We start from the raw sequence: 57,282 nt of genomic DNA on the forward strand, positions 1-57,282 counted from the left end.
CTGGTGACCCCGGACCGGGGCCGGGTCGTCGTCGCCGGTACGGAGACGGGGCCGCTCACCCCGGCCGCCCGCGCCGAGCTGCGGCGCCGGCACATCGGGGTCGTCTTCCAGCAGCCCAACCTGCTGCCCTCGCTGAGCGCGGTGGAACAGCTCCAGGTGATGGCGCACCTCTCGGGGCGCGCGCCGAAGGAGGTGCGGGGCCGGGCGATGGACCTGCTCGACGCGGTGGGCCTCGCGGACCAGGCGCACCGCCGCCCGCACCAGCTGTCGGGCGGCCAGCGGCAGCGCGTGAACATCGCGCGGGCCCTGATGAACGAGCCGTCCGTGCTCCTGGTCGACGAGCCGACGAGCGCCCTGGACCACGAGCGGGGCGCGGCGGTGATGGACCTGCTCGCGGGCCTGACGGTCGAGCGGGGCACGGCGACGGTGCTCGTGACCCACGACCGCACCCACCTGGCACGCACGGACCGCACGGCGACGGTCCAGGACGGACGGCTGACGGAGGCGGTGCGGGCCTGAGGGCAGGCGGTCGGGGGCGCCGGTGCGGGCCTGCGTTCCGGCCCGATGCCGCGCACGCGCGAAGGCGCCCGGAACCCTCAGGGTTCCGGGCGCCTTCGCGCGTGCGCGGTACGGCTCCGGGGTCAGGCGCCGCCGTTGCCCGTCGTGTTGGCGAGCGCCGCCGACAGTTCGCGGGCGACCTGCTGGAGGATCGGGACGATCTTCTCCGTGGCCGCCTCGGTGACCCGGCCCGCCGGGCCCGAGATCGAGATCGCCGCGGCGGTGGGGGAGTCGGGGACCGGCACCGCGAGGCAGCGGACTCCTATCTCCTGCTCGTTGTCGTCGACGGCGTAACCGGTCGCGCGGACCGCTTCGAGGGCGTCGAGGAAGCCGTCGGGCGTGGTGATGGTCTTCTCGGTCGCGGCCGGCATGCCCGTACGGGCGAGCAGCGCGCGGACCTCCTCCGCCGGGGTGTGCGCGAGGAGCGCCTTGCCGACACCGGTCGAGTGCGGCAGGACGCGCCGGCCGACCTCGGTGAACATGCGCATCGAGTGCTTCGACGGCACCTGGGCGACGTACACGATCTCGTCGCCGTCGAGCAGCGCCATGTTGGCGGTCTCGCCGGTCTCCTCGACGAGCCGCGCCAGGTAGGGGCGGGCCCAGGTGCCGAGGAGGCGGGCGGAGGACTCGCCGAGCCGGATGAGGCGGGGGCCGAGGGCGTACCGCCGGTTGGGCTGCTGGCGCACGTAGCCGCAGGCGACGAGGGTGCGCATCAGCCGGTGGATGGTGGGAAGCGGCAGTCCGCTGCTGGCGGAGAGCTCGCTCAGCCCGACCTCGCCCCCGGCGTCGGCCATCCGCTCCAGGAGGTCGAAGGCACGCTCAAGGGACTGGACGCCGCCGCTCGCGGCGGCGGGCTTGGCGGCGTCGGTGGTGCTGGCGCTGGACGTCGGCACGTCAACGGTCCTTTCGGGGCAGGCGGGCAAGTCAGCAGCCTACCGGGCCACCGGCCGGGGCACCTGGTCCCGGTATCGGCGTACGGGCCGGTCAGGGGGTGTTTGTCCGGTGTCGGGGAGGGCTCGGAGGGGTCCTGGTCTGCCCCACATGTGCGGAGCTACGTTCTACTGTACGGAATTTCCATTCCACTTTGTGGAAACCTCTAAGTCGGGTTCGTTGAAGGCCGATGCTGGAAGTGTGCCCTTGACGACATGTCGCCAGGAAGTGAAGACTCCTTTTCAACAGTTCGTTGAATTTCTCGCCGAGGTGCTCGAAGCCGGAGCACGTGAAGAAGGGGTACGGGTGGACGTCAACCTGGTCCTGCGCTCGACTCGCGTCATCACCCCCGAGGGGACGCGCCCGGCGTCGATCGCCGTCTCCGGAGGGACGATCGCGGCCGTGCTGCCGTACGACGCCGAGGTACCGGCCGGAGCCCGGCTGGAGGACGTCGGCGACGACGTCGTCCTGCCCGGCCTCGTCGACACCCACGTGCACGTGAACGATCCGGGCCGGACCGAGTGGGAGGGCTTCTGGACCGCCACCCGCGCGGCCGCGGCCGGCGGCATCACCACGCTGCTCGACATGCCCCTGAACTCCATCCCGCCGACGACCACCGTCGAGAACCTGCGGGTGAAGCAGGAGGTCGCCCGCACGAAGGCGCACATCGACGTCGGCTTCTGGGGCGGCGCCCTGCCCGACAACGTCAAGGACCTGCGGCCCCTGCACGACGCCGGCGTCTACGGCTTCAAGTGCTTCCTCTCGCCCTCCGGTGTGGACGAGTTCCCGTCGCTCGACCAGGAGCAGCTGGCCACCTCGCTCGCCGAGATCGCCGGCTTCGACGGCCTGATGATCGTGCACGCCGAGGACCCGCACCACCTCGCCGCCGCCCCGCAGAAGTCCGGGCTCGCCTACGCCGACTTCCTGGCCTCCCGCCCCCGGGACGCCGAGAACACGGCCATCGAGAACCTGGTCAACCAGGCCCGCCGACTGGGCGCCCGCGTCCACGTCCTGCACCTCTCCTCCTCCGACGCGCTGCCCCTGATCGCCGCCGCGAAGGCCGAGGGGGTCAAGATCACCGTCGAGTCCTGTCCCCACTTCCTCACCCTCACGGCGGAGGAGGTCCCGGACGGCGCGACCGAGTTCAAGTGCTGCCCGCCCATCCGCGAGGCCTCCAACCAGGACGCCCTCTGGCAGGGGCTCGCCGACGGCGTGATCGACTGCATCGTCTCCGACCACTCCCCGTCCACCGCGGACCTCAAGACCCCCGACTTCGCCTCCGCCTGGGGCGGCATCTCCTCCCTCCAGCTCGGCCTCCCCGCGATCTGGACCGAGGCCAAGCGCCGCGGCCACTCCCTGGAGGACGTGGTCCGCTGGATGTCCGAGGCCCCCGCCCGGCTCGCCGGCCTGTCCCGGAAGGGCGCCATCGAGGCCGGCCGTGACGCCGACTTCGCCGTCATCGACCCCGACGCCACCTTCACCGTCGACCCGGACCAGCTCCAGCACCGCAACCGGATCACCGCCTACGCGGGCAAGACCCTCAGCGGTGTCGTCGCCTCCACCTGGCTGCGCGGAGAGCGCATCGTCGACAACGGCACCCTCGCCGAGCCCTCCGGCCGCCTCCTCGAAAGGAACAACTGACCCGTGAGCACCGGCATACCCTCCTTCACCGGCGACGCCAGCCCCTACGGAGGCGGCGACCCGTACGCCGACTACCGCACCGCCGACTTCCCCTTCACCCAGTACGCCGACCTCGCCGACCGGCGGCTCGGCGCCGGTGTGATCGCGGCCAACGACGAGTTCTTCGCCGAGCGCGAGAACCTCCTCAAGCCCGAGCCCGCCGAGTTCGACCCCGAGCACTTCGGCCACAAGGGCAAGATCATGGACGGCTGGGAGACCCGCCGCCGCCGCGGTGTCTCCGCCCAGCAGCCGCACCCCACCCAGGACGACCACGACTGGGCGCTCGTACGCCTCGGCGCCCCCGGCGTCGTCCGCGGCATCGTCCTCGACACCGCCCACTTCCGCGGCAACTACCCGCAGGCCGTCTCCGTCGAGGCCACCTCCGTCGCCGGCTCGCCCTCCCCCGAGGAGCTCCTCGCCGACGACGTGAAGTGGACGACCCTCGTCCCGCGCACCGCCGTCGGCGGCCACGCCGCCAACGGCTTCGCCGTCGACGTCGAGCAGCGCTTCACGCACCTGCGCGTCAACCAGCACCCCGACGGCGGCATCGCCCGCCTCCGCGTCTACGGCGAGGTCGCCCCCGACCCGCGCTGGCTCGCCGTCCTCGGCACCTTCGACCTCGCGGCGCTGGAGAACGGCGGCCAGGTCGAGGACGCCTCCGACCGCTTCTACTCCCCGGCCACCAATACCATCCAGCCGGGCCGCTCCCGCAAGATGGACGACGGCTGGGAGACCCGCCGCCGCCGCGACAAGGGCAACGACTGGATCCGCTACCAGCTCGTCGCCGAGTCCGAGATCCGCGCCGTCGAGATCGACACCGCCTACCTCAAGGGCAACAGCGCCGGCTGGGCCGCCCTCTCGGTCGCCGCCGAGGGCTCCGAGGACTGGACCGAGATCCTGCCCCGGACCCGCCTCCAGCCCGACACCAACCACCGCTTCGTGCTCGACACCCCGGCGGTCGGCTCCCGCATCCGGATCGACATCTACCCCGACGGCGGCATCTCCCGCCTGCGCCTCTTCGGCTCCCTCACCGAGGCCGGCGCGGCCCGCCTGACCGCCCGCCACCAGGAGCTCGGCGGCTGACGCCACCGGCTCCTCCCCTGACTGGGCGGGCACGACACCCCGCCCGGCCCGCGAGGGCGCACCGACCCGACAGCACCGGTGCGCCCTCCGCCTCTTTTTTCGGGGCTCGGATCGCCTCCGGGGCGCTTCGGTCGGGCTCACAGGGCCGACCGTGCTCGCCCCCTCCTCCGTCGGGGGCTCCGCGCGCTCGGCGCTGTTCCCCCGACGCGCCCCTTCGGCTCACTCGCCACCGGCGCGTACGGGTCCTCCATACCTGCAATCCGGACGGCTCGTCCCCTACGCCGCGTGGCCCCCGTCCACCGCGAACTCCGCCCCCGTCACCCACCGGCCCTCCGGGCCCGCCAGGAACGCGACCATCGAGGCCACCTCCTCCGCCGTGCCGAAGCGGCCCAGTGCCGTCAGCGCCGCCTGGCCCTCCGCGTACGGCCCGTCCGCCGGGTTCATGTCGGTGTCGACCGGGCCCGGGTGGACCAGGTTCGCCGTGATGCCGCGGCCTCCCAGCTCCCGGGCGAGCGCCTTCGTCAGGCCGATCAGCGCCGCCTTGCTCGTCGCGTACAGCGTGCCGCCCGGACCCGGCACCCGCTGGGCCATGCAGCTGCCGATCGTGATGATCCGTCCGCCCTCCGGCAGACGCCCGGCCGCCGCCTGCGAGGCGAGGAAGGCCGCCCGGACGTTGACCGCGAGGACCCGGTCCACGTCCGCCAGGGTCAGCGACTCCAGCGGGCCGACGACCCCGACGCCCGCGTTGTTGACCAGGACGTCGAGCCGGCCCAGGGCGTCCGCCGCCCGTTCCACCGCGCCCGCCGCGTCCCCGGCGTCCGCCGCGTCCGCGCGCAGCGGCAGCGCCTTGCCGCCGACCGCCTCGATCCGCGTGGCGACCTGCTCGGCCGCCGCCTCGTCCCGTACGTACGTGAAGGCCACATCGGCGCCCTCCCGGGCCAGCCGGACCGCCGTGGCCGCGCCGATCCCGCGGCTTCCGCCCGTCACCAGTACCGCCGTGCCGTTCATCGTGGACATCCCGAAACCTCCGTCAGAAGCCGTAAGTGGTTGCGGTTTCAAGGAAACTCGGGCGTCCGTCCCGGCGCTGGCGGGAATCGGACGCCGACGCCGACGCCGCCCCGGTCGCCGACGTCCCGTCACCCCGTGGCGCAGCCGTCCGTCGTCGCTCAGGGGCGGCGGGGCGGCGCGTTCCCCGGGGTTCCCCGCCTGCTTGAATGCGAGCGTGATCGAACTAGCGTTTTTCGCCGCGTTCGCCGCTCTCGTCGGGTGGCTGATGAGACGCAAGCAGCGGCAGCGGTCGGCCGCCGTCGCCGCCGGGGAGACGGCCGGGGTCCCCTGCATGCTCAAGTGGTCGGCGCACGGCTCCCGCTGGCGGGCCGGACGGCTGCTGATCGGAGAGGGTCCTCCGGTCTGGAGGGCCTCCTGGGGCTCGCGGGAGCTCGCGCTGCCGACCGACCTGCGCCGGACCGGAACGCGCTCGCCCTCCGCTCGCGAGGGGATGTCCATCAATCCGGGATCCCGGATCCTGGAGTACGCCTCGTCGGGCGGGGTCGTCCTGGTCGCGGTCATGCCCTACGAGCTGGACCTGGTGGCCAAGGCCCTGGAGAGCGCGTGACCGCGCCTCCCCGTCCGACGGGACAGGCCCCCGACCGGCGAGGCCCCGGAAAGGTGTAGCCACCACGGGCCCGTCCCGGTAGCGTGATCGCTCCATGTGCGAGCCGTCGAAGTCTCCACCTCGTCCCGACAGTTGGAGAGACGGCCGTCATGTCCTCCCTCGCCGCCCCCGTGTCCCTCGGCGCCCCCCGCCGCGCCTGGCTCACCGACCTGCCCGTCCTGCTCGTCGCCGTCGTCTGGGGCGCCAGCTACCTCGCCGCCAAGGGCATCACCACCACCCACACCGTCGTCGCGGTCCTCGTCCTGCGCTTCGCGGTGGTGCTGCCCGTCCTCGTCGTCGCCGGGTGGAGCAGGCTGCGCGCGCTCACCGCGGCCCAGTGGCGCGGCGCCGCCACCCTCGGACTGATCCTCAGCGGGATCTTCCTCCTGGAGACCTACGGGGTCGTCCACACCTCCGCCACCAACGCGGGCCTGATCATCAGCCTCACCATGATCTTCACCCCGCTCGCCGAGGCCGCCGTCACCAGGGTCAGGCCGCCCCGCGCCTTCCTCGCCGCCGCCGGGCTGTCCGTAGCCGGCGTCGTCCTGCTCACCCAGGGCGGCGGCTTCACCGCGCCCTCCCTCGGCGACCTCCTCATGCTGCTCGCCGCCCTCGCCCGTACCGTCCACGTCCTGGCCGTGTCCCGGATCAAGGCCGTCCGGTCGGCCGACCCGCTCTCCCTCACCACCGTCCAGCTCGGCTCCGTCTTCGCCGTCTTCGCCGTCATCGCGGCCTTCCCCGGGACAGGCGCCTCGCCCTGGGCCACGGCCCTCGACTTCGGCCCCCGCGAGTGGGCCGGGCTGCTCTTCCTTTCCGTCTTCTGCACGCTCTTCGCCTTCTTCGTGCAGATGTGGGCCGTGCGCCGCAGCTCCCCGTCCCGGGTCAGCCTGCTCCTCGGCACGGAGCCGCTCTGGGCCGCCGCCGCGGGCATCGCCCTCGCCGGCGACCGCCCCGGGCTCCTCGGCCTCGCGGGCGCGGTGCTCGTGCTCGCGGGGACCGGCTGGGGCCGCCGCGCGGCCGACGAGGACGCCCGGTAGGGCGTCCCCGCAGCCGGCGGACCGGTCACGCGGACTTCCGCACCCGGTCCGACACGATCATGAGGACCAGGCCGAGCGCGGCGATCACGATGTTCACGAACACCTCCCGGCCCTCCATGAACCACACGTTCTCGGTCAGGAAGCGCGTCAGCCCCATCAGCTTGAACCAGCCGTCGGTCAGCTCCCGGACCACCCCGCAGACCCCGAACACGACGAGCAGGAACCCGGTCACCTCAAGGAATCTCTTCATGACCCGATCATGGTCGGGTGATCGCTCCGGCCGCGTCCGCCTCCCGTCCACGGCCGCCCCTACCGAAGTATCGACCCGTGCGACTTAAGTAGCGTCCGGCCTCCGCCCTCACCCGCGCGGGGCCCCCGTCTGCGTACATTGCCGATATGACCCGTACGGAACGACAGAGCTGGCTGCTCCCCTCCCACCTGGTCGAACCGGGCGAGAGCGGCGCGGCCAGGCCCCGCCGTACCGTCCGCGACTGGATCGTCGACACCGCGCTCTTCCTCCTCGCGGCCCTCGTCGGACTCATCGCCGCCGACGCCGCCTCCGCGTACACCAGCGAGCCCGTCATCCTCTTCGACCAGCTCGCCGGCGCCGCCGCCTGCTGCGCCCTCTGGCTGCGCCGCCGCTGGCCCGTCGGGCTCGCCGTCGCCCTCTCCCTGGTCAGCGTCGTCGCCCCGGTCGCCGGCGGCGCCGTCCTCGCGAGCCTCTTCAGCGTCGCCGTCCGCCGCCCGTTCCGCGAGGTCGCCTGGATCGGGGCGCTCGCCGTCGCCGCCTCCACCGTCCAGGTCTTCGTCCGCCCCGACCCCACCCTCAACGCCGGCATCGGGATCGTCCTCGGCTTCGTCCTCATCCTCCTCGTGACCGCCTGGGGCATGCTCGTCCGCTCCCGGCGCCAGCTCGTCGAGGCCCTCCGCGAGCGCGCCCGCCGCGCCGAGGCCGAGGCCGAACTGCGCGCCGCCCAGGCCCAGCGGCTCGCCCGCGAGGCCATCGCCCGCGAGATGCACGACGTCCTCGCCCACCGGCTGACCCTGCTCAGCGTGCACGCCGGAGCCCTGGAGTTCCGGCCGGACGCCCCGCCCGAGCAGATCGCCCGCGCCGCCGGTGTCATCCGCGACAGCGCCCACGAGGCGCTCCAGGACCTGCGGGAGATCATCGGGGTCCTGCGGGCGCCCGGCGAGAACGGCGACGGGGACCGGCCCCAGCCGACCCTCGCCACGCTCGACGCGCTCGTCGCCGAGTCCCGCGAGGCCGGCGCGGACGTCGTCCTGGAACTCGACGTCGACACCGCCGAGGGTGCGCCCGCCGTCCCCGCCTCCACCGGCCGCACCGCGTACCGCATCGCCCAGGAGGGCCTGACCAACTGCCGCAAGCACGCCCCCGGCACCAAGGTCACCGTCACCGTCACCGGCCGGCCCGGCGAGGGCCTCGACGTCACCGTCCACAACCCCGCGCCCGCCGGACCCGTCCCGCACGTCCCCGGCTCCGGCCAGGGCCTCATCGGGCTCACCGAGCGCGCCGCCCTCGCCGGCGGCCGACTGGAGCACGGACCCGCCCCCGGCGGCGGATTCGCCCTGCACGCCTGGCTACCGTGGCCCTCATGACCATCCGGCTGCTCATCGTCGACGACGACCCCCTGGTCCGCGCGGGCCTCACCTTCATGCTCGGCGGCTCCGAGGACCTGGAGATCGTCGGCGAGGGCGCCGACGGCCGCGAGGTCCCCGAACTCGTCGACCGGCTCGCCCCGGACGTCGTCCTCATGGACATCCGCATGCCCCACGTCGACGGGCTCACCGCCACCGAACGCCTCCGCGCCCTCCCCGGCGCCCCCGAGGTCGTCGTCCTCACCACCTTCCACGCCGACGAGCAGGTGCTGCGCGCCCTGCGGGCCGGCGCCGCCGGCTTCGTCCTCAAGGACACCCCGCCCGTCGAGATCCTCGCCGCCGTCCGCCGGGTCGCCGCCGGGGACCCGGTGCTCTCGCCGGCCGTCACCCGCCAGCTGATGAACCGTGTCGCGGAGGAACCCGACCGGCCGGACCGGCGCGAGGAGTCCCGGCGCGCCGCGACCGCCGCGCGCCTCGCCGAACTGGCCGTACGGGAGAGGGAGGTGGCCGTCGCCGTCGGCAAGGGCCGCTCCAACGCGGAGATCGCCGCCGAGCTGTACATGAGCGTCCCCACGGTCAAGACCCACGTCTCGCGCGTCCTCGCCAAGCTCGGCCTCAACAACCGTGTCCAGATCGCGCTCCTCGTCCACGACGCGGGTCTCCTGGACGAGGAGGAGTGATCGCCGGTCGGTTAGTCTGCTGAGATGTCCGTCATCGAACTGGGGGAGTACGGCGCGGACTTCACCGCGAACCCGTACCCCTACTACGCCAAGCTCCGCGCCTCCGGCCCCGTCCACGAGGTACGCATGCCCGACGGCTACCAGTTCTGGCTGGTCGTCGGCCACGAGGAGGGGCGCGCCGCGTTCGCCGATCCGAGGCTCGCCAAGTCCCCCTCCGTCGTGGGCGTACGGCCGCCGGAGGAGGACGTCATCGGCGTCCACCTCCTCGCGGCGGACGCCCCCGACCACACCCGCCTCCGCCGGCTGGTCACCGGTGTCTTCACCGGCCGCCGTGTCGAGGCCCTGCGCCCCCGCATCGAGCGGCTCACCGAGGAACTCGCCGACGCCATGGAACCGGCCGGGCGCGCCGACCTCGTCGACGCCTACGCCTTCCCGGTGCCGATCACCGTCATCTGCGAACTCCTCGGGGTCCCCGCCGAGGACCGCGACACCTTCCGCGACTGGTCGAACGAGCTCGTCACCCCCGCGGGCGAGGACGGCTACCTCGGCGCCCTGCAGGGCTTCGCCGGCTACCTCGACGCGCTCATCGAGGACAAGCGCGCCGCGGGCCCCGCCGACGACCTTCTCTCCGGTCTCATCGCCGCCCGCGCGGAGGACGGCGACCGGCTCTCCGGGCCCGAACTCCGTGCCATGGCCTACCTGTTGCTCATCGCGGGCCACGAGACCACGGTCAACCTCATCTCGAACACCGTCCGCAACCTGCTCACTCACCCGGAGCAGCTGGCCGCCCTGCGCGCCGATCCCGGCCTCCTCGACGGGGCGATCGAGGAGTCCCTGCGGTACGACGGGCCGGTGGAGACCAGCACCTTCCGCTTCACCCGCGAGCCCGTCACCATCGGCGGCACCGAGATCCCGGCGGGCGCGAGCGTCCTCGTGGCGATCGGCGCGCTCGACCGCGACCCGGTCCGCTTCCCCGAACCCGACCGCTTCGACATCCGCCGCGACACCCGGGGCCACCTCGCCTTCGGCCACGGCATGCACTACTGCCTGGGCGCCCCGCTCGCCCGCCTGGAGGGCAGGATCGCCCTCCGTACCCTCCTGGACCGCTTCCCCCGGCTCGAACCGGACCCCGAGGCCGACCCCTGGGAGTGGGTGCCCGGCCTCCTCATCCGCGGCGTCCGCCACCTCCCGGTGCGGTGGTGAGCGGGGAGGGCGCGTTACGGCCGGTCCGGCGGATCAGCGCCGGCCCGGTCGCGGGGAGCGGCGGATCAGACCCCGGTCCGGCTGCCGGAAGCGGCGGATCAGACCCCGGTCCGGCTGCCGGAAGCGGAGGATCAGACCCCGGTCCGGCTGCCGGAAGCGGAGGATCAGACCCCGGTCCGGCTGCCGGAAGCGGAGGATCAGACCCCGGTCCGGCCGCCGGAAGCGGAGGATCAGACCCCGGCCCGGCCGGTCACGGCCGGACCGGCCTTCACGGAGCGCCCGCGGCCGGCCGGACCGGGCGCCGCTCCCGGCGGGACAGTTCGCAGGCCTCGGCGATCCGGAGCGCCGCCAGGGCCTCGGGGCCGTCGCACGGGTTGGGCGCCTCGCCGCGCACCAGCCGGACGAAGGCGGCGAGCTCCGCCTCGTACGCGGGGGCGAACCGCTCCAGGAACCCCGGCCAGGGCTTCCCCGGCGCCGGCGGCCCCTGCGGCTCCACCGAGGTCAGCGGGGTCCGGTCGTCGAGGCCCACCGCGATCTGGTCCCGCTCGCCCGCCAGCTCCAGCCGCACGTCGTACCCGGCGCCGTTGCACCGGGTCCCCGTCACCGTCACCAGCGTGCCGTCGTCCAGGGTGAGGAGCGCGGCGGCCGTGTCCACGTCCCCCGCCTCCCGGAACATCGCGGGACCCGCGTCCGAACCGGTCGCGTACACCTCGACGACCTCCCGCCCGGTCACCCACCGCACGATGTCGAAGTCGTGCACGAGACAGTCCCGGAAGAGCCCGCCGGAGAGCGGCAGGTACGCGGCGGGCGGCGGCTCCGGGTCGGACGTCGCCGCCCGTACGGTGTGCAGCCGGCCGAGCCGCCCCGACCGCACCGCCTCCCGCGCCGCCCGGTACCCCGCGTCGAAGCGGCGCATGAACCCGATCTGGAGCTCGGTGCCCGCCTCCGCCACGGCCCGCAGCGCCGTCCGGGTGCCGGGCACGTCCAGGGCGATCGGCTTCTCGCAGAAGACCGGCAGACCCGCACCGGCGGCCCGGGCGATCAGCTCCGCGTGCGCGGCCGTCGCCGAGGCGATCACCACCGCGTCCAGGGCGTGCCCGAGCAGCGCCGTCACATCGGGCGCGGCCTCCGCCCCGAGCGCCCCCGCGACCCCGGCCGCCCGCGTCGCGTCCGCGTCCGCCACGACCAGCGCCCCGACCTCCGGATGCCGGGCCAGCACCCCTGCGTGGAAGCTCCCGATCCGTCCCGTACCGATGAGTCCGATGCGCATGGCCCCACCGTGGAGCCGTACGACCCCGGTGTCAAGGATTGTCCGGACAACCGGACGTCAGGACGTCATGTCACCCCCGCCGCCGTCGGCTTCCGGTCGCCGGTGGGCCCGGTTACGCTCCCCCCGTGGCCAAGCAGTCCGGTTCCCCCCTGCCCCCGCTCTCCGTGGACCGCACCAGTCCGGTCCCGCTCTACTTCCAGCTCGCCCAGCAGCTGGAGGCCGCGGTGGAGGACGGGACGCTGCCCCCGGGGACGCTCCTCGGCAACGAGATCGAGCTCGCCGCCCGCCTCGGCCTCTCCCGCCCCACCGTCCGGCAGGCCATCCAGTCCCTCGTCGACAAGGGCCTCCTCGTCCGCCGCCGGGGCATCGGCACCCAGGTCGTCCACAGCAGGGTCCGGCGCCCGCTGGAGCTCAGCAGCCTCTACGACGACCTGGAGGCGGCGGGCCGCCGTCCCGCCACCCGGGTCCTCGCCAACCGCATCGAACCCGCCACCGCACCGGTCGCGGCCGCCCTCGGCGTACCCGAGGGCAGCGACGTCCACTACCTGGAGCGGCTGCGCACCGCCTACGGCGAGCCCATGGCGTACCTGCGCAACCATCTGCCCGCCGGGCTCCTCGGCCCGGACGAACCGGACACCGGCCGGCTGGAGACCACCGGCCTCTACCGGATGCTCCGGTCCGCCGCGCTCACCCTGCACAGTGCCCGCCAGTCCATCGGCGCCCGCGCCGCGACCCCGGAGGAGGCCGCGCTCCTCGACGAGCCGGAGGGCGCCCCGCTGCTCACGACGGAACGCGTCACGTACGACGACACCGGCCGCGCCGTCGAGTACGGATCCCATCTCTACCGGGCCTCCCGCTACTCCTTCGAGCTCCAGCTGATGGTGCGTCCGTAACCCGGCGCGGCCCCCCTGACCAGTGCCATGACCCGCATGACCGATACTGCAATGCACGCAGAAGGACACAAAGGAGGGCACGGCCTCGTGACCAGGCTTCGGACAGGAGGGGTACGGGCCGCCATCGGCGCCGTGCTCGCGCTCGCGCTCACAGGAGCGCTCGCGGGGTGCAGCAGCACCGGCGGGAAGCGGGCGGAGGACGCCCGCAAGGCCGCGGCGGCACAGGGCAGGGCGGCCGTCGACACCCCCCGCTGGACCTTCGCCATGGTGACCCACTCCGGCGACGGCGACACCTTCTGGGACATCGTCCAGAACGGCGCCAAGCAGGCCGCCGTCAAGGACAACATCAACTTCCTCTACGCGCACAGCGACGAGGCCCAGCAGCAGGCCCAGCTCGTCGACTCGTACGTCGCCAAGGGCGTCGACGGCCTGATCGTCACCCTCGCCAAGCCCGACGCGATGAAGGCCTCCGTCGAGAAGGCCGTCAAGGCCGGCATCCCGGTGATCACCGTGAACTCCGGGGCCGAGCAGTCCAAGGCCTTCGGCGCCCTCACCCACATCGGCCAGGACGAGGCCGTCGCCGGTGAGGCCGTCGGCGACGAGCTGGACGCGCGCGGGAAGAAGAAGGCCCTGTGCGTCCTGCACGAACAGGGCAACATCGGCCACGAGCAGCGCTGCGCCGGAGCGAAGAAGACCTTCGGCGGCGAGCTCGTGAACCTCTACGTCGACGGCACCAACATGCCCGACGTCAAGGCCTCCATCGAGGCCAAGCTCCAGTCCGACAAGGCCGTCGACGCCGTCGTCACCCTCGGCGCCCCCTTCGCCGACGCCGCCGTCCAGGCCGCGAAGAGCGCCGGGAGCACGGCCGAGGTCGACACCTTCGACCTCAACGCCAAGGTCGCCACCGCCCTCCAGGCCGGCACGCTCGGCTTCGCCGTCGACCAGCAGCCCTACCTCCAGGGGTACGAGGCCGTCGACCTGCTCTGGCTGTACCGCTACAACGCCGACGTCCTCGGCGGCGGCAAGCCGGTCCTCACCGGCCCCCAGATCATCACCAAGGACCAGGCGGGCGCGCTCAAGGAGTACGCGGAGCGGGGTACCCGATGAGCTCCACCGCCCCACCGTCCGACGGGATCGACCACGTCGACGAACGGCTTCTGCGCACCACCCCGCTGAAGAAGCTCCTCGCCCGCCCCGAGCTGGGCTCGGTCGTCGGCGCGCTCGCCGTGTTCGTCTTCTTCTCGGTCGCGGCCGACAGCTTCCTGCGCCCCGCGAGCCTCGGCACCGTGCTCTACGCGGCCTCCACCATCGGCATCATGGCCGTCCCGGTCGCCCTGCTGATGATCGGCGGCGAGTTCGACCTCTCCGCCGGTGTCCTCGTCACCAGCTCGGCGCTCGTCTCCTCGATGTTCAGCTACCAGATGACGGCGAACGTCTGGGTCGGCGTCGGCGTCTCGCTGCTCGTCACCCTCGCCATCGGCGTCTTCAACGGCTTCATGCTGACCCGCACCAAGCTGCCCAGCTTCATCATCACGCTCGGCACCTTCCTCATGCTGACCGGCCTGAACCTCGGCCTCACCAAGCTCATCAGCGGCACCGTCTCCACCAAGACCATCGCCGACATGGAGGGCTTCCCGTCCGCCCGCAAGCTCTTCGCCTCCCAGGTCACCGTCGGCGGCGTCGAGCTCAAGGTCACCATCCTGTGGTGGCTCGGCCTCGTCGCCCTCGCCACCTGGATCCTGCTCCGCACCCGCTTCGGCAACTGGATCTTCGCGGTCGGAGGCGGCGCCGACGCGGCCCGAGCGGTCGGCGTCCCGGTCCACCGGACGAAGATCGGCCTCTACATGGGCGTGGCCTTCTGCGCCTGGATCTCCGGCCAGCACCTGCTCTTCTCCTTCGACGTTGTCCAGTCGGGCGAAGGCGTCGGCAACGAGCTGATCTACATCATCGCGGCCGTCATCGGCGGCTGCCTGATCACCGGCGGATACGGCTCCGCCATCGGAGCGGCGGTCGGCGCCCTCATCTTCGGCATGACGAGCAAGGGCATCGTGTACGCCGAATGGAACCCCGACTGGTTCAAGTTCTTCCTGGGAGCGATGCTCCTCCTGGCGACCCTGCTCAACGCCTGGATCCGCAAGCGCGTGGAGGCCACCAAGTGACGACGGCGACGAAGACCGAGTCCGTGCCGCTCGTCGAGCTCGACGACGTCAGCAAGTACTACGGCAACATCCGGGCCCTCGAAGGGGTCTCCCTGGAGGTCCGCTCCGGCGAGATCACCTGCGTCCTCGGCGACAACGGCGCCGGCAAGTCCACCCTCATCAAGATCGTCGCCGGTCTCCACCGGCACGACGCCGGCGGCTTCCGCATCGAGGGCGAGGAGGTCACCCTCGCCAACCCGCGCGAAGCCCTCGACCGGGGCATCGCCACCGTCTACCAGGACCTCGCCGTCGTCCCCCTCATGCCCGTCTGGCGGAACTTCTTCCTCGGCTCCGAGCCCACCAAGGGCTCCGGCCCCTTCAAGCGGCTCGACGTCGACCTCATGCGGACCACCACCCGCGAGGCGCTGCTCCGCATGGGCATCGACCTGCGCGACGTCGACCAGCCCATCGGGACCCTCTCCGGCGGCGAGCGCCAGTGCGTGGCCATCGCCCGCGCCGTCCACTTCGGGGCCAAGGTCCTCGTCCTCGACGAGCCGACCGCCGCCCTCGGCGTCAAGCAGTCCGGGGTCGTCCTGAAGTACGTGGCCGCCGCGCGTGACCAGGGCCTCGGCGTGGTCCTCATCACGCACAACCCCCACCACGCCTACCTGGTCGGCGACCGGTTCGTCCTGCTCAAGCGGGGCGTGATGGCCGGAAGCCACACCAAGAGCTCCGTCACGCTCGACGAGTTGACCCGCCAGATGGCCGGCGGCACCGAGCTGGAGGACCTCCGCCACGAGCTGGAACGGCCGTCCGAGACGTAACGGCCGCCACACACCCCACCTGGCAGAATCGGAACCGATGAGTACCTACCGCGACCGCACCCTCCCCCAAGCTCTCCGAGCAGGGGGGACCCCCAGATCTGCCCGGGGCACGGTGTTGAGGACCGTCGGGACCCGGGAGCGGCGCTCCCACCTGACGGCGCCCCGCGTGCCGACCGTCGGCATCGACATCGGCGGTACGAAGGTCATGGCCGGGGTCGTCGACGCGGACGGCAACATCCTGGAGAAGCTCCGCACCGAGACCCCGGACAAGTCCAAGAGCCCCAAGGTCGTCGAGGACACCATCGTCGAGCTCGTCCTCGACCTCGCCGACCGGCACGACGTGCACGCCGTCGGCATCGGCGCCGCCGGCTGGGTCGACGCCGACCGGGCCAGGGTCCTCTTCGCCCCGCACCTCGCCTGGCGCAACGAGCCCCTCAGGGACTCCCTCCAGGCCCGGCTCGCCGTCCCCGTCATGGTCGACAACGACGCCAACACCGCCGCCTGGGCCGAGTGGCGCTTCGGCGCCGGACGCGGTGAGGACCACCTCGTCATGATCACCCTCGGTACGGGCATCGGCGGCGCTATCCTGGAGGACGGCCAGGTCAAGCGGGGCAAGTACGGCGTCGCCGGCGAGTTCGGGCACATGCAGGTCGTCCCCGGCGGCCACCGCTGCCCCTGCGGGAACCGCGGCTGCTGGGAGCAGTACAGCTCGGGCAACGCCCTCGTGCGCGAGGCCCGCGAGCTCGCCGCCGCCGACTCCCCGGTGGCGTACGAGATCATCGAGCGGGTCAAGGGCAGCATCCCCGACATCACCGGACCGCTCATCACCGAGCTGGCCCGCGAGGGCGACGCCATGAGCATCGAGCTGCTCCAGGACATCGGGCAGTGGCTCGGCGTCGGCATCGCCAACCTCGCCGCCGCCCTCGACCCCTCCTGCTTCGTCATCGGCGGTGGTGTCTCCGCCGCCGACGACCTCCTCATCGGCCCCGCCCGCGACGCCTTCCGCCGCCATCTCACCGGCCGCGGCTACCGCCCCGAGGCCCGTATCACCCGCGCCCAGCTCGGCCCCGAGGCCGGCATGGTCGGCGCCGCCGACCTCGCCCGTCTCGTCGCCCGCCGCTTCCGCCGCGCCAACCGGCGCCGCGTCGAGCGGTACGAACGCTACGAGCGCTACGCCCAGGCCCTGCGCAGCGGGACCTCGGGCCGGACCGCCCGTACTCCCGAGGACCCCTCTTCATGACCCTGCCCCACCAGTCCCAGCAGTCCCACGAGACCCAGCAGTCCCAGCTGCCCCACCGGTCCGACGGGAAGCTCCCGGAGGACCACCGGCACATGATCCGGCGCCGCTGGATCACGGCCGTCATCATCGTGCTGCTCGTCGGCATCCCCGCCGGCTACCTCGTCGTCTCCGCGGGCCAGAGCCGTGCGAGCGGCCGCGACAAGGAGCGCGAGTCCTCGGCGGCCGGCCTCCAGACCAACCCGCCCTCCTGGATGAAGCGCCGGGTCTTCGAGGTCCCCGTTCCCTATGGAGCCTGGGACGTCGCGTACTACGAGACCAGCAACTGGAAGACCAGCCGCCTCTACGTCCAGTTCACGACGGACGCCTACGGCCTCGACTTCTTCCTCTTCAACGCCGGCACCTCCCGCTCCCAGCTCACCCCGGGGCGGATCACCATCGGCGACCGGGACTCCGAGATCGTCGGCTGGACCTTCCACGAGGGCACGACCTGGTCGGGCACGACCGTCAAGCGCGAGGAACCGCGCCCGACCACCGACATCACCGTCGACCTCACCGACCCGGCCTTCCCCCGCGTCTACGCCGTCTCCACCACGACTCCCTAGGGAGTCGTCCCCGACGGCGGAAGGCGGTGCCACGCCGGGGGTACCGGTGTGACACCGCCTCGGTCCGGGACCGTCACGGCGAGTGGAGTGCCCACCTGCTGCCGTCGACCGGCGTCGTGCCCGGCAGGGCGATCAGCTCGGGCTTGAAGAGCGGCGGCGAGTCCATCGCCGGCTCCCAGGTCGCCAGCTTCTCGTCCTGCGGGACCTCGACCCGCCTGCCCTCGGCGAGGTCGGCGACCACCTTCACGAGCAACCGGACCCCGAGCGGGGCCAGGTGCTCGCGCCACAGGCTCCGCGCGGTCGAACCCGGGGGCACGAACACGTGCTGCTGGGCGGCGAGCGGGCCGCCGTCGGTCCGCTCGGTGAGGTGGTAGACGCTCCCGCCCGTCACCTTGTCGCCGTCACGGACCGTCCACCGGATCGCGTCCCGGCCGCGGTGCAGCGGCAGCAGGCTCGGGTGGTAGCCGATGGTGGCGATCGTGGCCCGGGCCCGGGTCCTGCGGCCCAGGAAGGCGTGCGAGTGCGCGGCGACGATCACGTCCACCCCGTCCGGGACGTGCATCGCCCGCAGCTCGGCCGAGTCCGTCCAGGGGATGCCCCGGGGGAACGCCCAGGCCCGCAGACGGTCCCAGCACATCGCGTTGCCCTCGTCGGACTGTCCCTTGCGCAGCCGGGGCGCGGACACACCGGAGATCTTGTGTCCCTCGTCCAGCAGGGCGTCCGCGACCTGGACCGCGAACCCCCCTCGTCCGGAGATGAAGATGTTCACTCGTCCACCGCCGACGCGAACTGCCGCTCGACATGGTCGAGGGCGCCCTCGCGGTCGGGGCCCGAGTGCACGACCCGCCAGCCCTTCGGCACGTCCAGGTGCGGCCGCCACAGCGCGTACTGCCCGGCGGCGTTCACCACGACCTGCCAGTCGCCCTCGCCGGCGTCGAAGGGGCTACCGTTCATCAGTCGACCTCTTTCAGTCCGGAGTGATCGGGCAGGAACCGCACCGGCAGTGTGGAGAACCCGGTCAGGAAGTTGGACCGGATCGGCAGCGACTCCGCCGTCTGCTCGAATCCGGTGGTGAAGTCCCGTAATGCCACGAGGAGTTCGGCGATCTCCACCTTGGCCAGGTACGAGCCGACGCAGAAGTGCGGGCCGTAGCCGAAGGCCAGGTGCTTGTTGGGGGTACGGCCGAGGTCGAACGTGTCCGGCCGGTCGAAGACCCGCTCGTCGCGGTTCCCGGAGGCGTGCCAGAGCGTGAGGATCTCGCCCGGCCGCAGCCGTACGCCGTGCAGTTCGGTCTCGCGGACGACGCTGCGCCCGAAGTGCATCGTGGGCGAGGCCCAGCGCAGCACCTCGTCCACCGCGGTGTCGATCGCGACCTCGCCGTGCTTGAGCCGCCGCCACTCCTCCGGCTGAGCCGCGAGCGTGCGTACGCAGTCGATCATCGTGAGCCGGCTGGTCTCGTCGCCGCCGATGATCAGGCTGTAGCAGTTGAGCACGACGTCCTCGTCGGACAGCGGCACCCCGTCGACGGAACTGCCGACGAGCATGCTGATCACGTCGTCGCCCGGCGACTCGCGCCGCTCCTCGACGATGTCCATGAAGTACATGAGGATCTCGTTGCGGGCCATCTCGGACTCGACCTCGCCGACGCCCTCGTCCTCGGTCGACAGCGCGGCCTTGGTGAGGGAGAGCAGGAACTCCCGGTCCTCCTCGGGCACGCCGAGCAGGCTGGAGATCGTCGTCATCGGGATCCGCCCGGCGATCTCCTCGGCGAACTCGCAGCCGCCGCTCGCGACCGCCTCGCGGATCCAGCGCCGAGTGTTGAGCCGTACCGTACGCGCGACCTCGTCGAGCACCCTCGGCGAGAGCACCCGCTGGAGGATCTTGCGCAGCTCGTGGTGGCGTGGCCCGTCGGTGACGGCCAGCATCCGGCCGGCGCCGGCGTCCCCGCCGCCCAGCAGGGTGACCAGCACGTTCCCGCGCTCGGACGTGAAGTTCACGTCGTCCCGGTAGGCGGCCATGATGTCCTCGTGGCGGGAGAGCACCCAGAAGCCCTTGCGGCCGCCGGCCGGCGGGTTCCAGTGCACCGGCGCGGTGTCCCGCAGGGTGCGCCAGAACGGGCCGAGGTCGCGCTCCGCGAAGGTGGCCGGGTCGCCCAGGTCCACCGTGTCCGTCCCGATGTGCGGTGCCGTCGTCGTCACGGTCACCAGTCCGTACGCCAGAAGCGGCGCGGCCGGAAGGGGTAGGTGGGCAGCGGCACGCGGTGGCTCGCCTCCCCGAGGTGCAGGGAGCCGAAGTCCACCCGCTGTCCCGTCACCCAGGCCCCGGCCAGCGCGGTCAGCTCGGGCACCGCCTCCGCGTCCCGCCCGGACAGCACGATCCCCTCGTCGTTGCGGCGGAAGGAGTCCCCGTCCACGCGCGGCGCCGAGGCGGTCGTGACGGCCGGACCCCCGGCGGGGCCGGCGGCCAGGGCGTCGATCAGCTCCGCGCGGCTGCGGACGACGGCCGCCCACCGGCGCTCCATCACCTTGCGGCCCAGGTTGAGGCTGAAGCAGACGTCGTCGAGACGCAGCTCGGGGCGGGCGATCAGCCACTCCCGCAGCCGTGCCCGCTGCCGGTCCAGCGCCTCGTCGTCCAGCGCGGACAGCGTGGCCAGCCGCGGCCTGCCCTCGGCCTCGGGGGCGCGGTCGGCGACCGTGGGCGGCTCCTCCAGGACGAGGTGGGCGTTGTAGCCGCCGCCGCCGATCGAGGTGATGCCGGCCCGGCGGATGCCGGACTCCGACTCCCAGTCGGCGGTCTCCAGCTGGGGAACGAACGGGGTGCTGGGGAAGTCGAGGTCCTGGTTGACCTCGGTCAGGTTGATCGTCGCCGGCAGCTTCTTGTGGAAGAGGGCGAGTGCGGCCTTCATCGCGCCGAAGCCGCCCGAGACCACACCGCCGTGGCCCACGTTGCCCTTGACCCCGCCGATGGAGGCGGTGCCGGTCTGCTTGCCGAACGCCATGCTCGCCGCGTGCACCTCCAGCTCGTCGGTCATGGGCAGGCCCAGGCCGTTGGCCTCGTACATCGACACGGTGTCCGGGTCGACACCCCCGACCTCCATGGCACTGGCGATGCAGGCGCTCAGCCGCTCGGGCTGGGCCAGGCCGTAGGCCATCGCGCTGACGCCGTTGTTGTTGACGGCCGAGCCCTTGACGACCGCGTAGATGTGGTCCCGGTCGGCGACGGCCTGTCCCAGCGGCTTGAGCAGGACGGTGACGACACCGCTCGACAGGGCCGTGCCGGTGCCGTTGGCGTCGAAGGGACGGCAGTGGCCGTCCTTGGAGAGGATGCGGTTCTCCTCCCACAGGTGGCCGCGGGGGTGCGGCAGACGGACCATCGCGCCACCCGCGACGGCCATGTCCGTCTGGCCCAGCAGCAGCGACTGACAGGCCAGGTGCACCGCGTAGTGGAAGCCGGCGCAGACGGCGGCGACGGTCACGGCCTCACCGGTCAGCCCCATGTAGTAGAGGGCGTTGGACGTCATGGTGTCCGGCGACCAGGCCAGACTCGCCTCGATCGCCTCGGGGCCGACCGACACCCGGTCCGGCGGCGAGCTGTAGAGCGCGGCGGTCTGCGGGTTGTTGGCGCCGTACATGCCGATCTCGGCCCTGAGCCGGTCGGGGTCGTAGCCGCCGTCCTCCAGCGTCTCCCAGGCGCTCTCCAGGAACAGCCGGTTCTCCGGGGTCATCGCGGCCGCCATGCGGTCGCTGATGCCGAACACCGAGGGGTCGAACGTGTCGTACGTGTCGAGCACGCCGCAGGCGCGGACGTAGAACGGGCTGTGGATCAGGGTCTCGTCGACGTGGATGTCGTCCTTCTCCAGGAAGGACACGGACTCCCGGCCGTGGACGAGGTTGTCCCAGAACTGTTCCTTGGTGCGGGCGCCGGGCGCCCGGAGGGACATGCCGATGACGGCCACGTCACCCGGGTCGTAGTCCTGCTCGGGGCTGTCGGTCATGAGGAAGCTCCTGCTTCGAGGTGGTTGCCGAGCGGCAAGTGGGAGTGGGTGGACGACAGGTGACGCAGCATCAGCTGTCGGTGGGGGTGGCGGCGCGGCCGCGCAGTGCTGCGCGGCGGGCGCCGGCCCGGCGGCGGGCCGACTCGACGATCTCGGGAGTGGCGCCGCTCTCGGCGTCGAGCCAGCGGGCCAGCGAGGCGATGTCCCGGAAGCTGAAGAGGTCGGGCACGCGGACGCGGCGGTCGAACCGCCGGGTCATCAGCCGGGCGAGGCGGACGAGCAGCAGCGAGTCGCCGCCCAGGTCGTAGAAGGCGGCCTGGACGTCGATGCCCGCCGGTTCGAGGTCCAGGAGCTGGCCCCAGATCTCCGCGAGCGCCACCTCGGTCGGCGTCGTGGCCGCCCGCAGCGGCGCACCGGTGGCGGCGGCCGGCGGATCGGGCAGTGCGGCGCGGTCGAGCTTCCCGCCCGGCGCCAGGGGGAGCGCGGTCAGGAAGACGATCGTCCCCGGCACCATGTAGTCGGGCAGCTCGGCGGCGAGCCCGCCGGTGAGGGCGGTCTGCCGCTCGGCGTCGAGCCACACGGCCCCGCCGTCCCGGGACCCGCCGTCCGGGTCGTCCTCCGGCACCACGTAGCCGACGAGCCTGTTGCCGCGGACGACGGCGGCGGCCTCGCGGACCCCGGGGCGCCCGGTCAGCCGCGCCTCGACCTCCTCCAGCTCGATGCGGAAGCCGCGCAGCTTGACCTGGTGGTCCGAGCGTCCGCCGAACCGCAGCTCGCCGTCCTCGGTGAACGTGACGACGTCACCGGTGCGGTACATGCGCTCGCCGTCCAGGAACGGGTCCGGCACGAACCGCTCGGCCGTGGTGCGCGGCCGGTTGACGTAGCCGTGGGCGAGCCCGACCCCGCCGACGTAGAGCTCGCCGGGTACACCGGCCGGCAGCGGCTTCAGGTTCTCGTCGAGGACGTAGGCACGCGCGTTGGACGAGGGCGTACCGATCGAGGGCTCGTCGGTCCCGTCCTCCGGCACCCACTTGTGCGAGCTGAAGACGGTCGCCTCGGTCGGGCCGTAGGCGTTGTAGACCCGGTCGGCGCCGGTCTCCCGGTACGCCCGGTCCACCAGCTTGCGCCGCAGGGGCTCGCCGCCGAACACGACCGTCCGCACGTTCGGCGGCAGACCGCCGGCGTCGAGCAGGCCGTTCATCACCGAGGGGACGACGTTGAGGTGGGTGATCCGGTCGGCGTACGGGCTGTCCGGCAGGTGCACGGAGCTCTGCACGAGCACGACGGCGCCGCCGCGGCACAGCGCGGGGAAGATCTCCATCACCGACATGTCGAAGCAGATCGAGCTCGCCGCCGAGATGCCGCTCATGTCGCGGCCCTCGAAGATCCGGTCCATCTCGGACAGCATGGCGACGCACCCGCCGTGGTGGACTGCCACGCCCTTCGGCAGGCCGGTGGAGCCCGAGGTGTAGATGATGTACGCGGTGTCCTCGGGCACGACCGGCACGGGCCGGTCGCCGGGCTCGGTCGTCACGCCGTCGCCCAGCACGACCACGGTCGGCCCGGCCGGGCAGTTGGCGCGGGACGCGGGCGTGGTCAGCAGGAGGCGGGTCCCGCTGTCCCGGACCATGAAGGCCAGTCGCTCGGCGGGGTAGTTCGGGTCCAGGGGCAGGTAGCAGGAGCCGGTGCGCAGCACGGCCAGGACGGCGACGAGCAGGTCGGGGGTGCGCTCGACGCAGATGCCGACCGGGACGCCGGGGCCCGCGCCGTCGGCGAGCAGTCGCTCGGCCAACTCCCGCGAGCGATCGTTCAGTTCGCCGTAGCTCAGGACGCCGGCTTCGGAGTAGACCGCGGGCGCGCCCGGGTTCTTGACCGCCTGCTCGACGAACTCGGAGTGCAGGGTCTCGGTCACCGGTTCGTCTCCTCGGCCTCCGGGAGACCGCTCGCTGCGATGTCCCGCAGCGCCAGGTCGGGTCGGGCGATCGAGTCGAAGAGCACGGTGCGGTAGAGCGCGAGCAGTGCCGTCACGGTTTCCTTCTCCAGGTAGCTGGGTTTGTACTGGATGTGGCCGACGACCTCGCCGTCGATGTCGGCCATCGAGATCTCCAGGTCGAACTTGGCGAGGTGCCTGCGCACCTGGAGCGGTTCGAGCGGGAGGGCGCCGTCGGGGGCGATGGTGTCGCCGATGCCGTGGAAGAGCTTCACGGACCGGGGGAACGCCTCGGACGAGAGCCAGTTCACGACCACGTCGAACCACGGGGAGCGGCCCTCGGCCCGCGGCGGCTTCAGCTGGGAGGCCAGCAGGTCGAGCGGGTAGTTCATGTGCTCGACCAGGCCGAGCGAGAAGGCGTGGACCTCGCCCAGCAGGTCGCGGAAGGTGCGGTCCCCGGAGGGCTCCGCCCTCACCAGCACGGTGTTGAGGTAGTAGCCGATGGCCGATTCCCAGCCGGATTCGGCACGTTGGGCGATGGCCGTGGCGAGGACGGAGTCCTCGACCCCGGCCGCGCGGTTGAGCGTGGCGAAGAAGCCGGCCAGCACGACGGTGCTGATCGACACGCCCTCGCGGACCGCGAACTCCCGGAGCAGCCGCGTCTCCTCCGCGCTCCAGCGGAGCGTGAGGTCACGGCCCTCGTAGGTGACGCCCGGGGGCCTCTCCCCGGTGGACAGGTCGAGGTGGGCGGGCGGGTCGGCCAGCTTCCGGGACCACCAGTCCAGCGCCGCCCCGGCCGCCGGGCCGTCCAGCCACTCCCGCTCCCACGCCACGAACTCCGTGTAGGGGGGGACCGGTTCACGGTCGGCCGGGTCGGCGCCCTCGTAGAACTCCTGGAGTTCGCGGATCATCACGTCGGCCGAGGCCGCGTCCGAGGCGATGTGGTGGACGAGCACCAGCAGGAAGTGGTCCGCCGGGCCGCGCCTCATCAGCACCACCCGCACGAGCGGACCGTGGTCCAGGTCCAGCGGCTCGTGCCCGTACTCGGCCAGCTCCTCGCGGGCCTCCTCGTCGTCCAGCTCGGAGCTGTCCACGACGAGGAACTCGTACACCGGCTCGTCCAGGACGACCTGGTGCGGCCGCCCGCCGGCCTCGACGAAGAGGGTGCGCAGGGCGGGATGCCGTTCCATCACGGCCCGCACGGCGGCGTCGAGCGTCTTCTCGTCGACCTCGGCACGGATCCGGGCGGCGACCATGAAGTTGTACGGCACGGCGTCCGGCGAGACCTGCTGCATGAACCACAGCGAGGCCTGGCCGTGCGAGGCCGCCGCCACTTCGAGCCCGAGGCCGTCGGCGCGCAGCTGTTCGGCGGCCGGGGCGTCGGAGGGCTCCAGGAGTCCGCGCGCGGCCAGTTCCTCGACGAGCTCCTCGGCGTCCAGCTCGGACAGGTCGTCCAGGAACGACCGGGTCGGCCCGGCCTCCGGAGCGGCCGGTTCCGGCTTCCCCCCGGTGACCGGCGCCGGAGCGGTCCGCGCGGCGGCGGGTGGCCCGACGGTCTCGACGACATGGGCGACGACCTCGGAGATGGAGCGGCCGTCCAGGAACACCACCGGCGACACCCGGTGCCCGAACAGCGACTGGAGCCGGTTGACGAGGCGGATCGCGAGCATCGAGTCGAGGCCGAAGTCCCGCAGACCGGCCCCGCCGTCGAGCTTGTCCGCCGGCACGCCCAGTGCCTCGGCGAGCTCGTCGAGGACGACCTCGGCGAGCGGCCTGTCCGGCACCGGCGCGGTGAGGGACGCGGCGGACACGTCGGAGGACGCGACGGCGGACTCGGCGACGGCCGTGGCCACTCCCGCGGCCACGGACTCCGTCCCGGTCCCGGCGGCCGCCGTCGACCCGAGGCGGGGGAGGGGCGTGGTGTCCAGCCAGTAGCGGTCCTTCTGCCACTGCACGAGCGGGGTCTCCACGACCTCGGCGTCGTCGGCGAACAGCGGGTCGAAGGTCAGCGGCAGGCCCCTGACGTACAGCGAGGCGGCGGCCCCCAGCAGGCAGCGGACGTCGCTCTCCCCGCGCCGCAGGGAGTTGATCGCGTGCACCTGGGCGCCCCGGTTCAGCGCGATCTCCTCGACCGCGCCGCGCAGCGTCTCGTGCGGGCCGATCTCGATGAAGGTGCCGACGCCCTCGTCGACCAGCGTGCCGATCGTCTCGGCGAACCGCACCTGGTTGCGCAGGTTGTGCACCCAGTAGTCGACGTCCGTCACCGGGTCCACCGTGTCGGCGAGCGCGGTGGAGCGGAACTCGATCGAGTTCCTCGACGGGCTGATGCCGTCGATGAGTTCGCGCAGCGGCTCGATCAGCGGGTCCATGCCGGGGCTGTGCACCGGCCGCTCGACCCGGATCCTCCGGGTCGAGACCCCCGCCTCGCGGAGGTCGGCCTCCAGGGCGTCGATCGCCTCGGGCGAGCCGGACACCGCCGCGCTGGTCGGGCTGTTCACCACGGCGACGGCCGCGTGCTCCGCGTACGGGGCGAGCCTCGGCAGCAGCTCCTGCTCCGGCAGGTCGACCGAGATCATGGCCCCGGCCGCCGCCTTCCGTTCGAGCAGGTGCGAGCGGGCGACCACGACACGGGCGGCGTCCTCCAGGGACAGCGAACCGGCGACGCAGGCGGCGGCGACCTCGCCCAGGCTGTGCCCGACGACGGCCGTCGGCTCGATGCCGAGGCCGAGCCAGACCTTCGCCAGCGAGACCTGGAGTGCGAACAGCACGGGCTGCTGGAAGTCCATCTCCTCGTACCGGGCCTCGTCGGCCGGGGCGGCGAGCTGGTCGAGGACCGAGCAGCCGCCGGCCGCGCGCACGGCGGCGTCGCAGGCGGTCATCCACGTACGGAACCCGGTGTGCGTGCGCAGCAGCTCCCGGCCCATGCCGACCCACTGCGTGCCGCCGCCGGAGAACACCAGCGCCACCCGCCGGTCGCCGTTGCCGGAGACCGTGCCCGTGACGACGTCGGGGTGCGACTGGCCGGCGGCGACGCGGGCGAGTCCGTCGAGGACGTCCTGCCGGTTCCGGGCGAACAGCGCGATCCGCCGGCCGTGGTGCGTACGCCTGGTCGCGAGCGTGTACGCGAGGTCGGAGACCCGCAGACCCGGGTCGCGCTCGACGTGGTTGGACAGCTCGCGGCAGGTGTCGGCCAGCGCCTCCTCGGTGCGTGCCGTGACGGGGACGAGGTGGACCCGCTCGTCGGGCGCGGTGTCGCCCCGGCTCGGCGTGACGTGCCGTCCCCGGTCGCCCGCGAGGAACGGGGTGGCCGTGACGGGGTGCCCCGCCGCGTACAGCCTGCCGAGCGAGTCGAGCAGCGTCCAGGCCTCGTCGGTGCCGCGCCGCATCGAGGGCAGCGTGGCCGCCGTCGGCAGGATCTCGGCCACGGACTTGAGCAGGACGGGGTGGGGGCTGATCTCGACGACCGCGTCGACGTCGTGGTCCCGCAGGGCCGTCAGGGCGTCGACCACCCGGATCTCCCGGCGCAGGTTGTCCGCCCAGTACTCCGGCCCGAGCTCCGCGCCGTCGACGAGCTCGCCGGTGACCGTCGAGACCATCGGGACGCGGGTGGTGCGGGGCCGGATGCCGTCGAGTTCGACCTTCAGCGGGGCGAGGACGTGGTCGACCAGCGGCGAGTGCGGGGCGTGGCCCATCCGGACCCGGTGGCTCGTGACGCCCTCGTCGGTGAGCCGCTGGACGAGTGCGTCGATCTCCTCCGGGCCGCCGGTGACCAGCGTCGAGTTCAGGCCGTTGTGGCCCGCGATCGTGAGCCGGCCGGTCAGGTACGGCCTGACGGCCTCGGCACCGGTCGTGACAACGATGCCGTCGCCGCGCCCGACGGCGAGCTGCTGGAGGAGACGGCCGTGGTGGGCGGCCAGCCGGGACGCGTCCTCGAAGTCGAGCGCGCCGGCGATGTGGGAGGCGGCGAACTCGCCGACGCTCTGCCCCACGACGACGTCCGGCTCCACGCCCAGGGACCGCCAGGTGTCGGCCAGGGCGACCTGGAGGGAGAAGAGGAGCGGCTGGAAGACGTCCATGTCGTCGATCCGGCCGTCGGCCGAGGTCAGCTGCTCGACGAGCGAGAAGCCGAGCAGCTCCCGCATCCGCTTGTCGGAGCGCGTCAGGGAGCGGCGGAACACGGGATTGCCGGCGAGCAGCTGCCGGCCCATGCCGACCCACTGCGAGCCGTTGCCCGAGAAGAGGAAGGCCACCCGGGGCTTGCGCGCGGCCGTCTCCCCGGTGCTCAGCCCGGCGACCGGTGTGTCGGCGGCGAAGGCGTCCAGCTGCGTCCTGAGCTCGGTCAGGTCACGGGCCGCGGCGGCGAGGCGGAACGTTCCTTCACCGGGAGTACGCCGACAGATCGCCCGCAGGTCGTTCTCGGCGGTCAGCGCCGCGGCCCGCTCGGCCAGCGCCTCCCGGGAGTCCGCGGCCAGCAGCAGCAGGCTGCCCTCGGAGCGCGGCAGTTCCTCGACGACGACATGACAGATCGCGCCGCCGAAGCCGAACGAGCTGACGCCGCCCCGCCGGGCGTCGGAGCGCCGGGGCCAGGGCGTGAGCCGGTCCTGGACGGTGAGGTTGTACTCGTCGAACAGGATCTGGGGGTTCGGGGAGGAATAGTGCAGGCTCGGCGGCAGCACGCCGTTGCGGATCGACATCGCGAGCTTGACCAGGCCGACGATGCCGGCCGCCGCCTCCAGATGCCCGACGTTGGACTTGACGGAGCCGAGCCGCAGCGGCTCGGCGCGGTCGGCGCCGCCCAGGACCGCGCCGATGGCGTTGGCCTCGATCGGGTCGCCGAGGGGCGTCGCGGAGCCGTGGCACTCGATGTAGTCGACGAGGGAGGGAGCGATGCCGGCCCGTCGGTACGCGTTGCGGAGCATCAGCTCCTGCGCCTGGGGGTTCGGAGCGGTCATGCCGTTGCTCAGCCCGTCGTTCTGCGAGGAGCTGCCCTTGATGACGCAGTACACGGGCAGGTCGCGTTCGAGGGCCACGCTCAGCGGTGCGAGGACGACGACGCCGGCTCCCTCGCCGCGCACGTAGCCGTTCGCCCGGGCGTCGAAGGACTTGCAGCGGCCGTCCGGGGCGAGCGCGCCCATCGCGTCCATGGCGGTGTAGTAGTCGGAGACGAAGCTCAGGTTCACGCCGCCGGCGAGCACCAGCTCGCTCTCGCCCAGCCAGATCGACTGACAGCCCGCGTGCACGGACACCAGCGAACCGGCGCAGGCGGCGTCGATGGCCATGCTCGGGCCCTGGAGACCGAGCACGTACGAGACGCGGTTGGCGATGATGCCGTCGTGCATGCCGGTCGCGGTGTGCGGGGTGATCTGGACGTCGGGCCCGCGGTAGTGCGCCAGCGCGGCGTAGTCGCCCCAGCAGGAGGCCATGAACACACCGGTCTCGGTGCCGACGAGGCTGTCGGGCGCGACCCCCGCGTCCTCCAGCGCCTCCCAGGCCAGTTCGAGTATCAGCCGCTGCTGGGGGTCCATCTGGACGGCTTCGCGGGGGGAGATGCCGAAGAAGAGCGGATCGAACTGGTCGATGCCGTCGATGAACCCGCCCCAGCGGGCCGAGCCGCGCAGCAGCTCACGGCGCGCGGCCGGCACCGGTCCGACGGCGTCCCGGCCCTCGGACAGCAGCTTCCAGAACGCCGAGGGGTCCGGTCCGCCGGGGAACCGGCAGCCGATGCCGACGATCGCGACGGGCTCGTGCGAGGCGGCCTTGCGCTCCCGGCCCGCGGCGGGGCCGGGGCCGCTCTCCGCCCCACGCCGACCCGCGGCGACCGCACGGGACAGCTCGTCTACGGAGGGGTACTGCCACATCCAGGTGACAGGGACCTTCCAGCCGACGAACTCGGACAACGAGGTGGCGAGACGGGTGAACTTGAGCGAGTCGAGACCGTACCGGTGCATCGGTGTCCAGCGGTCCACCGCGTCCCTGGGCAGGTCCATCAGCTCGACGACGTGGGAGAGAAGGAACTCGGCTACGGCACGTGGATCTGGTTCTGCGCGCTCTTGGGGCATGACGGCTCCTCAGCAGGGCGTGTGTGGGGGTGACCGCGGCGCACCTGAGGCCGTGCCGGTGGGCACGGCCGGGGCCGGCGGTCTCGAAATGACTCCCGTCGAGTCATCCTGGCCGATTCGGATCGGGATCTGATTCAGGACTTCTTCCCGGCGGTCAGGCCGCCGGGCGTGCATCACGCGTCTCCTGGCCGCGTCGCTCCGCGACTGCGATTCCAGGCCTTGAACTGACGGGCTGACATGGCCCGTATGACGAAGTAGTTGCCCCGACCGACCAACATCACGATGCCATCCTGGGAATGGCGAGACAAGGGCGGTTGTCAGGTCGGACGGCGGCTGGCGTGATCTGTACCCGTCGTGACCGGATCGACTCGCTCAATGGCCGTGAAGTGCCGCGGACCTGCTGGGAATTCGAGGCGGACTGGACAGCGGGCGAATGACCTTGCAAGCTGCTCGCCATGAAATACATGAACCACACACCGGTGTCGGCCGGCATCGGCATCGCTTTATCCGGGCGTCCCCCGCGCACGCCTGTCACGGTCGCGGGTGACGCATGACCGGTATCGACGTGATGCCGCGCCAGAGGCCGGGCCTGGCGCTCGGCGTGCTGGCCGGAGCGCTGGCCCTCGACGTGAGCGGACTCGGGGTCCTCAACGCCGCGCTCCCGTCCATCGGGGAGCGCTTCGGCCTCGACGACACCACGCTGCAGTGGGTCATGATCGCCTACGCCGTGACCTTCGCCGGCTTCCTCCTCGTGGGCGGCCGGCTGGCCGATGTGCTCGGCCGCCGACGGGTGTTCGAGTACGGAGTCGCCCTGTTCACGGTGGCCGCCCTGGTCGGCGCCGTGGCGCCCGACACCGGGGTGCTGCTCGGCGCGCGGGCGGTCCAGGGCATCGGCGCCGCCCTGTCGGGCCCGGCCGCGCTGGCCCTGCTCACCGAGGTGTTTCCGGCCGGTCCGGCGCGCAACCGGGCGCTCAGCGTGTACGCCGCGGTCGGCGCCGCGAGCTTCAGCGGCGGGGTGCTCCTGGGCGGCGTGCTGACCCAGTTCCTCGGCTGGCGGTCCGTGCTGTGGTTCTCGGTGCTCCTGGGCCTCCTCGTGCTGGCCGCGACGCGCGCCGGACTGCCCGGCGGCGCCGGACGCGGCGGCAGCCTGGACCTGCCCGGCGCGATCTCGGGCACGCTCGGCCTCACCCTGCTGATCGTCGGCGTGAGCACCAGCGGCACGGTGGCCTGGACCGCGCTCCTCGCCGCGGCGGCCCTCCTGGTCCTCTTCGTGCTGCGTGAGCACCGCACCCCCGACCCGGTGCTGCCCCTCGGCCTCTTCCGGATCGCCTCCGTCCGGTCCGCGAGCCTGGCGGCGTTCCTGCAGTACATGGGCTCGGTCGGGCTGCTGTTCTTCGCGCCGCTGTACCTCCAGGGCATGCTGGACTACACGCCCCTCCAGTCCGGTCTCGCGCTCGTGCCCATGTCGGCGGCCGTGTTCCTCACCGCCAACTTCGCCACCGGACGCCTGCTCGCCCGGTACACCCCGCGCACCCTGATGGCCGTGGGACTCGTCCTGATCGGCCTGGGCACGGGACTGTGGCTGAGCACCCCGGCCGACGGGAACTACCTGCTCCACGTGCTCCCCGGCCTCGTCGTCAGCGGCATCGGCCAGGGACTGAACTTCCCCTCGATGACCTCCGCCGCGCTCACCGGCGTCGCGCCGGAGCGCCACGCCGTCGCCGGCGCGGTGAACGTCGTGGCGCAGCAGATCGGCGCCAGCGTCGGAGTGGCGGTCATGGTCCTGGTCGCGGCGACGAGCGGCGACCAGCTCTCGGGCTACCACCTGGCCTACCTCACGGCGGCCGTCGCCTGCGTCCTCGGAGCGGCGTTCATCGCGGCGGTACGACGCCCCTGACGTCCGGGAACCCCACGACCGCGCTCGCGGAGAACGATGGTATTCGGCTTCGGCCGTCAGTCGCGGGCGACAGGTGACGCATTCTCGGAACGACACGTGATTTCGCCGTGCGCGTGTGGTACGCGTGCCATTCGCGTACGGCGCGCGTATCGAATCCATAGGGGATTGGTAGGGGGATCTTAGGGGGGATCCGTAAGGGATTCATATCGAAACGCGTATCGGACCTCTGTTCAGGATGGGCACGTCATTGGAATTCACGCCCCGATATCCACCCGACCGAAACCGCGAACCCCTTCAGGAAAAGCGGTCGTGAATTCTCGTACGCCGACGCATGACCTGGAGGTGCTCACCGGAATCACATCCTTCTCGCGACGCCCGGATTCCTCCTGCTCCGCCGCCTGTCACGGCCGCCCACGCGCGTCCGCACGCGGCGCCGGCACCGCCCCGCCCCCTTGGAGGCCGCCGTCATATGAGAGGGTCTGGCGAATGAGCGAGACACCACCGAACACCCTGCAGTACCGCTCTGACGGACGAGAGGACGCTCCGGTCCTGGTCCTGGGGCCCTCGCTGGGGACGACCTGGCACATGTGGGACCGGCAGATACCCGAGCTCACGCGCGAGTGGCGGGTCGTGCGCTTCGACCTCCCCGGTCACGGCGGCGCCCCGGCCGAGCCCTTCACCTCCGTCGCCGAACTCGGCGACCGGCTCCTCGCCACCCTCGACGCCATCGGCGTCCAGCGCTTCGGCTACGCGGGCTGCTCCCTCGGCGGCGCCGTCGGCCTCGACCTCGCGCTGCGCGCACCCCAGCGGGTCGCCTCGCTCGCGCTGGTCGCCACCTCGCCGCGGTTCGGCAGCGCCGACGAGTTCCGCCAGCGCGGGGTCATCGTCCGGACCAACGGCCTGGAGCCGATGGCCCGCACCGCTCCCGAGCAGTGGTTCACCCCGCTCTTCGCGGGCGCCCAGCCGGCCATCGTCGACTGGGCCGTCCAGATGGTCCGCACGACCGACCCCGCCTGCTACGTCGCCGCCTGCGAGGCCCTCGCGGTCTTCGACGTCCGTGAGGCGCTCGGCGGCGTCGGCGTCCCCGCCCTCGTCCTCGTCGGCTCCGAGGACCAGGTGACCGGACCCGCCGAGGCCCGCACCCTGGTCGCCGGCATCTCCGACGCCCGGCTCGCCGTCGTCCCCGGTGCCTCGCACCTCGCCCCGGTCGAGCAGCCCGCCGCCGTCACGGACCTGCTCACCGGGCACTTCGCGGGCACCGCCCAGGAGTCCAGCGGCACCCTCACCGTGCCGCCGCTGCCCGCCGTCCCGGCCCCCGCCGCCGAGCCCGCCCCCGCGGACCCGCCCGCCGAGGGCGAGGCCGAGGCCGCCCGGCCCGACCCGTACGAGACGGGCCTCGGCCTGCGCCGCGAGGTCCTCGGCGACGCCCATGTGGACCAGGCCCTCGCCGCCGACCCCGACAGCGCCCTCCAGGAGCTCGTCACCCGGTACGCCTGGGGCGAGGTCTGGAGCCGCGAGGGCCTCGACCGGCGCACCCGCAGCGCCGTCACCCTCACGGCCCTCATCGCCGGCGGCCACCACGAGGCGCTCGCCGACCACACCAGGGCCGCCCTCCGCAACGGCCTCTCGCCCGACGAGCTCCGCGAGATCGTGCTCCACACCTCCGTGTACTGCGGCTTCCCGGCCGCCGAGTCCGCCCTGCGCGTGGTCACCCGCGTCATCCGGGAGGAGACGACGCCGCCCGCGTAACCTGGCGGCGTGAAGCTGACGAAGAAGTCCCACGCCTGCGTCCGGCTGGAGAAGGACGGGCGGACGCTCGTCCTCGACCCGGGGATGTTCACCGAGGAGGACGCGGTCCTCGGGGCCGACGCCCTGCTCGTCACCCACGAGCACCCGGACCACTTCGACGAGGGCCGGCTGCGGGCCGCCCTGGAGGCCGACCCGGCCGCCGAGATCTGGACGCTGCGGAGCGTCGCCGAACAGCTCTCGGCGGCCTTCCCCGGCCGCGTGCACACCGTCGGCCACGGCGACGCGTTCACGGCCGCCGGCTTCGACGTCCAGGTCCACGGCGAGCTGCACGCGGTGATCCACCCCGACATCCCGCGCATCACCAACGTGGGCTTCCTCGTCGACGGCGGCACCGTCTTCCACCCCGGCGACGCGCTGACCGTCCCGGACCGGCCGGTCGACACCCTGCTGCTGCCCGTCATGGCCCCCTGGAACAAGATCTCCGAGGTCATCGACTACGTCCGAGAGGTCCGGCCGCGCCGGGCGTACGACATCCACGACGCCCTGCTCACCGACCTCGCCCGGCCGATCTACGACCGGCAGATCGGCGCCCTCGGCGGCACCGACCACTCCCGCCTGGCCCCCGGCGCCTCCGCCGAGCTCTGAATCCGCCGACTGTCACACCCCGCCAGTAGGCTTGCGTCCATGCGCATCGCCACCTGGAACGTCAACTCGATCACCGCCCGGCTGCCCCGCCTCCTGGCCTGGCTGGAGAGCAGCGGCACCGACGTGCTGTGCATCCAGGAGACCAAGTGCACCGCCGAGCAGTTCCCCACCGAGGAGCTGCGCGCGCTGGGGTACGAGTCGGCGGTCAACGCCACGGGCCGGTGGAACGGCGTGGCCCTGGTCTCCCGCGTCGGCCTCGCGGACGTCGTCACGGGCCTGCCCGGCGGCCCGGAGTACGAGGACGTGGAGGAGCCGCGGGCCATCTCCGCGACCTGCGGCCCGGTCCGCGTCTGGTCGGTCTACGTGCCGAACGGCCGCGAGGTGGCCCACGACCACTACGCGTACAAGCTGCGCTGGCTGGACGCGCTCAAGCTGGCCGTCGCGGACGACGCGGCGGGGGAGCGCCCCTTCGCCGTCCTCGGCGACTACAACATCGCCCCGACCGACGACGACGTCTGGGACATCGCCGTCTTCGAGGGCCTCACCCACGTCACGGAGCCGGAGCGGGCCGCCCTCGCGGGCCTGCGCGAGGCCGGACTGACCGACGTGGTCCCGCGCCCCCTCAAGTACGACCACCCCTACACCTACTGGGACTACCGCCAGCTCCGCTTCCCGAAGAACAAGGGCATGCGGATCGACCTCGTCTACGGCAACAAGCCCTTCGCCGAGGCCGTCTCGGACAGCTACGTGGACCGCGAGGAGCGCAAGGGCAAGGGCGCCTCGGACCACGCCCCGGTCGTCGTCGACCTCGACGTCTAGGGCGTGTTGCGAAAGTCCCGCCTGCCGGACGGCGCCTGGCACGCACGCTCGCCTCGTTGTCGGGATCACCCCGATACATCCAGTATCGGGGCGACCCTCCGCCTTGCGATCGCACGCACCAGACGCCGTCCGGCCCGCCCTTCGGGCGGTCGGCGCTCCTTTCGCAACACGCCCAGGCCCGGGGGCCGGGCCCCTTCGCCGCAGGTGGGGCCCGGCGCGCCGCGAGACGATCTCCGCGCGCCGGGTGGTCGACCGGCAGGTGACGGTGCGAGGCTGTTCGGATGAACATTCCCTTTCTGGACCACTGGCGCAAGCGTCATGAGACCGAGGAATCCGACGGGCCCCTGGTCGCGGCGTTCGACCGTGACCCCGAGGGAGTGGGGGAGCTGCTCGCCGAGTGCGAGCTGCTCCGCGCCCGCGTCGAGGAGGCCGGGGTCGCGCTCGACGACACCCCGCGCTCCCTCCAGGAGCTGGACCAGCTGCCGCCCCGCTGGCGCGACGACCCGGAGGAGCTGCCCTGGATCGGCAACGACGCCGGTCTCTACCTCGGCACCGTGATCGTCCGGAACGTTCCCGGGGCCCGCTGGCAGGTCTGGCCCGGCGGCGGCCCCGTCGTGCGCCTCGCCTCCGGCCGGGAGATCCAGGTCGTCGAGGCCGGTCTCGACTGGGCGATGACGGGTGCGCCGGAGCTGTACCAGGTGTACGCGGAGGCCGCCGAGTACTGACGCGGCGCGCCCCCTCCGGCCCCCGCCGCACCCTCCCCGGCCCCCGCCGCATCCTCCCCGCGCCACCCCCCTGCAGTAAATACGGCTTATTCCGGTTTCATGCGTGTCGGTCGTGAAGTCCCTTTTCCTGGTGAATAGTTTGCGCTGACCGCGACACCGCTGAGAAACGGGGCAGGGCAGCGTATGGCCGTCGTCGATCCGCTGATCGAACTGCGTGGCGTCAACAAGCACTACGGTGCGCTGCACGTCCTCAGGGACGTCGACCTCACCGTCGGTCGCGGCGAGGTGGTCGTGGTCATCGGCCCCTCCGGCTCCGGGAAGTCCACCCTGTGCCGGGCGATGAACCGGCTGGAGCGCGTCGAGTCGGGCGAGATCGTCATCGACGGACGGCCCCTCCCCGACGAGGGCAAGGCGCTCGCCCGGCTGCGGGCCGAGGTCGGCATGGTCTTCCAGTCCTTCAACCTCTTCGCGCACAAGACCGTCCTCGCCAACGTCTCCCTCGCGCAGATCAAGGTCCGCAGGCGCAAGAAGGAGGAGGCCGACCGGCGTTCGCGCGAACTCCTCGACCGGGTCGGCCTCGCCGCGCACGCCGAGAAGTACCCGGCGCAGCTCTCCGGAGGCCAGCAGCAGCGCGTCGCCATCGCCCGCGCCCTCGCCATGGACCCCAAGGCCCTCCTCTTCGACGAGCCGACCTCCGCGCTCGACCCCGAGATGATCAACGAGGTCCTGGAGGTCATGCGGCAACTCGCCCGGGACGGCATGACGATGGTCGTCGTCACGCACGAGATGGGCTTCGCCCGCTCGGCCGCCAACCGGGTCGTCTTCATGGCCGACGGCCGCATCGTCGAGGACCGCACGCCCGAGGAGTTCTTCACGAGTCCGCGCAGCGAGCGCGCCAAGGACTTCCTCTCCAAGATCCTCAAGCACTGAGCGGGCGGTCACCATGCAGCGTACGCACCGGGTCCGGGCCGCGCTCGCCCTGCTGCTGGCCGCCACGGCGGCGGCCGGCGGCTGCGGCCGGCCGGGCAGTCCGCCCGTCAAGGGCCCGCAGCCCGACCAACTCCCCGTCTACAAGGTCGAGTCGGGCTTCAGGCTGCCCGATTCGAGCACCTGGAACCGGGCGAGGAAGCGCGGCCGGCTCGTCGTCGGCGCCAAGGAGGACCAGCCGTACATGGGCGAGAAGGACCCCGCCACCGGCCGCTACTCAGGCTTCGACATCGAGATCGCCAGGATGATGGCGGCCTCCCTCGGTTTTGAACCGGGCGGCATCGACTTCCGCACGATCGCCTCGGCCAACCGCGAGACCGCCCTGCAGAACGGCCAGATCGACTACTACGTCGGCACCTACACCATCAACGACAACCGCAAGAAGCTCGTCGGCTTCGCCGGCCCCTACTACGAGGCCGGTCAGTCCCTCCTCGTCCGCACCGACGAGCACGACATCGACGGACCCCAGGACCTCGACGGCAAGCGGGTCTGCTCCGCCGCCGGATCCACCCCGTACCAGCGCGTCGAGAAGGACTACCCGAAGGCCGAACTCGTCGCCTACGACACCTACTCCGTCTGCGTGGACAACCTGCTGACCTACCAGGTCGACGCGGTCACCACCGACGACACCATCCTCATGGGGTACGCCGCCAAAGTCCCCGACGAACTCAAGGTCGTCGGCGAGCCGTTCTCGAAGGAGCCGTACGGCATCGGCGTCCCGCGCGACGACAACGCCCTGCGCTTCGCCCTCGACGACGCCATCGCCGCACACGAGAGGAACGGCGACTGGAAGAAGGCGTACGACGCCACCCTCGGACTCTCCGGGGTCCCCGCCCCGACGCCGCCCGCCATCGACCGCTACCCGGCGAGCTGACCGGAGGGACCCCCACATGGAGTCACTGACATGGACGTCCTGACCGACAACTTCGCGCTCTACGGCGAGGGGTTCCTCGGCACCGTCGAACTGACCGTCTACGCCTCCGCGCTGGCCCTCGTGCTGGGCTTCGTCATGGCCTCCTTCCGGGTCGCGCCCGTGGGCTCCTTCCGGGTCTTCGGCACGGTCTGGGTCACCGTCCTGCGCAACACCCCCCTGACCCTGCTGTTCTTCGCCGTGATGCTGGGCCTGCCCCGCTTCGGACTCATCCTGCCCTTCGAGGTGTTCGCGGTCCTCGCCCTCGGCTGCTACACCTCCGCCTTCGTCTGCGAGGTCCTGCGCTCCGGCATCAACACCGTGCCGCGCGGCCAGGGCGAGGCGGCCCGCAGTCTGGGCATGACCTTCACGCAGACCCTCGGGTCGGTGGTCCTGTCGCAGGCCTTCCGCACGGTCATCCCGCCCATCGGATCCACCCTGATCGCCCTCGCCAAGAACTCGGCGATCGCCGGGGCGTTCAGCGTCACCGAACTCCTCGGCACCTACAAGACGTTGAGCGAGCTCGGCTACAACATCGTCTGGACCTTCGTCTGGATCGCCGTCGGATACCTGATCATCACCCTCACCATCAGCGCCCTCTTCCACGTCCTGGAGAAGCGCTGGGGAGTCGCCCGATGACCGAGTCCACCGCCCTCTACGACATCCCCGGGCCGCGCGCCCGGCGACGTCACCTGCTCTACGGCCTCGCGTCCACCGTCGTGATCCTCGCGCTGGCAGGCTGGTTCCTCCACCTCCTCCTCGACACCGAGCAGTTCACCTCCGTCAAGTGGTCGCCCTTCCTCTACGAGGGCATCCAGGAGCTGCTGCTCGAAGGCCTCGGCAACACCCTCAAGGCCTTCGCGTACGCCTCGGTCCTCTCGCTCGCGCTCGGCGCGGTCCTCGCCGCCGGACGGCTCTCCGAGCACCGGGTGCTGCGGTGGACCTCCACCGTCTTCGTCGAGTTCTTCCGCGCGATGCCCGTCCTCGTGATGATCTTCTTCATCTTCGTGGCGCTGAAGGTGCAGCCGCTGCCCGCGCTCGTCGCCGGACTGACCCTCTACAACGGCTCGGTGCTCGCCGAGGTCTTCCGCACCGGCGTCCACGCCGTCGCGCGCGGCCAGGGCGAGGCCGCGTACGCGCTCGGCATGCGCAAGACGCAGGTCATGACCTACGTCCTCGTCCCCCAGGCCGTGCGCGCCATGCTGCCGGCCATCATCAGCCAGCTCGTGGTGGCCCTCAAGGACACCTCGCTCGGCTTCCTCATCACCTACGAGGAGTTCCTGCACGCGGGCAAGCTGATCGCGTCGAACCTCGACTACGACCTGCCGTTCATCCCCGTCGTGCTGGTCGTCTCACCGATCTACATCGGGCTGTGCATGCTGCTCTCCTGGTTCGCCACCTGGGTGGCCCGCCGAGAGCGCCGCAGCCCGAAGACGAAGGCCGTGGACGTCGCGCCGGCCGAACCGGGAACGCTGCTGCCGGGAGCGCAGTAGCTGCTGTGAAGCCCTGCCCGCCCGGCAGCAGCCGGTGATCACTTCTCCCGCATCGGTACCGACACGTACGACGGGTCGGCCGACGGGGAGGAGAAGGTCAGCTGCGCGCCGGTCGGGTTGTGCTCGATGTAGAGCGCGTCGACGGTGTCGACGACCAGGGCGAGCCGGTGGCCGGCCGGCACGTCGTACGCCGTGGAGAACAGCTCCAGGTCGACGGCGAACGGCTGCCCCGGCGTCTCGCCGTGGAAGGTGTACGGGGCGTTGCTGACCAGCTTGCCGATGCCGAGCGGGCCCACGTCGTAGAGGTACGCGACGAGGGTGCCGCTCTCCTTCGTGGAGGTGACCGTGGTGTGCACCTTCGCCGTCCCGCGCACCCGCTGCGGGCTCGTGTACCGCTCGGACTGCCAGACGCCGGCGAAGGCGCGGGGCAGCAGGGGGACGGAGACGGTCGGCGGCGTGCGGAGGAACTGGTCCAGGAGGTTGGTCAGCAGGGTGACGCCGCCGTTGGCTCCGGAGTCGACGTTCGCCCAGATCCGCTGCGTGCCGTCGAGATCGAACTTCCGCTGGTCGGCGTGGACGGACTTCCAGTCGGGGTAGCCCTCGTAGCCGTCCGTGGAGCGGGACTTGAGCTGTACGGGCTGCTCGCGGTCGATGCCGTTGTCGACGCCCTTGAGGTGCCGGTCGAACCAGCGGTGGGCGTTGGTCCAGGTGTCGTTGGGGAGTCCGAGGAGCCCGGTGGCCTCGGCGGTGGCGTGGTCGCCGGGGCGGAACTCCAGCCGCTTGGGGCCGGTGAGCTTCTCGTAGAAGCTCGCGTACTGGTTGGGCGGGAAGATGGTGTCGCCCCAGGCGTTGCCGAGCATGATCGCGGCGCCGTTGGCGTTGATCCGGTCGAGGTACGTGGCGGGGGACCGCATGCGGCCCCAGGCGATCATCTCGTCCTCCTTGTCGAGGTTCGACGAGAGGAAGTCGCCCAGGATCTCCTTGAGTTCGGGGCCGGGACGCCCGGTGAGATAGCCGGCGCCGCCGAGCAGGGCGGCGGCCTGGAGGTGCTGGGTGCGGCCGCTGTAGATGGACTCGATGAGGTCGGCCCAGCCGCTGAGCGCGGCGACGGCCTTGACCCGGGGGTCGTGCGCGGCGGCGAGCAGGCTGATCCCCGCGCCGTACGAGACTCCCGCCATGCCGACGTGGTCGGCGTCGGCCGGGGTGTTCGCGAGTGCCCAGTCGATGACCTTCGAGGCGTCGGCGACGTCCTTCGGCCCGGCGGTCTCGATCTCGCCGCCGGACTGCCAGAAGCCGCGCGAGTTGTAACTCACCACGATGTAACCGGAGTCGGCGAGCTTCTTGGCCTGGGCGAGGTACTCGATCTGGGGCACGGCCCAGCTCGTGGGCAGCACGATCAGGGGGAGGCGGGCCGAGGGGCCGGCTCCGGCGGGGGTGACGACGTTCGCCTTGAGGACGGTGCCGCCCTCCCCGGTGATGTCGACGAACCGGATGCCGCTCTCGGCGGCCTGGGCGGCGGGTGCCAGGCCGAGGGCCGTCCCGGCCACGAGGGCGGCCGAGACGGCGAGGGCCAGGGGTGTGCGTCGCACGGGTCACTCCTCACTGGGGTACTGCTGGGGAGGCAGTACGGGCACTGATGGGGGGCAGTGAAAGTGACCCGACGGTAACCGCGGGGCCGTACCCGGGGTAACCGGTCAGTAAGTTACGTGCGGGTAACGATTGGTGTGGAAAGTGGCGGCCTCCGCGTCCAGGACGGCGACGGCCTCCCGGAAGTCGGCGCGCGCCTCCTCGTACCGCCCGACGGCCACCAGGAACGTCGAGCGGTCGGTCAGGGCGCGGACGCACGCGCCCGGGTCCGCAGTCCGTCGGCGGGCGAGCGCGACACCCTCGTCGAAGAGCGGGCGGAGCGCCTCCTCGAACTCCAGGGGATGCCGGAGCTGGAAGAGCGCCGACCGGAGCGTCAGCCGGTGGTGGTCGAGTGCCGGGGTGTCGGGCGTCGGCTCCCCGCCCTCCTCCGCGCGTGCGGGGACGCCGTCGAAGTACGCCTTGAGGGTGTCGTTCGACCAGTTGCGGAGCTCATGGCCGAGCGGTGGCGCCGGTGCCTCCCGGGACCCGGCCGGCTCGCCGGCCCGGCCCGACAGGGCGAGCAGGGTCGCCCATCGTGCGCGGAGGTCGCCGGGATCGCCGGAGTCGCCGGACCGCGCGAGCCGGTCCAGAAGCACGAGGACCTCCCGCCGGTCCGCACCCGCCTCCGCGCCGCGCCCGGCGGCGTCGAGCATCCGGGAGCGGTGCACCAGCCCCCACACCAGGAGGGCCCGGGGCGCCGAGCCCTCCTCGGCCTCGCGCCGGGTGTCGTCCACGAGCCGGGCGGTCACCTCCAGGGCCTCCTCGTGCCGCCCGGCGGCGTCCAGCGCGGCGGACCACGCCACCAGGTCGCCGAAGGAAGGCCCGGACCGCGCGGCCCGTGCGTCCAGGGCGCAGACGTCCGCCGCCTCGCCGTGCCGCCCCTCCTCGGCCAGGACCGCGGCCAGCCGGCCTCCGAAGCCGTTCCTCGCCGCACCCCGGACAGCCAGGCTGCGCCGCCCCACCTCGGCCAACTCCTCGCACACCGCCAGCCCTTCGGAGCGCCGTCCGAGGACGAACAGCGTGTGCTGGTACGCGTTCAGGGCGCTGCAGAGGAGCGTCGCCCCCGCGTGCTCGGAGGTGTCGAGGCCCCGCGCGGCCTCCGCGGCCTCGGCGTACCACACGATCCGCACCTCCGGACGGTCCCGGAACCCCGGCTCGTAGTCGTACGAGGTCAACGCCCGCACCAGTTTCGGGAGATAGGCGGCCGGGCTCACCCTCGCCAGCACGCGGTACGCGTCGACCTCCTGGGACCGGGACAGCCGGCCCGACCCGAGCAGCATCGTCCGTGCCCGCAGCACCGCATCGTGATCGACGTTCTCGGAGTGATTCATGACGGTGATTCTGGGAGTCGCGGAACGGGCCGGGCAAGGTTTCACAACTGTGCGATCAGTCCTACGAAAACCGCCTCTGACCTGTCATGATGGAAACGTCTTCACCTCTGTTCGACCCCTGACGGGAGGCATGGTGGGGGACGCGGACGACCTGCCCGACGTGTTCGACCCGCGGATCTACGCCGCCGGGATCCCGCACGACCGCTTCCGCGCGCTGCGCGACCACGCGCCCGTCGCCCGGCAGGCGGAGCCGGAGATCCTGGGGTGGCCCGCCGGACCCGGATTCTGGGCGGTCACACGGCACGCCGACGTCGTCCGGGTGCTCAAGGACTCCCGGACGTACTCCTCGTCCCTCGGCGCCACGCAGATCCGCGACCCCGACCCCGCCGACCTGCCCTTCATCCGCCGCATGATGCTCAATCAGGACCCGCCCGAGCACGGCGGGCTGCGGAGGCTCGTCAGCCGCGCCTTCACCCCGGGGCGGATCGAGCGGTTCGCCGTCACCGCTCGGGAGCGCGCCCGGGGACTCCTCGCGGAGGCGCTCGCGGCCGCGGACGGCGCGGGTGGCGAGGTCGACCTCGTCCGGACCGTCACCGACGACTACGCCCTGCTCAACCTCACCGACCTGCTCGGCGTCCCGGCGAGCGACCGGGGGCTGCTCCACGCCTGGACCGAACGCGTCATCGCCTACCAGGACCCCGACGAACCGCCCGTCCTCGACGCCGGGGGACGGCCCGTCAACCCCCGGTCGCCCGCGATGCTCGCCGAGATGTTCGGCTACGCGCAGGAACTCGCCGCGTACAAGCGCGCGCACCCCGCCGACGACGTGATGACCTCACTGGCCACCTCCGAACTCGCCGACGCAGAACTGGAGATGTTCTTCTTCCTGCTGACCGTCGCCGGAAACGACACCGTCCGCAGCGCCGCCCCCGGCGGACTCCTCGCCCTCGCCGAGGACCCCGGCGAGCAGGCCCGCCTGTGGGGCGGGAAGGTCTCCACGGAGACGGCCGTCGACGAACTCCTGCGCGTGCACCCGCCCGTGCTGTCCTTCCGCCGCACGGCCGCCCGGGACACCGTGCTCGCCGGGCAGCCGATCCGGGCGGGTGACAAGATCGTCGTCTTCCACGCCTCCGCCAACCACGACGAGCGCGTCTTCGCCGAGCCCCACCGGCTCGACCTCGGACGGAGCCCGAACCCGCACGTCTCCTTCGGTGACGGCCCGCACGTCTGCCTCGGCGCCCACTTCGCCCGGCTTCAGCTCCGGGTGCTGTACGAGGAGGTGCGCGCGGCCTGCGACGGACTGACCCCCGCCGGCCCGCCCCGCCGCCTCGTGTCCAACTTCATCAACGGGATCAAGTCGCTGCCGGTACGGCTGGAGGGGCCGACAGGGCGGCCCGCGTGACGTCGGCGACGAGCTCCACGACGTCGGGGCCGTAGGCCTGCGAGTTGACCACCTTCAGGAGCAGTGCGAAGGAGCCGTCGGCCCCGTACGTGCCGGCCAGTTCCCTGTGGTGGCGGGCCAGATGTCTGGCCGCCGCCTGATTGGTGACCGCGGCCTGGCCGCAGAGCAGGAACACGGGACGGACGCCCTCGCCGCGGGTGAGGCGGGCGAGGACGACGTACTCGGTCACTCCCCACTCCGCGCGGTAGGTCTCGCCCGCCACGGTGAGCATCCCCCGGTCCTCGCTCGGTTCCTGCTCGACGTTCATCGTGAGTCCCGGCAGCAGGTTCGGAAGATGGGCTGCCATGCGCCGGTTGGAGTAGGGGCCGCCGATGCAGAACTCGGCTATCTCGCCGAGGCCCTGACGGGCCGTGTCGTGCTGCACGATGCGGGGACGGGCCCCGCAGTCCTTGACCAGTGCCGACAGTTCGAGCAGCGCCGAGACATCGGTGGCGTGCACGCTGCGCTCGCTGCCGGCCATCCGGTTCACCACGAGCAGGCACTCCGAGCCGGAGGGCAGGCCGAAGAAGGCCTGCTTGCGGCGGAGCCCCCGCCGCCAGAGGTAGGTGCGGGCCAGCCATCCCAAGGAGGCGCTGACCCCGGTCGCCAGGACCCCGAGCACGATGTTCCGCACGTCTTCGTTCATGGGCGCGCATGCTATCGGCGGACCGGCACCTTGTTCGAGGCGGTCCTGACGGAAGGGGCGGGAGGAAGTTACGCTGCGCGGACGGTCGTTGACTGGAGGTAGGAATGCGTCGCTCCGCCGCTGGAATGGTCTCCGCTGTCGCCGTCACGGCGACGGTGCTCTCGATGGGCGCCGCCGTCCCGGCCCAGTCGCCGCCGGCCGCCGCGCCGCCACCGGTCAAGGAGCCCGTCGCCGTCGGTCACGGGGGAGCGGTCGCCAGCGTCGACGCCGACGCCTCGGCCGCCGGCATCGAGGTCCTCCGCAAGGGCGGCAACGCCGTGGACGCGGCCGTCGCCGTCGCGGCGGCCCTCGGCGTCACCGAGCCGTACTCCGCCGGGATCGGGGGCGGCGGCTACTTCGTGTACTACGACGCCAAGAGCCGTACGGTCCACACCGTCGACGGCCGGGAGACCGCACCCCGCTCCGCCGACGCGGGCCTGTTCACGGAGAACGGCAGGCCGATCCCCTTCGAGGAGGGCATGACCAGCGGACTCGGCGTCGGCACCCCCGGCACCCCGGCGACCTGGAAGACCGCCCTCGACGCCTGGGGCAGCAAGCGGCTCGCCACCCTCCTCGCGCCGGCCGAGAGGCTCGCCCGCGACGGGTTCACCGTCGATCCCACCTTCCGGGCCCAGACCGCCGCCAACGAAGCCCGCTTCCGCGACTTCCCGGCCACCTCAGAGCTCTTCCTGCCCGGCGGTCAGCTCCCCGTCGTCGGATCGGTGTTCAAGAACCCCGACCTGGCCAGGACGTACGAGACGCTCGGCCGCGAAGGCGTCGGCGCGCTCTACCGGGGCCCGCTCGCCCGCGACATCGTCGACACCGTCCGCAAGCCGCCCGTCCGCGAGGACGCCGCCCGGAACGTCCGGCCGGGCGACCTGACGCAGCGTGACCTCGCCTCGTACCGCACCGAGTTCCGTCGGCCGACGAAGGTCGGGTACCGGGGACTCGACGTCTACGGCATGGCCCCGTCCTCCTCCGGCGGCACGAGCGTCGGCGAGGCGCTCAACATCCTGGAGGGCACCGACCTCGCCTCCGCCACCCGGGCCGGGTACCTCCACCGGCACATCGAGGCGAGCAGGATCGCCTTCGCCGACCGGGGACGCTGGGTCGGCGACCCCGCCTTCGAGTCCGTGCCGACCCGCGAACTGCTCTCCCAGCGGTACGCCGACTCCCGCGCCTGCCTGATCCGCGACGACGCCGTCCTGACCAGCCCGCTCGCGCCCGGCGACCCCCGCGACCCCGCGCCCTGCGCGAGCGGCGGGACCGCCGCCCCGACCACGTACGAGGGCGAGAACACCACCCATCTGACGACCGCCGACAAGTGGGGCAACGTCGTCGCCTACACCCTGACCATCGAGTCCACCGGCGGCAGCGGGATCACCGTGCCCGGGCGGGGCTTCCTGCTCAACAACGAGCTGACCGACTTCTCCTTCGCCCCCGCGAACCCGGCCGTCCACGACCCGAACCTGCCGGGCCCCGGCAAGCGGCCGCGCTCCTCGATCTCCCCGACGATCGTCCTCGACCGGCACGACCGGCCCATCCTCGCCCTCGGCTCGCCCGGCGGCGCGACGATCATCACGACGGTCCTCCAGACCCTCACCGGGGTCCTCGACCGGGGCCTGCCGCTGGTCGACGCGATCGCCGCGCCCCGCGCCAGCCAGCGCAACCAGGCCACCACCGAGCTGGAACCCGGACTGTGGAACAGCCCGCTGAGGGCCGAGCTGGAGGCCATCGGGCACGGCTTCCGGCAGAACCCGGAGATCGGCGCCGCCACGGGCGTCCAGCGGCTGCCCGACGGCCGCTGGGTGGCCGCCGCGGAGACGGTCCGCAGGGGCGGCGGCTCGGCGATGGTCGTCCGACCCGCGGGCGGCCGGTAGGGACATCCCGGCGGCCGGCAGGGGCGGGCGTCCCCTCGGCGTGCGTCCCGGCGCCGGTTCCTGCGGGCGCGCGTCCTACAGGGCCGTGAGCACGCGCGGGCCGTCGTCCGTGATCGCCACCGTGTGCTCGGCGTGGGACGCGCGCGAGCCGTCGAGCGTACGGATCGTCCAGCCGTCCCGCGCCGTGTAGTGGTCGTCCGTACCGCCGCCGATGAGCATCGGCTCGATCGCGAGCACCATGCCGTGCCGCAGCTTCATGCCGCGACCCGGGCGTCCCTCGTTGGGCACGCCCGGGTCCTCGTGCATGGTCCGGCCGATGCCGTGGCCGCCGAACCCGTCCGGGATGCCGTACCCCGCGCCCCGGCAGACCCGGCCGATCGCGTGCGCGATGTCGCCGATCCGGTTGCCCACGACGGCCGCCGCGATGCCCGCCGCCAGTGCCTCCTCCGCCGCGGCGATCAGCCGCGTGTCCTCCGGGCGGGCCCGGCCGACCGTGAAGCTGACGGCGGAGTCGCCCGCCCAGCCGCCCAGGAGCGCCCCGCAGTCCGCGGAGACCAGGTCGCCGTCGGCCAGCCGGGTCCCGTCCGGTATGCCGTGCACGATCGCGTCGTTCACGGAGAGGCACACGACCGCGGGGAAGGGCACGGGGGCCCAGTCCGGGTGGTAGTCGAGGAAGGGCGAACCGGCGCCTGCCTCCGCCAGGACCTCGCGCGCGGCCCGGTCCAGCTCGGTCAGTGCGACACCGGGTGCCGCCTTCGCCCGTACGGCCGCGAGGGCCCGGGCCACCACCCGCCCGGACTCGCGCATCGCCGCCAGGGACTCGTTCGTCTTGATCTCCACCATGCCAATTACTATACCGGTATTAGAATGACGTCATGGTGCGTACACCCCTGACCCCGGAAGAGCGCGAGCGCGGCGAGCGCCTGGGCCTCCTCCTGCGCTCGGCGCGCGGCGAGCGGTCCATGGTCGAGATCGCGGCCGCGGCCGGCCTCTCCGCCGAGACCCTCCGCAAGATCGAGACCGGGCGGGCCCCGACGCCGGCCTTCTTCACCGTCGCGGCCCTCGCCGGGGTCCTCGACCTCTCCATGGACGAACTCGTGGTGCTCTGCACCCCGGCCCCGATCCCGGGCGCGGTTCCGGGTCCGGCCCCGGGCGCGGTCCCGAGTCCGGTGTAGGCGGGGCCCTGGCGGCCGCCTTCGCCTAGGCTCCCGCCATGATGCCCGAGGAGCTGCGGCGCGGCCGCTACGTGAGTCTGACGACCTTCCGCAAGAACGGGACGGGGGTCGCGACGCCCGTCTGGTACGCGGTGGAGGGCTCCGAGCTGTACGCGTGGACCCGCACCGACTCCTGGAAGGTCAAGCGGCTCCGGAACGACCCGCGGGTCGAGGTCGCCGTCTGCGACGTGCGCGGGAACGTCGCCGAGGGGGCCACGCGCCACGCCGGCGTGGGCCGGCTGGTCGAGGGGGAGGAGCTGAACCGGATCCGCTCGCTGCTCTCGCGCAAGTACACGTGGCAGTACTGGCTGACCGACGTGCCCGCCATGATCGTCCGGCTCGGCAAGCGCCCGCACACCGGAATCGTCGTGCGCCTCGACCCCGGGGAATTCGCCGGGTGAGGCACCCGCATGAAAACGGACCGTAGTCGTCCCGTAACACGACTGCGGTCCAATACCCGCGGCCGGCAGGTTCCAGTCGACGGCGGGGCAGGTGCGGAACGCATGACGGTACATCAACTCCCGGTGGAAGTCGCGACCTTCGCGCACTGGCTGACGGAGCTCGCAGGCCGGCTCCGGCCGGACGCCGGCTGGTACGGAGTCTTCGCCGAACGCGACCCCGAGGGGCTGCGGGCCTGCTTCGACGGCGCGGAGATCCTCCCCTGGGACGTCGTCGAGTCGCTGCTCCAGGACGCCGGCGAGCCCGCCGACGGGCCGCTCGCCGCCCGGGCCGGAGCGCTGTACACGGCGGCGGCCACCGCCCACGACCGCCGCCCCGGCGGCGCCGCCGCACTCGCCGAACGCCGCGAGCTGATGGAGCGGGAGCGCCGGTACGCCGAGTCCCGCGCCCGTGAACTGGGGGAGCGCCTCGGCGCCGCCACCGGCCCGGCGGAGGCGGCCGCCCTGGAGAACGACCTCGCGTGGATCCGCGACGACCACACGCGTGCCGCCGCCAGGGTCGCCGAACTGACCGCCCGCCTGTCCCGCCTCGGGGCAACGGCCGGACCCGCGCGGGAGCGGTCCGGGGTGCCGGGGCCGGTCTCCGGCCCGGATCGTGGCCCGGCACCGGGCGCCGTTCGGCCCTCCGTCGAGGACCCCGCCCCGGCCCGGGCATCCGGCGGGGCCCGGGCTCCCGCCCCGGCGGCACCCGCGCCCGCCAAGCGGCGGCCCCGGGGCGCCCGGTACGCCTGGCTGGAGGAGAGCGTCGAGGCGGAGGCGGCGCCCGCCGTGGCCGTTCCCGTACTGCCCACCGGGGGAGCGGCCCCGAGGGGCGCGCGGTTCGGCGGTGGCGGCGAGCCCGGTGCGGAGGCGCTCGCCCAGGCCCCCGCGCCCGTGTCCGACGCCGCTCTCGCGTCCGAAGCCCCCGGCGACTCCGCCCACCGTGCCGCCGCCAACGCCGTCTACGCCCTCCGGCGCCTCCGCGCCCGGGGCCGCAGCGGCGAGGCGCACGCCCTGCTCTGCGAGGCGCTCTCCGGCCCGCCGGACCGGCTGCCCGCCCTCGCCGCCGAGCTGGACCGGGCGGGGCTCGGCGCCGACTGGTCCACCCTGCTCTGGGAGGCGGCCTCGCTGCCGCCCGGGCGGCTCGCCGCCGTCGCCGGGGTCCTCGCCGACGCGGGCCGGACCGCCGACTGCGAGCAGCTCCTCCGGCAGGGCGTCGCCCGCCCCGTGGAGGAACTCGCCGGGGCCTGCGCCGCCCTGCGCGCGGACGGCCACCAGCGCGAGGCGCACGCGCTGCTCACCGCCTTCGTCCGGGTCAGGACGCCCGAGGACGCGGCCCGCCTCGCGGGCGAGGACCCGCGCGGACTCGCCCCCCGGCTCCTCGACGCGGCCCGCGCGGTGTCCGCCGCCCGGGAGCGCGACCTGCTGCACGCCCTGCGCGTGGCGGGCCTGTCGGGAGCCTGATCCCGGGTCCCGGCGGCGCGTGTCATTACTTGCGGGTACGTGTCGGTACGTGTCCGACGTGGACCACTCGGGTATGAAACATGATCGACGCCGCCGCTTCGCGACGGTGGTCTTGCTCCGGGGTGTGACGGGGCTTACGTTCTCCTCCTACGCCCCGCGTCTACGGGCGTAGAGGCTCTCTGACGCCGTGCCGAAGGAGCAGCTCATGACCGACGTCGTACGCGCCGCGCTCGTCCAGGCGACCTGGACCGGCGACACCGAATCCATGATCGCCAAACACGAGGAACACGCCCGGGAGGCCGCCCGGCGGGGCGCCAAGGTGATCGGCTTCCAGGAGGTGTTCAACGCCCCCTACTTCTGCCAGGTCCAGGAGCCCGAGCACTACCGCTGGGCCGAGCCCGTCCCCGACGGCCCCACCGTCCGGCGGATGTCCGCGCTCGCCCGGGAGACCGGGATGGTGATCGTCGTCCCCGTCTTCGAGGTCGAGGGCGAGGGCTTCTACTACAACACCGCGGCCGTCATCGACGCCGACGGCACCTATCTCGGCAAGTACCGCAAGCACCACATCCCGCAGGTCAAGGGCTTCTGGGAGAAGTACTACTTCCGCCCGGGCAACGTCGGCTGGCCGGTCTTCGACACCGCCGTCGGCAGGATCGGCGTCTACATCTGCTACGACCGCCACTTCCCCGAGGGGTGGCGCCAACTGGGCCTCAACGGAGCGCAGTTGGTCTACAACCCGTCCGCGACCCACCGCGGCCTCTCCTCCTACCTCTGGCAACTGGAGCAGCCCGCCGCCGCCGTCGCCAACGAGTACTTCGTCGCCGCGATCAACCGCGTCGGCATCGAGGAGTACGGCGACAACGACTTCTACGGCACCAGCTACTTCGTCGACCCACGCGGGCAGTTCGTCGGCGACGTCGCCTCCGACAAGGAGGAGGAACTGGTCGTCCGCGACCTCGACTTCGGCCTCATCGAACAGGTGCGGCAGCAATGGGCCTTCTACCGGGACCGCCGCCCCGACGCGTACGACGGGCTGGTGCAGCCGTGAGCAGCCTCTTCGACCGGCACAGGGCCGTCGTCCCCGACTGGGTCGCGCTCTACTACAAGGACCCGATCGAGATCACCCACGGCGAGGGCCGCCACGTCTGGGACGCCGAGGGACGCAAGTACCTCGACTTCTTCGGCGGCATCCTCACCACCATGACCGCGCACGCCCTGCCCGAGGTCACCAAGGCCGTCGCCGACCAGGCCGGCCGGATCGTCCACTCCTCCACGCTCTACCTCAACCGGCCCATGGTGGAGCTCGCCGAGCGGATCGCCGGACTCTCCGGCATCCCCGACGCCCGCGTCTTCTTCACCACCTCCGGCACCGAGGCCAACGACACGGCCCTGCTCCTGGCCACCGCGTACCGCCGCTCGAACCAGATCCTCGCGATGCGCAACAGCTACCACGGCCGCTCCTTCTCCACCGTCGGCATCACCGGCAACCGCGCCTGGTCGCCGACCGGCCTCTCCCCGCTCCAGACGCTCTACGTGCACGGCGGCGTCCGCACCCGCGGCCCCTACGCCCAGTACAGCGACGAACGGTTCGTCGAGGCCTGCGTCGCCGACCTCGAAGACCTCCTCGGCCACACCCGGGACGTCGCCGCCCTCATCGCCGAACCCGTCCAGGGCGTCGGCGGCTTCACCTCCCCGCCCGACGGCCTGTACGCCGCCTTCCGCCGGGTCCTCGACCGGCACGGCATCCTCTGGATCGCCGACGAGGTCCAGACCGGCTGGGGCCGCACCGGCGACCACTTCTGGGGCTGGCAGGCCCACGGCCAGGCCGGACCCCCCGACATCCTCACCTTCGCGAAGGGCATCGGGAACGGCATGTCCGTCGGCGGGGTCGTCGCCCGCGCCGAGATCATGAACTGCGTCGACGCCAACTCCATCTCCACCTTCGGCGGTTCGCCGATCACCATGGCCGCGGGCCTGGCCAACCTCGCCTACCTCCTGGAACACGACCTCCAGGGCAACGCCCGCCGGGTCGGCGGCCTCCTCATCGAGCGCGTGCGGGCCGCCGCCGCGGGCGTGGACGCCGTACGGGAGGTACGGGGCCGCGGCCTCATGGTCGGCATCGAACTCACCGAGCCCGGCACCGACCGCGCGAACCCGGACGCGGCCTCCGCCGTCCTGGAGGCGGCCCGCGAGCGCGGGCTGCTCATCGGCAAGGGCGGCGGCCACAACACCAGCGTCCTGCGGGTCGCCCCACCGCTCTCGCTCACCGTCGCCGAGGCCGAGGAAGGCGCCGCGATCCTCGAAGAGGCCCTCGGAACCCTGTAGTTCACCCTTCCTCAGGCAGGAGAGTCCCGTGAGCACCCGTACCCTCGTCAGGGGCGGCCTCGTCGTCACCGCCACCGACGAACTCCACGCCGACGTGCTGATCGAGGACGGCCGGATCGTCGCCCTCGCCGCCCACGGCTCGGACGTGGCGGCCGGCTGGACCGCCGACCGGACCATCGACGCCACCGACCGCTACGTGCTGCCCGGCGGCGTCGACGCCCACACCCACATGGAGCTGCCCTTCGGCGGCACCGCCGCCTCCGACACCTTCGAGACCGGCACCCGCGCCGCCGCCTGGGGCGGCACCACCACGATCGTCGACTTCGCGGTCCAGACCGTCGGCCAGAGCCTGCGCGAGGGGCTCGACACCTGGTACGCCAAGGCCGACGGCAACTGCGCGATCGACTACGGCTTCCACATGATCCTCTCCGACGTCAACGAGCACACGCTCAAGGAGATGGACCGGCTCGTCCAGGAGGGCGTGAGCTCGTTCAAGCTCTTCATGGCCTACCCGGGCGTCTTCTACTCGGACGACGGCCGGATCCTCCGCGCCATGCAGCGCTCCGCCGACAACGGCGGGCTGATCATGATGCACGCCGAGAACGGCATCGCCATCGACGTCCTCGTCGAGCAGGCGCTCGCCCGCGGCGAGACCGACCCCCGCTACCACGGGGAGGTCCGCAAGGTCCTGCTGGAGGCCGAGGCCACCCACCGGGCGATCCAGCTCGCCCGGGTCGCCGGCGCACCGCTCTACGTCGTCCACGTCTCCGCCGAGGAGGCGGTCGCCGAGATCGCCGCCGCCCGCGACAAGGGGCTTCCCGTCTTCGGCGAGACCTGCCCGCAGTACCTGTTCCTCTCCACGGACAACCTGGCGGAGCCGGACTTCGAGGGCGCCAAGTACGTGTGCAGCACGCCCCTGCGCCCGAAGGAGCACCAGGCGGCGCTCTGGCGCGGTCTGCGGACGAACGACCTCCAGGTGGTCTCCACCGACCACTGCCCCTTCTGCTTCACGGGACAGAAGGACCTCGGCCGCGGGGACTTCTCGAAGATCCCCAACGGCCTGCCCGGCGTGGAGAACCGCATGGACCTCCTCCACCAGGCGGTCGTCGAGGGGCACATCTCCAGGCGCCGCTGGATCGAGATCGCCTGCGCCACGCCCGCCCGGATGTTCGGCCTCTACCCGCAGAAGGGCACGATCGCGCCCGGCGCCGACGCCGACCTCGTCATCTACGACCCGAACGCCCGCCAGACCCTCTCCGCGGCCACCCACCACATGAACGTCGACTACTCCGCGTACGAGGGGAAGGCGATCACCGGGCAGGTCGAGACCGTCCTCTCGCGCGGCGAGCTCGTCATCGACCAGCGGAAGTACGTCGGTCACGCCGGACACGGTGCCTTCACCCCCCGCTCCACCTGTCAGTACCTGAACTGAACCCCGAACAAGGAGGTCCCCGCGTGGACTTCGGACTCGTCCTGCAGACCGACCCGCCCGCCTCGCAGGTCGTCGGCCTGATGCGCCGGGCGGAGCGGAACGGATTCCGCTACGGCTGGACCTTCGACTCCGCCGTGCTGTGGCAGGAACCCTTCGTCATCTACAGCCAGATCCTCGCCAACACCACCAAGCTCCACGTCGGCACCATGGTGACCAACCCCGGCACCCGTACCTGGGAGGTCACGGCCTCCACCTTCGCCACCCTCAACGACATGTACGGCAACCGGACCGTCTGCGGCATCGGCCGCGGCGACTCCGCCATGCGCGTCGCCGGCCGCAGGCCCAACACCCTGGCCCGCCTGGGCGAGGCCATCGAGGTCATCCGCGACCTGGCGGAGGGCCGCGAGGCCGAGGTGGACGGCAACCCGATCCGCATCCCGTGGATCAAGAACGGCAAGCTGCCCGTCTGGATGGCCGCGTACGGGCCGAAGGCCCTCGCCCTGGCCGGTGAGAAGGCGGACGGCTTCATCCTCCAGCTCGCCGACCCGTTCCTCACGGAGTGGATGGTCAAGGCCGTCCGCAAGGCCGCCCAGGACGCCGGCCGTGACCCCGACGCCCTGACCATCTGCGTCGCCGCCCCCGCGTACGTCACGGCCGACGACTCGCCCGAGGCGCTGGCACACGCCCGGGACCAGTGCCGCTGGTTCGGCGGCATGGTCGGCAACCACGTCGCCGACCTGGTCGCCAAGTACGGCGAGCACTCCTCCATGGTCCCGGAGGAGCTCACGGCGTACATCAAGGACCGTCAGGGCTACGACTACTCCCACCACGGACGCGCCGACAACCCCGACACCACCTTCGTCCCCGACGAGATCGTCGACCGCTTCTGCCTCCTCGGCCCCGCCGAGGCCCACATCGCGAAACTCCGCCACCTCAAGGACCTCGGCGTCCACCAGTTCGCCGTCTACGACATGCACGACAACCGCGAGGGCACCATCGACGCCTACGGCACCGACATCATCCCGTCCTTCCGCTGAGCCCGGGCCCGTGTACGGCGCCACGCGACGGCGCCGTCGGTCGTGCTCACTTCGGCATCAGCACCGTGTCGATGATGTGGACGGTCGCGTTGGAGGTCTGTACGTCGCCGCACACGATGGCCGCGGTGTCGTTCACCTTGTACGAGTCTCCGGACCCCGAGGTCGTCAGGGTGCCGCCCTGGAGCGTCTTGAAGGATCCGTCTGCGAGGTCCGCCTTCTCCACCGGTTCGTCCACCACGTGGTACGTGAGGATCTTGGTGAGGGTGGCCTTGTCGGCGAGGACCTTGTCGAGGTCCGCCTTCGGGATCTTGGCGAAGGCGTCGTTCGTCGGCGCGAACACCGTGATGTCCTCGGCGTTGTTGAGCGTGTCGACGAGACCGGCCTTCTGCACCGCGGTGACCAGGGTCGACAGCGCCGGGTTGTCGGACGCCGCCGTCGCCACCGGTTCCTCCGCCATCCCGGCGAACGAACCGGCACCCTCCTTGGGCACCGAGGCGCAGCCGGGACCGAACGTGTCGTCGCCGTCCTGGGCCGACGCCGGGGGCGCCAGTACTCCCACGGAGAGGGAGAGGGCCGCGGCGGCCAGGGCGGCCGATACGCGACGTCGGGTGAGCGTGGTGTTCATGGCGTGCTCCTCCCACCGGCCTGACGCAGAGCCGTCCGTGGCCGTGGATCGGTTGTCCTCTCACAGAGACATTCGGCCCGGAGCACCTCGTCGGATGGGGCCGGCGGCACCTTTTTCCGGGCCGCGGTCCCGGCCGGCGTCGCGGGGTACGGCTGAGGGCCCGCCGTCCGCCCCACTCGCAGCGTTTCTGCGTCGTACTGTGGAGGCATGGCCGAAACGACACACGGGATCACGACGGGCGCCGTGGCACGGCGTCTGGGGGTGTCGCCGACCACGGTGCGCTCCTGGGACCAGCGGTACGGCATCGGTCCCGCCGTGCGCGCGGACGGGCGGCACCGGCGCTGGAGCCCGGCGGACGTGGCGATGCTGGAGGAGATGTGCCGCCTCACGGCCTCCGGCGTCCCGCCCGCCGAGGCGGCACGTGCCGCGAAGCGCAGGCCGGACACGGTGGCACCGGCTCCCGTACCGGCGGGCGGGGCGCCGCAGCGTGCCGGGCCGGGCGGCGGACTGCCGCTGGGGGACGTACGGCAGGAGGCCCGTGGGCTGGCCCGCGCCGCGGTGCGACTCGACGGTCCGGCCATGGAGGAGCTGCTCCAGGAGGTGCTGGCGCAGTACGGGCTGGTCACCGCCTGGGAGGAGGTGATGGTCCCGACGCTGCACGCGGTGGGCCGCAAGTGGGAGTCCTCCGGCGACCGTTACGTCGAGGTGGAGCACCTGCTGTCGTGGCACGTCTCCACCGCCCTGCGCCGGGCGGCCGTCACCGGCCCGGCGTCGGCCTCCCCGGCCGCTCCCGTCGTACTGGCCTGCGTCCCCGCGGAGCAGCACACGCTGCCGCTGGAGGCACTCACGGCGGGCCTGGCCGAACAGGGCCTGCCGACCAGGATGTTCGGCGCGGCGGTGCCGGCGGAGGCCCTGGACGCGGCGGTCCGGCGGTCGGGCCCGGCCGCCGTCGCCCTCTGGTCGCAGGCGAGGTCCACCGCGGACCACGCCCTGGCCCGGCACGTCGCGCGAACGGCCTTCGGGGTGCGGGGGGCCCGTACCGCTCCCCTGGTCGTGCTCGCGGGCCCCGGCTGGCTCGGCCGTCGGCCCGCCGACGGCATGATCCGGCCCACCGGCCTGCGCGAGGCCCTCGACGCGATCGGCCGGCTCTACGGGGAGCGGGCCGGACACACCGGGGGCTGAGCGGGGCCCGGTGTGCCGAGGGCGGGGCCGGGCCTGGTCGCGTCCAGGGCCGAGCAGGGCCGTCGGTGCGCGGGGCGGCCCGGCGCCTCCCGGTCAGCTCCGCTCGTCGGCGGTCCGGCGCGTGTTCCGCGTACGGGGAGGCCGGGGGAGGAAGCCGCTCGTGCGGTCCCGGTAGGCGGCGTACCCCGGGCGGTCGGCCATGTGGGCCTCCAGGAGGCGCTTCCCGCTGCCGAAGACGAGCAGGGCGCTCATGACGAGCGGGGAGACGACGGTGAGCAGGGCGGTCTGCCAGGTGGCGCAGGCCGTCAGGTAGAGGCCCCACCAGACGAGGAAGTCGCCGAAGTAGTTGGGGTGCCGGGTCCAGCTCCACAGCCCGCGGTCCATGACGTGGCCCCGGTTCGCCGGATCGGCCTTGAACCGGGCGAGCTGGTGGTCCCCCACCGCCTCGAAGCCGAGACCGGTCGCCCACACGGCGAGGCCCAGGACGTCGGTCGCCCCGAGCGGTTCGGGCAGCAGGACCGCCACCTGGACGGGCAGCGAGACGAGCCAGACCAGGCCCGCCTGGAGGAGGTAGACGGTCCGCAGCGCGTACAGCGTGCGGTTGCCGCGTGCTCGGGCGAGCATCCTGGCGTACCGGGGATCCTCCCCGTGGCCGCGTCCGCGCCGGGCGATGTGGGCCGCGAGCCGCCCGCCCCAGACGACGGTGGCGAGCGCGACGAGCGTACGGCGGCCGTCGTCGCCGTGGCCGTCCGAGAGGAGCAGGGCCACGACGGCCACGGCCGCGAAGGCGAGCCCCCAGGCGACGTCGACGACGCGGTGCAGGCCCTTGGCCGTGCCGATCGCGAAGGCCACCAGCATGACGGCGAGCGCGGTGCCCGCCGAGGCGGCCAGGACGAGGCCGAGGGCGCCGGCGTCGACGGCGGTCATGACGCCTCCCGGCCGGCGGTCAGCCGCAGCTGGCGGACGTCGAGGTAGCCGGAACGGAAGCCGGCCTCGGAGTAGGCGAGGTAGAACTCCCACATGCGCCGGAAGACCTGGTCGAAACCGAGCGCGGCGACGGCCGGCTCCTGGGACAGGAAGCGTTCCCGCCACTGGCGGAGCGTCTCGGCGTAGTGGTCGCCGTACCCGGTGTCGTCGGTGATGCGCAGCCCGGCGGCCTCGCTCTCGCGGGCGATGGCCTCCGGGGAGGGGATCAGCCCGCCGGGGAAGACGTACTTGCTGATCCAGGTGTGCGTCCGCGCGGTGGCGAGCATCCGTTCGTGCGGCATGGTGATGCTCTGGAGCGCGATCCGCCCACCGGGTGCGAGGAGGCGGCGGAGCGCGGTGAAGTAGTCGGACCAGTACGCGGCGCCGACGGCCTCGATCATCTCGACGCTCACGACGGCGTCGTAACTCCCCTGGACGGCACGGTAGTCGAGGAGCTCCACGCTCACCCGGTCGGCGAGCCCGGCGTCCGCGACGCGTCGGCGCGCGAGGTCGCGCTGCTCCCCGGAGAGGGTGACGGTGCGGACGCGGGCGCCGCGGGCGGCGGCCCGGACGGCGAGCTCGCCCCAGCCGGTCCCGATCTCCAGGAGTTCGGTGCCCGGGGCGGCCCCGGCCAGGTCGAGGAGCCGGTCGATCTTGCGGTGCTGGGCGGCGGTGAACTCCCCGTCCCCGAGGCGGCGGCCCGGCTCGGGCAGCGGGTCGAAGACGGCGGCCGAGTAGCTGAGCCCGGGGTCGAGGAAGAGGGCGAAGAGCTCGTTGGAGAGGTCGTAGTGGCGCTGGATGTTCCGGCGCGCGCCGTCGGGGGTGTTGCGGTCGGCCTCGGGCCTGCGCCGGACCCAGGCTCCGCGCAGCCGGCGCAGCGGCGCGGGAACGAGCTCGTCGACGTGGCGGGCGAGCACCGTGAGGACGCCGACGAGGTCGTCGGCGTCCCATTCGCCGGCCATGTACGACTCGCCGAAGCCGATCAGGCCGTCGGCGCCGATCCGGCGGTGGAAGGCGTCG

At 72.6% G+C, this 57,282-nt stretch carries 50 protein-coding genes (2 of these 50 running past the window's edge); 33 read left to right on the top strand and 17 right to left on the bottom strand.

Features of this window, described 5'->3' with window-relative positions:
- Nucleotides 1-519, top strand: partial view of an ABC transporter ATP-binding protein gene (locus tag ACF08F_RS16660; RefSeq protein WP_392299217.1) — the 3' portion only. It extends 162 nt beyond the left edge of the window; 519 of the gene's 681 nt are visible here — the last part of the coding sequence; its start codon lies beyond the left edge, outside the window; its stop codon occupies nt 517-519.
- 122 nt (nt 520-641) lie between these two features.
- Here ACF08F_RS16660 and ACF08F_RS16665 read toward each other — a convergent pair whose 3' ends face one another.
- Complete coding sequence (locus ACF08F_RS16665) at nt 642-1,451, bottom strand: IclR family transcriptional regulator (RefSeq protein ID WP_392299218.1); 810 nt, start codon at nt 1,449-1,451, stop codon at nt 642-644.
- A gap of 343 nt (nt 1,452-1,794) precedes the next feature.
- Between ACF08F_RS16665 and allB the strand changes: the two genes are divergently transcribed.
- Both allB and alc read left to right on the top strand, forming a co-directional pair.
- Nucleotides 1,795-3,129, top strand: coding sequence for an allantoinase AllB (allB, locus tag ACF08F_RS16670; RefSeq protein WP_392299219.1), 1,335 nt, complete (start codon nt 1,795-1,797; stop codon nt 3,127-3,129).
- Between the two features lie 3 nt (nt 3,130-3,132).
- The gene (alc, locus tag ACF08F_RS16675) at nt 3,133-4,251 is read left to right on the top strand and encodes an allantoicase (RefSeq protein ID WP_392299220.1); all 1,119 of its coding nucleotides are present in this window, start codon (nt 3,133-3,135) and stop codon (nt 4,249-4,251) included.
- Between the two features lie 276 nt (nt 4,252-4,527).
- Here alc and ACF08F_RS16680 read toward each other — a convergent pair whose 3' ends face one another.
- Entirely contained in the window at nt 4,528-5,268 is a 741-nt protein-coding gene (locus ACF08F_RS16680; RefSeq protein WP_392299221.1) for an SDR family NAD(P)-dependent oxidoreductase, read from the bottom strand.
- A 205-nt stretch (nt 5,269-5,473) separates the two neighbouring features.
- On the opposite strand from ACF08F_RS16680, the gene ACF08F_RS16685 reads away from it, so the two are divergent.
- Nucleotides 5,474-5,866 (top strand): hypothetical protein, encoded by a 393-nt coding sequence (locus tag ACF08F_RS16685; protein WP_392299222.1) that lies wholly within the window; start codon nt 5,474-5,476, stop codon nt 5,864-5,866.
- 149 nt (nt 5,867-6,015) lie between these two features.
- Nucleotides 6,016-6,942, top strand: coding sequence for a DMT family transporter (locus ACF08F_RS16690; protein ID WP_392299223.1), 927 nt, complete (start codon nt 6,016-6,018; stop codon nt 6,940-6,942).
- Nucleotides 6,943-6,967: 25 nt separating this feature from the next.
- Here the strand turns inward: ACF08F_RS16690 and ACF08F_RS16695 are convergent, their stop codons facing one another.
- Entirely contained in the window at nt 6,968-7,192 is a 225-nt protein-coding gene (locus tag ACF08F_RS16695) for a hypothetical protein (protein ID WP_392299224.1), read from the bottom strand.
- 146 nt (nt 7,193-7,338) lie between these two features.
- On the opposite strand from ACF08F_RS16695, the gene ACF08F_RS16700 reads away from it, so the two are divergent.
- Genes ACF08F_RS16700 through ACF08F_RS16710 form a run of 3 tightly spaced genes read left to right on the top strand, consistent with a single transcriptional unit; the run spans nt 7,339 to nt 10,442 of the window.
- A complete protein-coding gene (locus tag ACF08F_RS16700) occupies nt 7,339-8,559 on the top strand; it encodes a sensor histidine kinase (protein ID WP_392299225.1) in 1,221 nt (406 codons plus the stop codon).
- Nucleotides 8,556-9,239: a response regulator gene (locus tag ACF08F_RS16705; RefSeq protein ID WP_392299226.1), complete on the top strand. Its 684-nt coding sequence runs from the start codon at nt 8,556-8,558 to the stop codon at nt 9,237-9,239. The genes ACF08F_RS16700 and ACF08F_RS16705 overlap by 4 nt, the downstream gene beginning before the upstream one ends.
- Before the next feature lie 24 nt (nt 9,240-9,263).
- Nucleotides 9,264-10,442 (top strand): cytochrome P450, encoded by a 1,179-nt coding sequence (locus ACF08F_RS16710; RefSeq protein WP_392299227.1) that lies wholly within the window; start codon nt 9,264-9,266, stop codon nt 10,440-10,442.
- Between the two features lie 268 nt (nt 10,443-10,710).
- Here ACF08F_RS16710 and ACF08F_RS16715 read toward each other — a convergent pair whose 3' ends face one another.
- Complete coding sequence (locus ACF08F_RS16715; protein ID WP_392299228.1) at nt 10,711-11,712, bottom strand: Gfo/Idh/MocA family oxidoreductase; 1,002 nt, start codon at nt 11,710-11,712, stop codon at nt 10,711-10,713.
- A gap of 164 nt (nt 11,713-11,876) precedes the next feature.
- Between ACF08F_RS16715 and ACF08F_RS16720 the strand changes: the two genes are divergently transcribed.
- The 6 genes from ACF08F_RS16720 (at nt 11,877) to ACF08F_RS16745 (ending at nt 17,409) form a co-directional block, all read left to right on the top strand.
- A complete protein-coding gene (locus ACF08F_RS16720) occupies nt 11,877-12,605 on the top strand; it encodes a GntR family transcriptional regulator (RefSeq protein WP_392299524.1) in 729 nt (242 codons plus the stop codon).
- A gap of 123 nt (nt 12,606-12,728) precedes the next feature.
- On the top strand, nt 12,729-13,712 hold the full coding sequence (locus ACF08F_RS16725; RefSeq protein ID WP_392299525.1) for a sugar ABC transporter substrate-binding protein: 984 nt from the start codon (nt 12,729-12,731) through the stop codon (nt 13,710-13,712).
- Nucleotides 13,709-14,764 (top strand): ABC transporter permease, encoded by a 1,056-nt coding sequence (locus tag ACF08F_RS16730; RefSeq protein WP_392299229.1) that lies wholly within the window; start codon nt 13,709-13,711, stop codon nt 14,762-14,764. The genes ACF08F_RS16725 and ACF08F_RS16730 overlap by 4 nt, the downstream gene beginning before the upstream one ends.
- Nucleotides 14,761-15,567: an ATP-binding cassette domain-containing protein gene (locus ACF08F_RS16735; RefSeq protein ID WP_392299230.1), complete on the top strand. Its 807-nt coding sequence runs from the start codon at nt 14,761-14,763 to the stop codon at nt 15,565-15,567. The genes ACF08F_RS16730 and ACF08F_RS16735 overlap by 4 nt, the downstream gene beginning before the upstream one ends.
- Before the next feature lie 37 nt (nt 15,568-15,604).
- Nucleotides 15,605-16,807 carry an ROK family glucokinase gene (locus tag ACF08F_RS16740; RefSeq protein ID WP_392299231.1) on the top strand — a complete coding sequence of 401 codons (1,203 nt, stop codon included), beginning with the start codon at nt 15,605-15,607 and terminating at the stop codon, nt 16,805-16,807.
- Nucleotides 16,804-17,409, top strand: a complete 606-nt coding sequence (locus ACF08F_RS16745; RefSeq protein ID WP_392299232.1) for a hypothetical protein — start codon at nt 16,804-16,806, stop codon at nt 17,407-17,409. Before ACF08F_RS16740 ends, ACF08F_RS16745 begins: the two co-directional genes overlap by 4 nt.
- A 73-nt stretch (nt 17,410-17,482) precedes the next feature.
- Here the strand turns inward: ACF08F_RS16745 and ACF08F_RS16750 are convergent, their stop codons facing one another.
- From ACF08F_RS16750 to ACF08F_RS16775, 6 genes are all read right to left on the bottom strand, one after another.
- Nucleotides 17,483-18,178: a formyltransferase family protein gene (locus tag ACF08F_RS16750; protein WP_392299233.1), complete on the bottom strand. Its 696-nt coding sequence runs from the start codon at nt 18,176-18,178 to the stop codon at nt 17,483-17,485.
- Complete coding sequence (locus ACF08F_RS16755) at nt 18,175-18,363, bottom strand: MbtH family NRPS accessory protein (RefSeq protein ID WP_392299234.1); 189 nt, start codon at nt 18,361-18,363, stop codon at nt 18,175-18,177. The genes ACF08F_RS16750 and ACF08F_RS16755 overlap by 4 nt, the downstream gene beginning before the upstream one ends.
- Entirely contained in the window at nt 18,363-19,613 is a 1,251-nt protein-coding gene (locus ACF08F_RS16760; protein ID WP_392299235.1) for a cytochrome P450, read from the bottom strand. Before ACF08F_RS16760 ends, ACF08F_RS16755 begins: the two co-directional genes overlap by 1 nt.
- On the bottom strand, nt 19,610-21,403 hold the full coding sequence (locus ACF08F_RS16765; RefSeq protein ID WP_392299236.1) for a beta-ketoacyl synthase N-terminal-like domain-containing protein: 1,794 nt from the start codon (nt 21,401-21,403) through the stop codon (nt 19,610-19,612). Before ACF08F_RS16765 ends, ACF08F_RS16760 begins: the two co-directional genes overlap by 4 nt.
- A 70-nt stretch (nt 21,404-21,473) precedes the next feature.
- Complete coding sequence (locus ACF08F_RS16770) at nt 21,474-23,315, bottom strand: amino acid adenylation domain-containing protein (RefSeq protein WP_392299237.1); 1,842 nt, start codon at nt 23,313-23,315, stop codon at nt 21,474-21,476.
- Nucleotides 23,312-29,392: an acyltransferase domain-containing protein gene (locus ACF08F_RS16775; protein WP_392299238.1), complete on the bottom strand. Its 6,081-nt coding sequence runs from the start codon at nt 29,390-29,392 to the stop codon at nt 23,312-23,314. Before ACF08F_RS16775 ends, ACF08F_RS16770 begins: the two co-directional genes overlap by 4 nt.
- Before the next feature lie 550 nt (nt 29,393-29,942).
- Between ACF08F_RS16775 and ACF08F_RS16780 the strand changes: the two genes are divergently transcribed.
- From ACF08F_RS16780 to ACF08F_RS16820, 9 genes are all read left to right on the top strand, one after another.
- The gene (locus ACF08F_RS16780) at nt 29,943-31,289 is read left to right on the top strand and encodes an MFS transporter (RefSeq protein ID WP_392299239.1); all 1,347 of its coding nucleotides are present in this window, start codon (nt 29,943-29,945) and stop codon (nt 31,287-31,289) included.
- Nucleotides 31,290-31,775: 486 nt separating this feature from the next.
- Nucleotides 31,776-33,038, top strand: a complete 1,263-nt coding sequence (locus tag ACF08F_RS16785; RefSeq protein ID WP_392299240.1) for an alpha/beta fold hydrolase — start codon at nt 31,776-31,778, stop codon at nt 33,036-33,038.
- Nucleotides 33,039-33,047: 9 nt separating this feature from the next.
- Nucleotides 33,048-33,683, top strand: a complete 636-nt coding sequence (locus tag ACF08F_RS16790) for an MBL fold metallo-hydrolase (protein ID WP_392299241.1) — start codon at nt 33,048-33,050, stop codon at nt 33,681-33,683.
- A gap of 39 nt (nt 33,684-33,722) precedes the next feature.
- Nucleotides 33,723-34,502 (top strand): exodeoxyribonuclease III, encoded by a 780-nt coding sequence (locus tag ACF08F_RS16795; protein WP_392299242.1) that lies wholly within the window; start codon nt 33,723-33,725, stop codon nt 34,500-34,502.
- A 281-nt stretch (nt 34,503-34,783) separates the two neighbouring features.
- Nucleotides 34,784-35,227 (top strand): DUF6278 family protein, encoded by a 444-nt coding sequence (locus ACF08F_RS16800; RefSeq protein ID WP_392299243.1) that lies wholly within the window; start codon nt 34,784-34,786, stop codon nt 35,225-35,227.
- Nucleotides 35,228-35,410: 183 nt separating this feature from the next.
- Nucleotides 35,411-36,157 carry an amino acid ABC transporter ATP-binding protein gene (locus tag ACF08F_RS16805; RefSeq protein ID WP_392299244.1) on the top strand — a complete coding sequence of 249 codons (747 nt, stop codon included), beginning with the start codon at nt 35,411-35,413 and terminating at the stop codon, nt 36,155-36,157.
- 13 nt (nt 36,158-36,170) lie between these two features.
- A complete protein-coding gene (locus tag ACF08F_RS16810) occupies nt 36,171-37,088 on the top strand; it encodes a glutamate ABC transporter substrate-binding protein (protein ID WP_392299245.1) in 918 nt (305 codons plus the stop codon).
- Nucleotides 37,089-37,118: 30 nt separating this feature from the next.
- The gene (locus ACF08F_RS16815; protein ID WP_392299246.1) at nt 37,119-37,763 is read left to right on the top strand and encodes an amino acid ABC transporter permease; all 645 of its coding nucleotides are present in this window, start codon (nt 37,119-37,121) and stop codon (nt 37,761-37,763) included.
- Nucleotides 37,760-38,617: an amino acid ABC transporter permease gene (locus ACF08F_RS16820; protein WP_392299247.1), complete on the top strand. Its 858-nt coding sequence runs from the start codon at nt 37,760-37,762 to the stop codon at nt 38,615-38,617. Before ACF08F_RS16815 ends, ACF08F_RS16820 begins: the two co-directional genes overlap by 4 nt.
- Before the next feature lie 38 nt (nt 38,618-38,655).
- On the opposite strand, the gene ACF08F_RS16825 is transcribed toward ACF08F_RS16820, so the two are convergent.
- Nucleotides 38,656-40,206: a CocE/NonD family hydrolase gene (locus tag ACF08F_RS16825; RefSeq protein WP_392299248.1), complete on the bottom strand. Its 1,551-nt coding sequence runs from the start codon at nt 40,204-40,206 to the stop codon at nt 38,656-38,658.
- 105 nt (nt 40,207-40,311) lie between these two features.
- Nucleotides 40,312-41,574: a hypothetical protein gene (locus ACF08F_RS16830; RefSeq protein WP_392299249.1), complete on the bottom strand. Its 1,263-nt coding sequence runs from the start codon at nt 41,572-41,574 to the stop codon at nt 40,312-40,314.
- A gap of 130 nt (nt 41,575-41,704) precedes the next feature.
- Here ACF08F_RS16830 and ACF08F_RS16835 point away from each other — a divergent pair, with 130 nt between their 5' ends.
- On the top strand, nt 41,705-42,976 hold the full coding sequence (locus tag ACF08F_RS16835; protein ID WP_392299250.1) for a cytochrome P450: 1,272 nt from the start codon (nt 41,705-41,707) through the stop codon (nt 42,974-42,976).
- On the opposite strand, the gene ACF08F_RS16840 is transcribed toward ACF08F_RS16835, so the two are convergent.
- A complete protein-coding gene (locus tag ACF08F_RS16840; RefSeq protein ID WP_392299251.1) occupies nt 42,927-43,661 on the bottom strand; it encodes a hypothetical protein in 735 nt (244 codons plus the stop codon). The genes ACF08F_RS16835 and ACF08F_RS16840 overlap by 50 nt on opposite strands.
- Nucleotides 43,662-43,765: 104 nt before the next feature.
- Here ACF08F_RS16840 and ggt point away from each other — a divergent pair, with 104 nt between their 5' ends.
- Complete coding sequence (ggt, locus tag ACF08F_RS16845; protein WP_392299252.1) at nt 43,766-45,580, top strand: gamma-glutamyltransferase; 1,815 nt, start codon at nt 43,766-43,768, stop codon at nt 45,578-45,580.
- 75 nt (nt 45,581-45,655) lie between these two features.
- Here the strand turns inward: ggt and map are convergent, their stop codons facing one another.
- Nucleotides 45,656-46,423: a type I methionyl aminopeptidase gene (gene map, locus ACF08F_RS16850; RefSeq protein ID WP_392299253.1), complete on the bottom strand. Its 768-nt coding sequence runs from the start codon at nt 46,421-46,423 to the stop codon at nt 45,656-45,658.
- Nucleotides 46,424-46,455: 32 nt separating this feature from the next.
- Here map and ACF08F_RS16855 point away from each other — a divergent pair, with 32 nt between their 5' ends.
- The 7 genes from ACF08F_RS16855 (at nt 46,456) to ACF08F_RS16885 (ending at nt 53,489) form a co-directional block, all read left to right on the top strand.
- A complete protein-coding gene (locus ACF08F_RS16855) occupies nt 46,456-46,755 on the top strand; it encodes a helix-turn-helix domain-containing protein (protein WP_392299254.1) in 300 nt (99 codons plus the stop codon).
- A 38-nt stretch (nt 46,756-46,793) separates the two neighbouring features.
- Nucleotides 46,794-47,195, top strand: a complete 402-nt coding sequence (locus tag ACF08F_RS16860; protein WP_392299255.1) for a PPOX class F420-dependent oxidoreductase — start codon at nt 46,794-46,796, stop codon at nt 47,193-47,195.
- A 102-nt stretch (nt 47,196-47,297) separates the two neighbouring features.
- A complete protein-coding gene (locus ACF08F_RS16865; RefSeq protein WP_392299256.1) occupies nt 47,298-48,695 on the top strand; it encodes a UL36 very large tegument protein in 1,398 nt (465 codons plus the stop codon).
- 205 nt (nt 48,696-48,900) lie between these two features.
- Nucleotides 48,901-49,743, top strand: a complete 843-nt coding sequence (locus tag ACF08F_RS16870; protein ID WP_392299257.1) for a nitrilase-related carbon-nitrogen hydrolase — start codon at nt 48,901-48,903, stop codon at nt 49,741-49,743.
- The gene (locus ACF08F_RS16875; protein ID WP_392299258.1) at nt 49,740-51,020 is read left to right on the top strand and encodes an aspartate aminotransferase family protein; all 1,281 of its coding nucleotides are present in this window, start codon (nt 49,740-49,742) and stop codon (nt 51,018-51,020) included. The genes ACF08F_RS16870 and ACF08F_RS16875 overlap by 4 nt, the downstream gene beginning before the upstream one ends.
- 28 nt (nt 51,021-51,048) lie before the next feature.
- A complete protein-coding gene (hydA, locus tag ACF08F_RS16880; protein WP_392299259.1) occupies nt 51,049-52,452 on the top strand; it encodes a dihydropyrimidinase in 1,404 nt (467 codons plus the stop codon).
- Between the two features lie 23 nt (nt 52,453-52,475).
- Nucleotides 52,476-53,489 (top strand): TIGR03842 family LLM class F420-dependent oxidoreductase, encoded by a 1,014-nt coding sequence (locus ACF08F_RS16885; protein ID WP_392299260.1) that lies wholly within the window; start codon nt 52,476-52,478, stop codon nt 53,487-53,489.
- A 46-nt stretch (nt 53,490-53,535) separates the two neighbouring features.
- Here the strand turns inward: ACF08F_RS16885 and ACF08F_RS16890 are convergent, their stop codons facing one another.
- Nucleotides 53,536-54,114, bottom strand: a complete 579-nt coding sequence (locus tag ACF08F_RS16890) for a fasciclin domain-containing protein (protein ID WP_392299261.1) — start codon at nt 54,112-54,114, stop codon at nt 53,536-53,538.
- A gap of 207 nt (nt 54,115-54,321) precedes the next feature.
- On the opposite strand from ACF08F_RS16890, the gene ACF08F_RS16895 reads away from it, so the two are divergent.
- A complete protein-coding gene (locus ACF08F_RS16895) occupies nt 54,322-55,296 on the top strand; it encodes a MerR family transcriptional regulator (protein WP_392299262.1) in 975 nt (324 codons plus the stop codon).
- A 93-nt stretch (nt 55,297-55,389) separates the two neighbouring features.
- Here the strand turns inward: ACF08F_RS16895 and ACF08F_RS16900 are convergent, their stop codons facing one another.
- Both ACF08F_RS16900 and ACF08F_RS16905 read right to left on the bottom strand, forming a co-directional pair.
- Nucleotides 55,390-56,223 carry a DUF1295 domain-containing protein gene (locus ACF08F_RS16900; protein ID WP_392299263.1) on the bottom strand — a complete coding sequence of 278 codons (834 nt, stop codon included), beginning with the start codon at nt 56,221-56,223 and terminating at the stop codon, nt 55,390-55,392.
- A protein-coding gene (locus ACF08F_RS16905; protein WP_392299264.1) for a class I SAM-dependent methyltransferase crosses the window boundary here: on the bottom strand, nt 56,220-57,282 show its 3' portion. The gene runs 248 nt beyond the window's last position; only the last 1,063 of its 1,311 coding nucleotides appear in the window; its start codon lies beyond the right edge, outside the window — the gene reads right to left on this strand; it ends in the stop codon at nt 56,220-56,222. The genes ACF08F_RS16900 and ACF08F_RS16905 overlap by 4 nt, the downstream gene beginning before the upstream one ends.

Source organism: Streptomyces sp. NPDC015130, assembly GCF_043080005.1.
GTDB lineage: Bacteria > Actinomycetota > Actinomycetes > Streptomycetales > Streptomycetaceae > Streptomyces.

Coding starts and splice junctions, on each gene's coding strand:
- ACF08F_RS16680 (WP_392299221.1), bottom strand. CDS start 5,268: ATGTCCACGATGAACGGCACGGCGGTACTGGTGACGGGCGGAAGCCGC.
- ACF08F_RS16690 (WP_392299223.1), top strand. CDS start 6,016: ATGTCCTCCCTCGCCGCCCCCGTGTCCCTCGGCGCCCCCCGCCGCGCC.
- ACF08F_RS16695 (WP_392299224.1), bottom strand. CDS start 7,192: ATGAAGAGATTCCTTGAGGTGACCGGGTTCCTGCTCGTCGTGTTCGGG.
- ACF08F_RS16700 (WP_392299225.1), top strand. CDS start 7,339: ATGACCCGTACGGAACGACAGAGCTGGCTGCTCCCCTCCCACCTGGTC.
- ACF08F_RS16705 (WP_392299226.1), top strand. CDS start 8,556: ATGACCATCCGGCTGCTCATCGTCGACGACGACCCCCTGGTCCGCGCG.
- ACF08F_RS16710 (WP_392299227.1), top strand. CDS start 9,264: ATGTCCGTCATCGAACTGGGGGAGTACGGCGCGGACTTCACCGCGAAC.
- ACF08F_RS16715 (WP_392299228.1), bottom strand. CDS start 11,712: ATGCGCATCGGACTCATCGGTACGGGACGGATCGGGAGCTTCCACGCA.
- ACF08F_RS16730 (WP_392299229.1), top strand. CDS start 13,709: ATGAGCTCCACCGCCCCACCGTCCGACGGGATCGACCACGTCGACGAA.
- ACF08F_RS16740 (WP_392299231.1), top strand. CDS start 15,605: ATGAGTACCTACCGCGACCGCACCCTCCCCCAAGCTCTCCGAGCAGGG.
- ACF08F_RS16745 (WP_392299232.1), top strand. CDS start 16,804: ATGACCCTGCCCCACCAGTCCCAGCAGTCCCACGAGACCCAGCAGTCC.
- ACF08F_RS16755 (WP_392299234.1), bottom strand. CDS start 18,363: ATGAACGGTAGCCCCTTCGACGCCGGCGAGGGCGACTGGCAGGTCGTG.
- ACF08F_RS16765 (WP_392299236.1), bottom strand. CDS start 21,403: ATGACCGACAGCCCCGAGCAGGACTACGACCCGGGTGACGTGGCCGTC.
- ACF08F_RS16775 (WP_392299238.1), bottom strand. CDS start 29,392: ATGCCCCAAGAGCGCGCAGAACCAGATCCACGTGCCGTAGCCGAGTTC.
- ACF08F_RS16780 (WP_392299239.1), top strand. CDS start 29,943: ATGACCGGTATCGACGTGATGCCGCGCCAGAGGCCGGGCCTGGCGCTC.
- ACF08F_RS16785 (WP_392299240.1), top strand. CDS start 31,776: ATGAGCGAGACACCACCGAACACCCTGCAGTACCGCTCTGACGGACGA.
- ACF08F_RS16795 (WP_392299242.1), top strand. CDS start 33,723: ATGCGCATCGCCACCTGGAACGTCAACTCGATCACCGCCCGGCTGCCC.
- ACF08F_RS16800 (WP_392299243.1), top strand. CDS start 34,784: ATGAACATTCCCTTTCTGGACCACTGGCGCAAGCGTCATGAGACCGAG.
- ACF08F_RS16805 (WP_392299244.1), top strand. CDS start 35,411: ATGGCCGTCGTCGATCCGCTGATCGAACTGCGTGGCGTCAACAAGCAC.
- ACF08F_RS16810 (WP_392299245.1), top strand. CDS start 36,171: ATGCAGCGTACGCACCGGGTCCGGGCCGCGCTCGCCCTGCTGCTGGCC.
- ACF08F_RS16815 (WP_392299246.1), top strand. CDS start 37,119: ATGGACGTCCTGACCGACAACTTCGCGCTCTACGGCGAGGGGTTCCTC.
- ACF08F_RS16820 (WP_392299247.1), top strand. CDS start 37,760: ATGACCGAGTCCACCGCCCTCTACGACATCCCCGGGCCGCGCGCCCGG.
- ACF08F_RS16830 (WP_392299249.1), bottom strand. CDS start 41,574: ATGAATCACTCCGAGAACGTCGATCACGATGCGGTGCTGCGGGCACGG.
- ACF08F_RS16835 (WP_392299250.1), top strand. CDS start 41,705: ATGGTGGGGGACGCGGACGACCTGCCCGACGTGTTCGACCCGCGGATC.
- ACF08F_RS16840 (WP_392299251.1), bottom strand. CDS start 43,661: ATGAACGAAGACGTGCGGAACATCGTGCTCGGGGTCCTGGCGACCGGG.
- ggt (WP_392299252.1), top strand. CDS start 43,766: ATGCGTCGCTCCGCCGCTGGAATGGTCTCCGCTGTCGCCGTCACGGCG.
- map (WP_392299253.1), bottom strand. CDS start 46,423: ATGGTGGAGATCAAGACGAACGAGTCCCTGGCGGCGATGCGCGAGTCC.
- ACF08F_RS16855 (WP_392299254.1), top strand. CDS start 46,456: ATGGTGCGTACACCCCTGACCCCGGAAGAGCGCGAGCGCGGCGAGCGC.
- ACF08F_RS16860 (WP_392299255.1), top strand. CDS start 46,794: ATGATGCCCGAGGAGCTGCGGCGCGGCCGCTACGTGAGTCTGACGACC.
- ACF08F_RS16865 (WP_392299256.1), top strand. CDS start 47,298: ATGACGGTACATCAACTCCCGGTGGAAGTCGCGACCTTCGCGCACTGG.
- ACF08F_RS16870 (WP_392299257.1), top strand. CDS start 48,901: ATGACCGACGTCGTACGCGCCGCGCTCGTCCAGGCGACCTGGACCGGC.
- ACF08F_RS16890 (WP_392299261.1), bottom strand. CDS start 54,114: ATGAACACCACGCTCACCCGACGTCGCGTATCGGCCGCCCTGGCCGCC.
- ACF08F_RS16895 (WP_392299262.1), top strand. CDS start 54,322: ATGGCCGAAACGACACACGGGATCACGACGGGCGCCGTGGCACGGCGT.
- ACF08F_RS16900 (WP_392299263.1), bottom strand. CDS start 56,223: ATGACCGCCGTCGACGCCGGCGCCCTCGGCCTCGTCCTGGCCGCCTCG.